Origin of the sequence: Paenibacillus sp. FSL R7-0273 (genome assembly GCF_000758625.1) — a bacterium.
Taxonomy (GTDB): Bacteria; Bacillota; Bacilli; order Paenibacillales; family Paenibacillaceae; genus Paenibacillus_AQ.
Genome location: NZ_CP009283.1, coordinates 1,221,200 through 1,278,870, shown reverse-complemented (window position 1 = coordinate 1,278,870; position 57,671 = coordinate 1,221,200). Strand labels below are relative to the sequence as shown.

Below are 57,671 nucleotides of genomic sequence, written 5' to 3'. Positions count from 1 at the left end.
CCGGCTTTACCCCGCCCAGCCCCCTAAATGCATCCTGGTTCCGGTTAAGGATTGGCCAAAAAGGTCTCATAGGCCTTCTGGGTTTCCTGGGCCAGCTGTTCCGGTGTACTGGACCCTGCCATTACACCTTGAATTCCTGTATTGATGACTTCAACAATCGAGGCGTCGAACCAAAGGTCGAAGATTTTGGTTGCGTCGGCTGCCGCACTGGCCTCATAAGCCGCAAGTGCAACCGGATGAAGCTTGGCCGTATCAAATGCTCCGGGATCAAAAGCCGGAAAGCCCCCGACCTCAGCCATCAGCTTGGCGCTGCCGGAACCGGTCATATAATCAAGCATAGTCATAATGGCATCAAGCTTCTCACCAGCCTGGACGCCCGCATTGACGCTGTAATAGACGCCGGCTCCTCCGGAAGAACTGAGCGGATTGCCCAGACCCCCGTCAACACCCGGGAATACGGCCACTCGCGTAGCATCAGTGATTTCTGCCGGTGCATTGTTCACCACGTTCATTGCTGACCAGATGCCGCTGACAAATGCCGCGGAGCGGCCTTCGAAGTAATAGTTGACCATAGTATCGGAATCAACAGAATTCAGATCCTTGTTCAGATAACCGGCTTTGGCCAGATCACTCATTATACCGATTGCCTGCACGAAGCCCTTGTCTGTGAATTTCGCTCCGCCTCCTGTCAGGATGGATTCGGTCCATTCCGGTCCGCTTATCCGGTCGGTTAAGGCGCTTATCCAGCTGGACATCGCGTAGCCTTTAGACTTGTCTCCGTATGAGAACAGATTAACACCCTTCTCGGCCAGCTTTCCGCCCGCATCCATCAGCTCCTGCCAGGTCGCAGGGAACTGGCTGTATCCGGCCTCTGCGAACATATCTGCGTTGTAATAGATCAGATGGGTTGGCCCGGCTGCGATTGGAATGCCATACACCTGACCTTCACGTGTTCCGGCATCCAGTGTTCCTGCGCGGTAACCGTCGCGCCACTCGGTACGCTTATCCAGTTCAGCGTTCAGGGGAAGTGCGATTTCGTTATCTACGAAATTGGTCATCCATGAGCCGGGGACGATGAATACATCGGGCATATCATCAGCCGCTGCCAGTGCCTGGGCCTTGATGGAGTAATCCTCGTTCTGCAGCTGCTCTTCAATGACCTCGACATTCGGATAATCTGCACGGAACCGCTTCAGCCCGTCAAGCACTGCAGTATCCTCCGGGCTTTTGCCGATATTGGAGTCCTGGTATCTATGCATAAGCGTTATGGTGATGGTGCTGCCGCTTTCAGCCGCCGCCCCCTCATTGGCTTCGCTTCCGCAAGCGCCCAGTACAGTCGTTGCCGCCGTCATCATACCCAGCATGAATGCCCGTTTTTTCAATTCTCCCCACTCCTTTGTATGCATTTTCTGATTCTTTGGCATCCGAAATTGGATACAATCTGGTTCAAAAAAAATCACTTATGAAAAATTTCCTTAAAATTCAGCACATTGGTCGTCGTCTCGGTAAAATTCAGCGAACGCTCGATCTGCCAGAGATGCTCTTCCATAATATGAGCCGCCTGCTCTCCGTCCTGCCGCAGAATGGCCGCTAATAATTCCTCATGGTCATGACAGAAGCTCTGATTCGTCCCGTAGAGGGAAATGATAACCGAGGTGAGTGAGATCAGCTCCTCTAAAAAATGATAGTAATAATAGTTATCCGCCAGCTCTGCCAGCTTTAGATGTATATCTACTGTGACATCCAGCGCCCCGACAATATCACCTTCATGACTAGCCTCATGCTCCTCCCGGATAAGAATCTCCAGCGGGGCTAGTTGCTCAGGCTTCACGATTGCGCACAGCTTCCGGACCATTGATGTTTCGATGACCCGCCGCATTTCAAAGACCTCTCTCGCCTCATCGACACTGGGACAGGAGACAAAGGCCCCCCGGTATGGAATGACTGTAACCAGCTTCTCCATCGCCAGTCTTCTTAGAACATTCCTTATGGGCGTACGGCTGACCTGAAACGCTTCAGCCAGCGCATCCTCAACCAGCTGTGTATTCGGCAGCAGCTTGTGTTGCGTGATTGCGAGTTTAATGTCCCTGTAGATCTCCATCTCCTTTCTTTTAGTCATATCCGGCATCACTCCGTCTCTCATTAGAGATACAAGCTAATCAAGAATGGATTCTTAATTGAATACAATGATAGTTTCAATGCATATTAACGTCAATATATGTAACATATTTTCGGAAAAATGCACAACAAAAACTCCTTTTAACTCACCAATCAAGAAAAATAGTGCATCCAAACGTATAATAAGTTACATGTTAAATCAGGAAATACTATTAAAAGCCATTAACATAACATGATCATCACATCAAATTAGCAAAAAATAAAACAACCTGAAAAATCAGATTGTTTTTATTTATCAAACAAAAAAAAGCAAAAGAGCCTTGATAAATCAAGGCTCTTTTGCTTTTAGCATATTATGCGGTAGAGAGGACTCGAACCTCCACGAGCATACGCCCACTACCCCCTCAAGATAGCGTGTCTGCCATTCCACCACTACCGCATATGGTGACCCGTAGGGGATTCGAACCCCTGTTACCTCCGTGAAAGGGAGGTGTCTTAACCCCTTGACCAACGGGCCTAGCTGAGAAGTTATGTTTACCACAACAAAAATGAGTATATCAAACTCCAATCACTTTGACAAGTGTTTTTTTATTTCACGGGGAGGCTGCGGAGATCGCGGCTCCACTCCTCCCCATTGCAGTCTGCAGTACCGTTAATGGAGAACCGCTTCATAGATGTCTTATCCGCCATACACTGCCAAGGCTTCTGCCCCGCCTACCGGCTCATAGCCAAGACTCTTGGCCACTGCTGAATTCGTTACCTGCCCGGCTGCAACGTTAAGTCCGCGGGCCAGCGCCGGATTCTCAAGGACTGCCTTGTAAATTCCTAAGCCCGCAATCTGCCGCGCATAGGGAACTGTTACATTAGTAAGCGCAAGCGTGGAGGTCCGGGCCACCGCACCCGGCATATTGGCTACTGCATAGTGCACGACGCCATGCTTCACATAAGTCGGATTCTGGTGGGTTGTCGTCCGGTCGATCGTCTCGATGGAGCCGCCCTGATCAATCGCTACATCAACTATTACAGAGCCCTCACCCATCTGCTGCACCATATACTCCTTCACCAGCTTGGGTGCACGGGCTCCGGGAATCAGCACCGCTCCAATCAGCAGATCAGCCTTGCGGACCGCCTGCTCCAGATGATAGGAGTCTGACATCACCGTAATCAGCCGCCCGCCAAAAATATCATCCAGATAACGGAGCCGGGCGGCATTGTTATCCAGCACTGTAACACGCGCACCTAATCCAAGGGCCATCTTGGCCGCATTGGTGCCTACGATACCCCCGCCCACGATAACTACCTCACCGGGCTGTACACCGGGCACGCCGCTCAGCAGAACACCCTTGCCGCCCTGCGGCTTTTCTAGGAGCCTTGCTCCAATCTGGACTGCCATCCGTCCGGCAACCTCACTCATGGGGATCAGCAGCGGCAGCGAGCCGTCCGCAAGCTGGATGGTTTCATAGCCTACAGCAGTAACACCTCCGTCCACCAGCGCTTTGGTAAGCTCTGCTTCAGGCGCAAGATGCAGATAGGTGAACAGAATCAGCCCCCTGCGGAAAAAAACATACTCTTCAGGCAGCGGCTCCTTCACTTTCAGCACCATTTCCGCCTCATTCCATATTTGGGCAGCTGCCGGATACACTACCGCACCCTTATCCAGGTACTCACTGTCGCTGAAGCCGCTGCCCGTACCGGCAGACTGCTCAACCAGCACCTTATGACCGGCTTTACAGAAAACCTCCACTCCTGCAGGAGTGAGGGCTACACGGTTTTCATTGTTTTTGATCTCCTTGGGTACTCCTATAATCATATCGGTCCCTCCTTCACTGACAAAAGAAAGGCCCGCAAAGGAGCCTTTCTCTCTGAAGTCATTATTCATTCATTCCCCATATTATATGCGGAAGAACCGTTTATGGATTAACTTTTGCTTCAAAAGTCTGAACACCGCCGACAAATTTCAGCACGACAGCTGCTTTAACCGGGTCATGAGTTTCGTTCAGCGTGATTTTACCTGTTGCCAGCTGCAGATCTTTAGTTGCTGCCAGAGCATCCTTGATCTTTGCCGGATCAGCTTCACCTGCACGGGTGATGGCATCAGCAACCAGCTTCAGCGCATCGTAGCCCAGAGCCGCCATACCGTCCGGTACTGCGCCGCCGTTAGCTTCTTTGTAAGCATCAACGAAGGTAGTTACTTCTGTAGCTGTATCTTCAGGTGAGTAGTGGTTGGACATAAACGTATTCTCAAGCGCTGCTGCGCCGGCAATTTCAGCCAGCTGCGGGGAATCCCAGCCGTCGCCGCCCAGGAACGGTACAGTAATACCCATTTCACGGGCCTGCTTTACGATTTTACCAACCTCTTCATAGTAGCCCGGCAGATAAATCACATCCGGATTCGCTGCTTTGATACGGGTCAGAACCGCCTTGAAGTCAGAGTCCTTCTGCTGATAGGATTCCTGGCTCAGAACTTCTCCGCCGTTGGCCTTAAAGGTTTCCTCGAAGAATTTCTGCAGACCCTTGGAGTAGTCACTCGAAGTATCCGTGTAGATTACCGCCGTTTTAGCACTGAGGTTGTTGCTTGCAAAATTAGCCATAACCTGGCCTTGGAACGGATCGATAAAGGCTGCGCGGAATACCCATTCGTTCACATCGCCGCTGCGCTCATCAACAGTAACCTTAGGGTTAGTCGCACCAACAGCTACAAGCGGAATCTTTTTCTCAGTCGCAACCGGAACGATACCCAGTGTGTTAGTAGAAGTGGATGCACCAATAATAGTAACTACTTTATCGTTGGTGATCAGCTTTTGCGCCGCCTGTGTGGCTTCCTCGGATTTAGAGGCATTGTCGGCAACAACCAGCTCCAGCTGCTTGCCCAGAATCCCGCCGGCAGCATTGATCTGGTCTACAGCCAGCTGAGCACCCTTGGATGCGGAGTCGCCGAAAGAAGCCTGGCCGCCTGTAAGCTCAAGGTTAGCCCCGATTTTGATCGTGCCCCCGCCAGCATTTCCGCCGCTTCCAGAGTTAGCGCTGTTCTCTGTGTTGTTACCGCAGCCCGCTGCCAATACCGCAGTCAGTACTGTCGACAAAAGAATGGCCCCAATTTTTTTCATAGTTTCTCCCAGCCTCCCAATAATATAGTTTCTATGTGTTGGATCTGTGATGCCCCAGAAATATTTATCTAGTGGCCGAGATAGGCCATCTTGATCTCTTCCGAATCCGCCATTTCCTTGGCGTCTCCCTCCAGCACTACTCTTCCGGTTTCCAGCACATAGGCGCGGTGGGCTATCTTAAGCGCTTGATGGGCATTCTGTTCGACCAGCAGCACGGTTGTTCCGGCCGCATTGACCTCCTGGATGATTCTGAAAATATCCTGCACCAGCAGCGGAGCAAGCCCCATCGAAGGCTCATCCAGCAGGAGCAGCTTGGGGTGGCCCATAATCGCGCGGCCCATGGCCAGCATCTGCTGTTCCCCGCCGGACAGCGTTCCGGCCTGCTGCTTCTTGCGCTCAAGCAGTCTCGGAAACATACTGTAGACCCTCTCGAAATCTGCGGCCAGGCTTTTTCCATCCTGCAGGTAAGCACCGAGCTCAAGATTCTCTTCTACTGACATATTGGCGAATACGCGCCGCCCCTCAGGACAATGAATCAGCCCTTGCTTCACAATCGCCTGGACACTCTGGCCGGTAATCGATTTTCCGAGAAATTCGATACTCCCGGTCTTGGTCTTCAGCAGCCCGGACAGTGTCTTGAGCAGCGTGGACTTACCGGCACCATTGGCACCTATAAGCGTAACAATTTCCCCTTCATTAACCTGGATGCTGAGGTCCTTCAATGCGTGAATGGCACCATAGTAAACGTTGATTCCCTGTACTGTAAGCATCGCCTTTACGCCTCCTGTCCCAAATACGCTTCAATTACCTTCGGATTGTTCCGGATTTCCACCGGTGTACCGTCGGCGATAAGGACTCCGCGGTCCAGGACATAGATCCGGTTGCAGACACCCATAACCAGTGACATATCATGCTCGATCAGGAGAATGGTAAGATCAAATTCTTCACGGATCCAGGCAATCAGATTCATCAGATCCCGCGTTTCATTCGGATTCATGCCGGCCGCCGGTTCATCCAGCAGCAGCAGCTTGGGTCCGGCAGCAAGCGCACGGGCAATTTCCAGCCGGCGCTGATTACCATAGCTGAGGTTGCCTGCAGTCTCCTGGGCCTGCTCAGCGAGATTGAAGATTTTAAGAATATCCATCGCCTTCTGCGTAATCTCTTCTTCACCCTTGAAGTGCTTCGGAAGCCGGAGCATGGAGCTGAACAGTGAATGTCTGGCATGCTGGTGGAAGGCGATTTTGACATTTTCCAGTACGGTCATAGCTGTAAACAGCCGGATGTTCTGGAACGTGCGCGCCGCACCCTTATGGTTAATTTTAAAAGGCTTCATGCCGCCCACCGACTCATTATTAAGCATGATTTTGCCGGTAGAGGGCGGATACACCCCGGTTAACAGATTGAATAGGGTTGTTTTGCCGGCGCCGTTCGGTCCGATCAGACCGATCAGCTCCCCCTTGTTAATATGAAGGGAAACTTCACTAAGCGCCTTAAGGCCTCCAAAGGAACGGCTGGCCCCTTTAACGTCAAGGAGTACTGCTGTCGATGCTGCCATTGGCTTTGGCCTCCTTTTTTCCGAGCTTGCCGAAATTGATTCTGGTTTTGCCGAGCAAGCCGCTCGGACGGAAAATCATCATCATAATCAGCACGATGGAATAGATAATCATCCGCCATTCCGGGAATTCACGCAGATAGGTGTACAGCAGAGTAACGAATACCGCTCCCACAATGGAGCCTGCTGTGCTGCCCAGACCGCCAAGAACGACCATTACCAGGATCTCGAAGGATTTCAGGAAGTTGAAGCTGCCGGGCGTAATAACATAGAACGTATGCGCGGAAAGCCCGCCTGCCATACCTGCAAATAGTGCTCCAATGGTAAAGGCGATAACCTTGTACAGGGTAGTATTGATCCCCATTGCTTCTGCGGCAATTTCATTCTCACGGATGGCCAGACAGGCACGGCCGTGGGTGGAGCGGATAAAGTTGTTGATAAGCACAACCGTGAATAAGGTAAAGAAGAAGATAATGGTCCAGGTGGATTTTGCCGGAATCCCGCTAAGGCCGGAGGCACCGCCTACATACTCCGTATTCAGCAGAATAATCCGGATAATCTCCCCGAAGCCCAGCGTGGCAATAGCCAGATAGTCGCCGTTAAGACGGAGTGTCGGCATCCCTATCAATACACCAAAGATGGCAGCAACGATCCCGCCGATAATTATCGCCAAAACAAACGGCACATTGTAATCGAGCGTCAAGATGGCCGAGGTATACGCGCCTACGGACATAAATCCGGCATGCCCGATCGAGAACTGCCCGGTAATTCCGTTAATCAGGTTAAGCGATACCGCCAGCATGACATTGACGCCTACCAGAAGCAGCATAGACCGGGTTACATCATTAAATATTCCCGTTGTTAGAAGAACTTGAACGATACCATAGAACGCCAGGGCAATGATTGTGCCCAGCCAGAATTTTGTATTCAGCTTCTTCATGCCGTTCCCCACCTACACTTTCTCCCGGACATTCTTGCCAAACAGCCCGGATGGTTTAAAGATCAGGATCAGAATCAGCACAGCAAAAGCAACACCGTCACGCCAGGATGAATAGCCAAGCGATGAGATCTCCGTCTCAACGGTTCCCAGCAGCAATCCGCCGACAAGCGCGCCAGGAATGCTCCCGATTCCTCCAAGTACTGCTGCTACAAAAGCCTTGAGTCCCGGCATTACGCCCATGAGCGGATCGACGGAATTATAGGTCATGCCGAAGATTACACCGGCCGCTGCAGCAAGCGCCGAGCCGATAGCGAAGGTTGCTGATATAGTGCGGTCTACGTTGATCCCCATCAGCCGTGCCGCCTCCATATCAAACGATACAGCCCGCATCGCCTTACCGGTCTTTGTGTAACGCACGATATATTGCAGAATAATCATCAGAACAATAGTAGTAATCAGGATCATCACCTGATTGGAATCGACCTGAATGGAGGTTCCGAATAGCTGGTACTGCTTCTTCTCCATAATATCAGGGAATCCTTTGGCCTGAGGCCCGAGGATCAGCACACCGACATATTCCAGCAGGAAGGATACACCGATTGCGGTGATCAGCGCGGCAATTCTCGTGGATTTGCGCAGCGGCTTGTAGGCCAGCCGTTCAATGGTAATACCAAGCAGCGAGCTCATCGTCATTGAAATAATCAGCGACAGCAGCAGCACCAGCACCGGTGGCAGCCCGGCATTCGCCAGAAACTTGGCACTGTACAGGCCGATGAACGATCCGACCATAAACACATCACCGTGGGCAAAGTTGATCAGCTTGATAATCCCGTAAACCATTGTGTAGCCAAGGGCGATCAGAGCGTAAATGCTGCCTACGGAAATTCCGTTAATTAGTTGCTGAATGAAGTACTCCATCGCCATCCCCTTTTCCCCATAGTAATCAAAAATCCCCTTTCTCTGTCTCCCAATCTGTTTTTCTTTCTAAGATGTCATTTATATTAACACATGGTTTAGGTGTCGTCACTAAAAAATGCAAGTAATTAATATAATTTTCGAATTTTGGTGTTATGTTACATTACAATGTTTGTAAATTATGAGTTATATATTCCGGTGTTTATTGATAAACAGGAGCAAAACGGAGAAAAACGGAGCATTTACGAGGATAATCATTTGAATTTTTGTCTTCTTTTCTAATACAATACTTTATTTTCACGCAAATAATATAACATTTGTCTCTTCACAGCAGCAGTTCTTCAACTGGTTAAAGGAATAACGGTTTGCATTATTAGTATTCTGTATCTTTATATAGTTTTATGTAGTTTTCGGTAAGAAAAGCTGACATTAGACACAAAAAATTAACAAGTCAATCCTGTATGCTTATTCGTTGGCCTGAATAGGGGAATTATTGAGCAGAAGGAGCCGTTAAACGGCTTATGAAATTGCTGAACAGAATGCTAAAGTTATTGATGGATACGCAGGGAAGTTATTAATCAATCTGCTAACGAAAAATGCATAACGAAATGACGTATGCGGACTGAAGTATGCCAAACCTCTGGCGGCTTAGCTCCCGCCCCTACATGAACCTTATCGAAAACACAAAAAAAGCCCCCGGAAACCGGGAGCTTCATTTCTGTTATTACGACGGAGAGAGAGGGATTCGAACCCTCGCACCGCTTACGCAGTCTAACCCCTTAGCAGAGGGTCCCCTTATAGCCACTTGGGTATCTCTCCAAGAATGGCTCCCCGAACAGGACTCGAACCTGTGACAACTCGATTAACAGTCGAGTGCTCTACCAACTGAGCTATCAGGGAACATTACATGAACAAGAAATAATTTATCATGATTTCGGGTTCCCGTCAAGCACAGGCAGAGATTTTTTTGTAACGGTTACATTTGGAAGCTGGATGTCCGTTATTTAAGCGGATTGCAATATTCCCCGTCTATAGGAATTCTCACACGCTCCAGCAGTCCTTCTTCAGCCAAACGGTCTCTAAGCATCTCCCGGGTTACAAGACAATGGTTGATCGCCTCCATATGCACCGCAATAACCGCAGCGTCCGGCGCATAGCGGCATACATCGACCACATCCTGCTCACCCATCGTAATCAGCCCGCCAGTTACAAACTGTGCACCCCCGGCATTAACAACTACCACTTCAGGAAGATGCTCATCCAACGCTTCTTTAACTTCCCCGCACCAGATCGTATCTCCGGCAAGATACAGTACAGGCTCACCCTCCGCCTTAAAAATAAAACCGGACACCTTGCCCATCAGCTCCCCGGTCTCCCCGGTTCCGTGCTGTCCGCCTGCACGCGTCAAAGTGACATTTTGAAAATGCAGAGGCTTGTCATCAGGCACAGCAGTAACATTAAGGAAGCCTTGCCCGCCGATCTTTTCCTGATCTCCCTCCTGGCATAGTACAGGCAGATTATGCGCCAAAAGCGAGACAGCAGCCGCATCCCAGTGATCCTGATGCAGGTGTGTAACAAGCACCACATCCGGCTTCAGCCATTGCTCAGCGGGCCCGGGCAGCGGAACCAGCGGGTTTCTGCGGTCATTGGCCGTATTGACGATTGGCGGATTGGCCCCCTTTTCGCTCAGCATAGGATCGATCAGGAAGGAAAGCCCGCCATACTCCAGCCATAGTGCGGCATTGCGGATCAGTTGAATTTTCATGCAGGAACACCTCTTTCTTCAGTCTGTCTATCTGCTACAATTCATTATAGAAGGTCTCTGCTCTGCAATACATTGCGGGGTGAAACAGATCAGCCGTTTCTATTTTCATCCGGAAAGGATTAACCCGATATGACTTCCAACCTGATTGACGATACCGATTACCGCATCCTGCAGTATCTTATTGAGGACTCCACGCTCAGCCACAAGGACATCGGAGCACTGGTGCATATGACCGGACAGGCCGTAGGCGCGCGCATCCGCAGAATGCGGGAGCTGGAGATTATCGAAGGGTATACGGTACGCTGGAATCCGGCCAAAATCGGAGAAAGCCTCCTTGCTTTTGTCACTGTATTTTTGAGCTCAAACGCGGCCCATCCCCCTTTCCAGCAGTTTGCAAAAGCTCATTCTAGTGTAATTGAGCTGCACCGCGTCAGCGGCGAAGGCTGCTACTGGATGCGCGTGCGGCTGAGGGGGCAGGAGGAGCTGAACGCTTTTTTGGATGAGCTGCTGGAGTTCGGCAATTACCGGGTGAACCTGGGGATGGGGCAGCTTAAGTAGAGGGAGTCTGTGTGGGCTTTCATTCCTTCGCTGGCTGAGCTCATTATGAACCGGGCTCTTTAGTTCGATTTAGGTTGATTTAGGTAACCTAATTTTGCAGTTTCAGCTGATTTTTAATGATTAGTTGTAAAATCGACAGTTAATCCTGGCCGAAACCACCCGTAGCCGCGAAAACAGTAAGTTTAGGTTACCTTTTTCCAACTAATCTCCTTCCTGCCATCGTTTCCGGAGAAATAGGTGACTTTTTTCCACTTAGCGTCAATGGAATGGTGTAGGCGGATTTTATTTACTTTTAGTTCGATTTTGGTCACCTAATTTTGCAATTTCAGCTGATTTTTAATGATTAGTTGTAAAATCGACAGTTAATCCTGGCTCAAACCACCCGTAGCCGCGAAAACAGTAAGTTTAGGTTACCTTTTTCCAACTAAACTCCTTCCCGCCATCGTTTCCGGAGAAATAGGTGACTTTTTTCCACTTAGCGTTTTGAGATGATGTGGGCGGATTTAATTAGTGGAGTTTAAACAGGAGTTGGAGCAGCATTAAAAAGGCCGCCGCCAAGGGAAGGGAATTCCTGAGACGGCGGCTTATTTAGTGCTGCATGAAGGCAAAAGGAACAGGATTAATCGTTCAGTAATCTGCCGGCCCGCAGCAGCCTGGCCAGTATGACCGCCGCTTCAGCTCGGCTGGCGGCGGCCTGCGGCGCGAAGCTGCCGGAAGGCCGTCCCTGCATGATCCCGCCGGCGGTCAGGGTGTTCACCGCTTCCTGTGCCCAGGAAGCGATGTCGGCAGCGTCGGTGAAGCTGCCGTCGGGGGCTGGTGCCCCTTCGCCGATCGCGGCAGCATAAGCGTCAAGGATTTGGCTTGCTGCAACCAGATCTGCGCTGGTTGCAGCAATATCAGTCACGGCTACAGGTGCACCAGTCACAGCAGCATTTGCGGCGGAAGTGGCGATAACACTTCCGGCGGCGGTGGTGATAACACTTCCGGCGGCGGTGGCGGCTGGCATTCCGCCAGCGCCTACGGCAGGTACGGCTTCAGGCAGAGCTGAAGCGGATTGCACCAGCTTCAGTGCTCTGGCGGCCATCACCGCCAGCTGCTCCCTGGTGACCGGAGCCTCCGGACGGAAGGTACCGTCCGCGTAGCCCTGCACCAGGCCCAGACGGGCAGCCGCCGACGCATCGGCTGCGAACCATGCGCCGGCCGGCACGTCGCTGAAAGCGGCGGCGTCAGCCGCAGCCTCCGGCAGCAGGCCGAGCGAGCGCACCAGCATGGCCGCGAATTCGGCCCGGCTGACGGTCTGCTGCGGCGCAAAGCTGCCGGCGCCGCGGCCGTTCAAGATGAGCTTGCCGGCCAGCAGCTCAATCTCGGTCTTGGCCCAGTGGCCGGAGAGATCACTGAAGCTGACCGGGTGCAGCGCAACGGCTATAACGCCTCCGGCTACGCTGCTCTTCACGGTAACCTTCGTTACGCCGCCGGCTGCCTCAAACAGGGCCGGCACATACCGGAAGGTACCGCTCTGTGCGTCGTACAGCAGCGCTGCCGCGCGGCCTGCACTGACCGCCTCGTCTACGGTCAGCGTCCGCTCTGCGTAAGCAGCGCCGAAGCCGCTGACCGGCACGGCGGCTGCGCCGCTGCCGCCGAGTACGCTCAGGGTGAAGCCTGCCGGCACACCCTTCACCGCAAGGTCCTGCTTGCCTGCGTCGGCAAGCAGCTTCTCAAGCGCTGCGCCGCTTAGCGGAGCCAGCGCAAATTCCAGCGTGCCGTCTGCAAGGCCGGCCGCCTCAAGCACGCTTTCCGCGCGGTGCAGCGGAAAACGGTAGGCCGCGCCGCCGCTCGTGACCACGAGCACGGCGCCGGGCACTGCCGCAGCCGCGCTCCGCAGGGCGGCTGCGCTGAAGCGCGCCGTGCCGCCGGCACCGGCAGCGACCGTGATCTCGCGCTGGCCTGCGGCAGCAGCAGCGCTCAGGCGGGCGTCACCGTCCGCCGCAGCAGCGCCAGTTCCTGCGCTGCCGCCGGAGCCTCCGGTGCCGCCGGGGCTGCCGGACTCCGTATCGTCCGGCTTCAGCACAGCCAGGTCATACACCCGTGAGCTGCCGTTCACGCTCACGCTCAGCAGGGTATTCCCTGCTGCAACAGCCTGCAGCCTGCCGTCCTTAATGCCGGCAACATCTGCTTCCGCAAAGCTCCATTCAGCCTGTGCGGTAAGATCCGCGCCAGCCTGATCCAGCACCTGCAACTCAGCAGCCGTGCCCTGCTTCAGGATAAAAGGCCCCTTCTGCCCGTCAGCCAGCTTCACTGTGAACGGCTTAACGGCAGTTGCGATGCCCTGGTTCTTCTCGCGGACAGTGAACCCGGCTGCAGGATTTGCCAGCAGGTTCATCCGCTCCCCGCGGATAATCAGGTTGTCGATGAGCAGGCTGCCGGTCAGCTCAGGCGTCACTTCCACACCGCTTGTGCCTGCCCCGTCAATCACGTTGTCCGTGAGCACAACACCGTCCAGCTTCATATTGCCGTGTGCAACCAGTCCGGAGAAAGTACTGTCCAGTATCGTATTGCCGCGGATCTGCACATCGGCATTCAGATCGCTTTCGCCTGCGTACAGCCAGATGGCTCCCAGATTGACTCCATAGCCGGAATCATAGCTGCCTGTGCGAAGCAGTGTATTGCGTTCTACCACCGTAGTCCCCCGGAACGGTTCAGCCGAGAAACGGGTCGATACCGCAATACCCGCACCGTTCGTTACGGTGTCTTTAACGATATTATCCTGAATTTTGTTGTCCCGTCCGCCAAAGACGACGATATTATCGGCCAGCCAAGGCAGCGCAACGGTATTGAAGCGGGCTGTATTATTGAAGCTTGGCGTCCGCTCACTGCCGTTAACGTCACTCAGCTTGTCATCGGTAAAAGACCACATCGCGATCCCGTCATCCCCCGGATAGCGGATATCGCTCTGCTCCATCATGCTGTTGCCTGTGCCCACGGCAAAGTTAATGCCGTCCGCCATCAGATTGCGGATACGCAGGCCGACCATGTGCAGGCCGTCTGTCCGCGCCTTCCCGCCTCCCGGCTGGGTCAGCCACAGCCCGGCTTTGGTATGCTCGATCCAGACATTCTGGATGAGCGAGCCCTGTCCGAACGCCCCGTGAAAAGCGTTCGTAACCGCCTCATCATCACGCACATTAATACCGCCCTCGATCAGCAGATCAAGTACTCTGATTTTGCCTCCGTGGCCGTAGAACTTGGCCCCGTTCAGCCTCGTGTACCATATCCCTGCTCCGCGGATGTCTGCATTATACAGGTCAAGCAGACCGTCGCCGACATCGAAGCTGCCTGCCGGGAACCAGACACCGCCTCCGGCTGCTTGTGCCGCAGCCAGCGCGGCCTTGAAGGCGGCAGTGTCATCACCTTCATCATCAGGCACAGCGCCGTAATCCGTCACTGGCAGATACCCTGCCGGCATCTCCAGTGCAGGGGCAACCTGCTCCAGCTCTGCCAGATCGATCACATAAGAGGCTGCCTGATCCTGCGCACTTTTCTCCAGACGGATCACAGCCCCCGCCGGAGCATCACCGATCAGGGCATGAATTTCGTCAAAAAAGCGGTGCCCGCTGCCCTGCCTTGGATCATTCGACCACGGATAGCTGCCGTATTCCCAGGCATATTTGGAGGTCAGGCTCAGCTGCTGCCGTTTGCCGTTCACCACCAGCGTCAGCGTCTCCTCAGCCCCTGCACCGTCCGGACTGTCCGGGATGGAATAACGGAGCACGATGGAATTCGCTGCCTCAGCAAGGGCGAACTCGACATAATCTCCGGTATCCTTAAGCACTACCGCCTGCCGCCCGGAGGCTTCCGAGGCTACACTGCGGTACTTGCGGGATGGACCTATAAGCTCACCGTTCGTAGCTGCATCCTCTGCCTCATAGCTTATATAAGGAACTGTAGCCCCGCGATAGGCTTTGGCCACACTGTCCTTGACGGTGAGACTGTCAACGGTTACCTTACTCCAGTCACCATCGCCGCTGCTGATCGTAACGGTATTCATACCCGCTCTCAGCGCCAGCTTCACAGGTATCTCGTGCCAGTTACCGCTGCCAGATGTCAACGCAGCTGTACCCTGCGGGAGCCCGTTCACCGTTACATCCAGTGCAGCTCCTGCAGAAGCTGCATTTTTATAGTGGAGTACCGCACTGTACTCTCCGGCCTGCTCCGCATTTACAGCAAAACGCAGCAGTCCGGTGCCATGGAAGGCATCCTTGCCTGGATACACAATATTCTTAGGCACCGGCACAAAGCCCCATTGCTTATTGCCGTCCACAGCGAACACTGCGCTACGGTCTGCGCTGCTGATCTGCATAAGGCCAAGCTTCTCCTCCACAACCCACTGCGAGGCCTCCCCTCCGCCGGAAGTCAGCTCAGGCGCTCCTTTTTCATCAAGTGAGAGATAGTGTCCGGTCTGCACATTTTTAATCCTTTTGCGGCCGTTAACATCCTGCACCAGCCACTCAGCCTTAGCAGTCAAGTCCTTGCTGTCTGCATAAACCGGCTGGCCATCCCTCTCAGCCAGTACTTTCCCAGCCGGTGATTGCGGCGCGATTATCACAATGTTGGTATCATTTTGCGCCGGTGTAGAGGTATCACTGTTCCTCGCCTCACCAGCCGGTCTGTTGAATTCGGCCGGTGCTGCTTCCAGCGCCCAGTGCGCGGATGCCTCGCTATCCAGCAGCAGGCCGCGCTCGGCATAGCCGGTTTTATGACTCAGATTAATCAGTTCATCGTCATATTCCCCGTATAAACTGCGGATCAGGTAATTGCGGTAATCTGCAGCGAGGCTTACTTTCCAGACTGAAGCACCGTGCGTATCCGGCTCAGCGCCGCCCTCCAGGAATGAATAATCCCCGGTCAGCGTCAGGTAATGGCCGGTAGCCCGGTTAACAATCAATTGACCGTCCGTTCCCCCTGAAATCGTCCAGTGCGAGTAGCCGTTATCCGCTGCAGGCTGGCCGTAGAGGACTACACCATGCTCATTTTCATAGAGGTAGTCGCCGGTCTGCGCGTTCTTGAATCTGAGCGGATATGCCGGAACCGCAGGTGGAGCTTCTGTTACCGCTTCGGCGGTGAACTGTGAGCTGTCCATAGCGGAGGCATCTGCCGCTTTACTGATGCGGATGACCGGTTCTCCGTCTGCACCGGCTGCACCGTACAGATAATGGCCGGCCCAGGCGCTTTTAATAGTAGAAACACCTGATAGCTGCATATCTACCACCCACCGGATGCTGGCCCAGACATCATAGACCGTCTGCTCAGTAGGAACAGCCAGGTCCGGTGACTCCTGCTCAATCGCCTCACCGAAATTTTGCAGCGAGAGATATCTGCCCGTCCCCCTGTTCTTAATCTTCACGGCCCCGTTGGTACCCGGGATTTCCTGCAGCTGCCATACAAAGCTGTCATCCTCCGGGTCAAGCGTACCGTATGTCGCCTGGCCGACCGTCATGTCAGTGACAGCAGCAGGGGTAACGGCCGCTCCCGAGTGCAAACCCGCCTGCTCCTCAGCAGGTTCCAGCTGTGTTGTCCACCCTACGGATTCATTTCCTATCCCAGCGGCCGGTGCACTCTTTTCACAAGAATCTGCAATCTGCACCTCTAGTCCGGAATGCTGACCATACACCTCCTCCGTAACCGAAACCCCGCCTTCCGCCAGCTTCCGTCCATTCTCCTGTGCAGCCGGTACAGGACCATCCTGCAAATACTGCTCCTCCCCGTTCACACTGTTAAGCCGGAAGCGGAACAGCTCCTGCTTCTTCTCCGTTACCGGAACGAATCTCCACTTCGGGCTGCCCCAATCCGGATTAATAACGCCATACTCGGCATATTTAGTCAGGTTTTGCAGGGAAATATATTTTTCAGGACGTTTGCCCGGCTCCTTATCGATGACATTGGATATAACGTAGGTGCTGTCACCTGTATTTTTTCCGGTCCAGATGTAAGCCTGATCCACATGGACTTTGTCCGCCAGCGGGCTCACCTGAATATGCCCGTCCGGCATCTGCGCTATATTGATGTAGTGGCCGGTTTTGCGGTTCTTGAACAGCTTGCGCCCGTTATATTTCTCCACCAGCCACTGGTCAGAGCCATCCTCCTGCATATTGCCGTATTTCAGCAGCCCTTCCTTGCTCTCGTACCAGTAAAAGGACTGCCAGCCGTTCTGAATCCTGTAATAATGCTCAGTGTTATCGGTCGGAGTGCCCGGGTCAAGCAGCTGCCACTGCGCCGCAAGTGTACCCGCATCCGTTCCGGCACCGGCTCCGCCGCCTGCCAGCATCGCCAGATAGACGCCTGGGCTCTGCACATTTTCAACCGTCTGATAATCGTCATAATCATCCGATTCATTGAATATCCACCGGTCGGACGGCTGGCTGCCGCTGAGCGCCAGTGCTTTTACCGTATCCCCGGTGTAAGACAGGTAATGACCGCTCGACGCGTTGCGCAGCCGTTTATGGCCGTCATAATCCTCGACATACCATAAATAGCTGTTCTCATTTGCCGCCTCCGGTGCAACCGCCCCATGCGCTAACGCTCCGCCGGAAGCTTCATAGAGGTAATCCGCCGCCGTCTGCGCATCGGTATACGCCGCTATCCGCACAGGCTGCAGCTCTGTAACCGGCACGATCATCCACTGCGCACTGTGATTGCCTGCCCAGCCCGGCCAGTTGTTAGAGCGCACATTGTTATCATCGCCGTACTGCGGATTCAGCCACAGCTCTTTGCCTCCGTCGGTCAGTCCGTGATTGCGCAGAGTGATGTAGCCTGCCCCGTCATCGCCCAGGGCTGCTTCCTGGAACCATTCGCTCAGCCCTTTGTCAGCCGGATCAATAGCCTCCGCTGCAACACCGGACCAGTGCTCCGTATTCTGCTTGATATAATGTCCGGTCGCACGGTTGCGGATCGTTATTGTCCCCGCAGCCTCCCCCGGCTCCAGAAACCACTGCGCGGCCTCATTGCCCAGCGCTGCTCTGCCATAGAGTACCTTGCCTTCTGCTTCATACATCACCTGACCGGGACGCATCCGGCTCTCCAGCCGCACCGCAGGCGCTGCGCCCAGATCGATAAAAGCCCACTGCGGGCTTTCAAAGGTCACATTAATGTCCGAGCTGACCTGGGCATAGCCGAGCTGATTTTCCTGATGGATGACCAGCCTGCCTTCGGGCACAGTTGCACTGCGGATGACCATATACCCGCTTCGGTTCGACAGATCAATCAGCCACTGCTCGGATGCGCTCCCTTCACCCGCACTAGCTGCTGCTTTTAAGGAATCCTCTTTGCCGGCGTTACCGGCGAGCGTGATGTAGTGGCCTGTTTTGACATTTTTGATCCTTGATACACCTTCCGATGTTTCCACCTTCCAGTGCGCAGACGTATCTGCCGGATTGGTCATCCCGTAACTTACAACTCCTTCGCTTGTCTCATACAGATAGTTGCTTTTCCACTTGTTCCTGATCAGGACTGTGCCTGTTGGAATCTGCCCTGCCCCTGTTCCACCGACCCCTGCCGCTTCCGCCGGACTCCCGCCCGCACCAAAAACAGACAGCTCCGGCAGCATAAGCAGCAGCACCAGCAGCCCAGCTACCAGTGACCTGAAGCGTTTCATAAATGCGCCCCCTCTAAGCAAAAATGGACTTCCCCTCCATCTTAGGTTGATAGCGCTTACAAAACGAGGTGTGATTGTACTCGCCGCAGGTGTATTTGTACGGACATCCGGCTGGCCGGGCGGGTATACCTGCTATTAGACAGAAAGAAGCAGCCGCCGCGGAAAAAGCAACGTTCAGCTCGTTCCGGACTGCCGCTATATTATAGAAGTAATTTATATCCGGGAAAAAACAATATGACCGGCCTTCATCACTAATCTGACGTTTTGGAGGTTCCCTATGTCAGACAGCGGATCTCCTTCAATAATAAACAAATCCGCCCTCTTGCCGGTTTCGATTGTTCCCAGCTCATGAGATACGTTACCTATCTTTGCACCGGTTGAGGTTGCCGCTACAATAATTTGCATCGGCGTAAGACCGGCCTCCCCTAGCAGACGGATCTCTTCCCACGGCATTCCCAGCCTGTACCACGGACTTTCCTCTTCTACAAAATCATCCCCAAAACCAATTTCTCCCCCTGCCAGGACAAACCTGCGGACATTATCCAGACCTTGCTGCAGCAGCGGTGCACCGAATTTATCCTGGAACATCTGCAGCACAGTAAGTGTGGGAACGATCCGGATGTTCTGCTCTACCATCTGCCGGATCAGACCGTCGTCCAGGCGGTCATAGACCATATGCGCAGCATCGTTAATCCCGGCATCCACTACTATCTGCAGATTACGGGAGCTGGTTACATGGGCAGACACATGAGCTCCGTTTTTTGCAGCTTCCTGACAAATGGCCTGCAGCAGTTCCTGATTAAGCTTGGGCAGTCCGAAGGTGCTGGGATCATAGCCGTCTTCCAGTGCTGTTTTGATAAAATGAACGCCTTGCGACAGCACCTCCCGGACCTTGATTCCGGCTTCCTCCACACTTGCAACCCCTATAGGCGCCTGTCCGCCGTAGCCTCCGGGAGCCGTGAACACTTTTCCTGAGGTGAGGACTCTGGGATAAACCAAGCTGTCCAGCTGATTGGTATGCAAGATCACGTCGTCAATCGTTGCGTCCGTTGTCATGCCTTCGTCACGGACCGTAGTAATTCCCTCCCTGAGACAGGCAGACAGATATTCCTTGTGGTATCCGTGCAGCGGCTGACCCTGAAGCCATTTAAAGCCGGTGTGCGCATGGGCATGAATAAATCCCGGCAGGATTGTAAGCCCGCTTAAATCAATCTCTTGTACATTCTCATTCTTTATCCGGCTGCTTATCTCTTGCTGTGTAATGGCTCTGAAGCGGCCGTTTACGATTTCAATCGTTACGTCAGGTATAGGCGGACCTCCGGTTCCATCGATCAACGTCCCGTTTCTCAGCACAATTGATTCATTTTTCATGAGAAAATAAACCCTCCAGCACAGAATGTTTGTTTGCATTCAGGAGAGAGTTTACCGCATAATAATTACCAGATGAAGGTAATCTTCATTTATAAACGTTTGCTACCTGGAGGCTCACATGAAGAACAAAAGTGATAAAGCTGAAAAAAACGATAAAATCGAAACCCCAAAACTCCCGGACCCTGCCCTCCTGCCGCCGCAGCATCTAGATTCACTGCAGACCAAGGAGGAATACAGCCGCTGCCAGATCAGCGATATCCAACTGGAGTATCAGGAGGCGGAGAAGGTCTCCTTTGACAAGGTATTATTCAAAAACGTCACTATCAGCGAGTCCACACTCCGTGCCATTGAGCTGACGGATGTGATCTTTGAGAACTGCGACCTCTCTAATGTAGATTTCAGTGAAGCGTTCGTCCACCGGACCGAGTTCAGACAATGCAAAATGATCGGTACCGACTTTACCCGCGCCCGCTTTCAGAATGTCTCTGTGACTGATTCGCTCTGCGATTTTGCCAGCTTCCGGTTCGGCAAGCTCAAGCTGACCGCCTTCGGGCAATGCTCGCTGAACAGCGCTGATTATTATCAGGCTGACTTTCAAAAGGTTACCTTTGAGGACTGCACAATGGATCAGGCCGTCATGGCCGGAGTCAAGCTGAAGGACACCGACTTGAGCAGCTGCGAATTCACCGGACTGCAGGTGGACCTTGAGGACTTGCCGGGCTGCATTATTTCAGCAGATCAGGCGGCTTCTTTTGCCGGGCTGCTCGGCCTTGTTATTAAGTAGCTGATTATTTCCCGGCTTCGAGCGTCATTAGCTTCAGCTTGCCGGAGCATTTGCCGCAGCGGTAGCGTGCCGGATCAGCCCGCCGTTTGCGCGGATACTCCATATCACAGGCCGTGCACACCAGCTTGTACCGGTAAGGCTGCGGCTTACGCGCTTTGGCCCCGGGGAGCGTCTGACAGTAGCGGCTTCCGCCGACTTTGGCCAGCAGGCTTTTAAAATCGGCATCCCGGTGCATATATCCCCGCTTCGCCAGATGCAGGTGATAGTGGCAGAGCTCATGCTTGATGATTTTTTCCGTCTCCTCCTGCCCATAAATAGCAAGCTGTTGCGGATTAATCTCTATATTATGGCTTTTGGTAAAATACCGTCCGCCCGTCGTCGTCAATCTGCTGTTAAAGCTGGCCTTGTGCCGGAACGGCACGCCGAAGCTGCTGAGCGATACCCGCTCAATCCACTGCTGCAGTTCCTCATTGCTCATACTGATGCCGGTACTGGTCATAGCGTCCGCCCCCTTTTAAAAGTTGCAAAAATAACATCACCTCTTGAATTGTAACTTGCCCATAGGCTACACTGTCAAGAAGGAAGACAAGTCCGGAGGGAGAATACGTTATGCCGAAAATGCGGTATGTAATTTTGCAGCAGCACCAGGAACTTCAATTTGTAGAAATGCCAGAGGAATATGCGTACCAACTGAGTGCGCTTAATCTGCGCCTGAATAAGGAAATCGACAAGCTGACCGCCGACAATGTGCCGGATCTGCCGCTGGCGGTTGCGGAATGCGATGCGCTTGAGCTTTTGCGTGAAGGGTATGCGCTGGAGTCTGGGCTGGGGTATATCAACCGGCTGGAGAGCGCTTTTGCTTCCATTCAGGAGAAGGAATATCCGCTTATCTCGCTGCTGACCGAAATCCGTGCGCTGCAGGCGCAGCTGGAGCAGTGGTACGAAGAGGAAGAAGAAGGCGTACATTAAGCTGTTTTTGTAAAAGCTGTTCAGGTAAATTGTTACCCGCCGCCGCACCTTTGGGCGCCTTTCCCCATATGCTATCTGTACATAGGATGCATGCTTAGAGGAGGGGTACACTTGCCGCAGTGGCTCTGCCAGCAGCTGATGAAGGCTTATTTCAAAAAAGACCGGCGCCAGATCAAAATGCTGAATGAATGCTGGTTCTTTTATCGAAACTCCGGTGATTCCCGGGAATTTGTCCAGCGGGATGTATAAGTGGAATGAAACGATGCGCAAAAGCAAAAGCCGTGTCTACCATCGGGTAGGCGCGGCTTTTTGGGCTTAAGTGTTACTCTAGCGAATGTCCGCTCACCCTCTAATTAAAACATCGGGAAGACGTACCGCACCAGGAAGAACAATATTCCGAAGATAATAATAATGTAGGCTGCGTATTTAATAAAGGTGGATGCGACAGCGCTGGAGTCCGAGTGCTTGCGTACCTCCGTGCGTTCAACCTCAACACTTCTGTCCTTGTAATTCGGATCCATCATCAATCTCTCCCTTCAAATTTGAACTGTTATGACATCCATTAACCCCGGATTTTTCAGATTGAAACAAATAGCCGCATCTTCCTGCGTCCGGATTGTACACAGACGGCAGGAGATGCGGCTATTGGATTAACGTGCAATGAATTCGTTATTTTAAACAAGCCAGCCTTAATTAAAACTGCGGTTCGACGGCCAGGAGCCCTGCAGTTTGCGGATCAGTACAATCTGTCCGGTATGGTAGCAGTCATGCAGAATCAGGCTCATCACCTCTTCGCCTGGAGCATGTCCGGAGCCGCCCCAGTCGTACGCGCCTTCTTCAAGAGCTTCGATGATCTCCCGAAGGGATGCATGGACGGATTTCAGCTTGGAAACAGCCTGTGTCCAGGCTTCTTCTCCACTCTCCGTAACAGTAAAGGTGGCATCGTTGCTTTCCAGGTCTGGAAGTTGTTCCAGCCCCTTAAGCTTGCGCAGCAGGCGCTCCTTGTAAAAGGTAAGATGATTCACCGTCTCCCAGATCGTGTTCCCCGCTTCGCCCGGCTTCCAGGCCGCCTGCTCCGCATTGACACCTTCCAAGGCATCACTCAGCGGCGGAGCCCAATCCTCAGTGTCCATGGCGTAGTCCCAGTTTTCGAGCAGTACTTCGCTTATTTTGTTTTGCATGATATACCTCCTGTGGGTTTAATAATAGTTAGCGTAAAACACATGATACACTCATTGTCTGGAATTCATGATTCAGCTCTATCTTAGCTGCTTCTTATATTGTAACTACTCAAATCCCTATATAACCGTTACAACGAAAATATAGCACAACTCTAAGAACGAATCAAGTAACTAGCAATAGTCACTTTTAACTGTTACAATCAAAGGAACAATAAGTACCGATATAGTTGTGGAAGGAGGGTAACAATGCTTTGGGATGATTATATTAACAGCTATTGGCGGGACTGGCGGACTGGCGACCGCAGTGGTGACCGCGACCGTCTGGACGATCCGCAGTGGCTGGCAGATTGGCTGGAACGGCACGGGCTGCCGGCAGCTGCACAGGCAAAGCCGGAGGAATTACAGCAGCTTAAGGAGCTGCGCAGTTTGCTGTGGGAAGAAGTCCAGCAGCTTGTACAGGGAATGGCACCGGATCAGGCACTGCTTGACCAGTTGAACAGCTATATGACGGCCGGTCCGGTTATCCGGCAAATCGTCCGTAAACCCGACCAGCCTCCAGAGCTTGCCCTCCTGCCGCAGCGCAGCGATTGGAGACAGGTCATGGCTGAGATTGCAGCATCTTTTGCCGAGGGCGTGCTGGAGAAAGAACTATCCCGCATCCGTATCTGTGATAACCCCGACTGTCTCTGGGTTTATTATGATGATACACGCAACCGCTCAAAGCGGTATTGTGACGATAAAATGTGCGGAAATCTCATGAAGGTGCGGCGGTTCCGGGCGCGGAGGAAGGCTGGGGAGTAGAGAAGTACTCTCACATCATACACATCATTTGTATTGCAAGGGTTATATCCTTAATCATAATCTTCAACTGAAATATAGAGACAGATCAAGACTACATCTATAAGTCCATTCGTATTCAAGTGAAACTAAATAGCCAGCCGCCGGTAAATTTTCGCGACTGGCTACTAAACTTGCAAGGTGTTTTGATCCCTGTCTCATAAATCATAAAAAGTTTCATTCGCGTTCTCCGGTATATTTGATATAGTCATTTGTACATCATAGAATATAGATGATGGTAATTTGGCTGATAGCATTGTCAGCTTGGCATGGCGAATTAGAGTTTTGACAGAGAAAATCGGCCGATTGATAGTTAGTAACGCGTACTTTGAACTAAATGTTTCAAAATGGTATAGTTAGTTCGTTGCTCGCAAGATGATTTATTGGAAGTTTTAAAATATAAATCCAGTCGGGACCTGAGTACGGAGCGGCAACAGACGTTAGCCCTTTCGTTAAATATCTTCTGAAGGAGGGTAATAGGCCATGAGCGATGAAAGCTGTATACTGCCTGGCTTTCAACAGAAGGACACTAACTTCGGCTACACTTTGTCTATCATTAGCGGTAAATATAAAATGACTATTCTCTACTATCTATCTGAAAACAAGATCGTGCGGTTCAATGAGCTGCAGCGGGGTATCGGGACAATACCCTTTAAAACGTTAAGCGTAATGTTGAAAGAACTGGAAGCAGACAACCTCGTCAGGCGCGAGGAATTCCCCCAAATCCCTCCTAAAGTTGAGTATTCATTGACCGAGAGAGGACAATCGCTTATTCCGGTGATGGATATGATGTGCACTTGGGGAGAGAAAAACTTCGTTCCAGTCGTACAAGGGACAATGAGAGAGCTTCCGATTTAACAAAAGAAGCATTACCATTAATGGAAATGCTTCTTTTTGTTCCAATTTACATATTTTCAATAAATTCAATATAGCCTTGTGAACTAACGTCCAATTTTTTAAAATAATCCGTACTTCCTACCGTCTCTAATTCCGTGCCATAGAAGGCATAGAAGGAACGATAATCAGCATTGCAGTACAAAAAAGTTAGCTCAAAGGGAGACAAAATCCGGTCAAGCCCATAGTGGAATTTACCATCTTCACTATAATCTTTTTCTCTTCCTCCGGCGGTTACAGCTAATGCAGTTTTCCGATTTCTTAATTTATCACTCTTAGAGCCGTATGCCCATCCGTAAGTAAATACTTCGTCCAGCCACTTTTTTAGCAGAGGTGGACTATTAAACCAGTATACAGGGAATTGCAAGACCAGCTTATCATGCGCTTCAATCAGTTGTTGTTCTTTTTCCACGTTGATTTTTTCATCGGGATAGGCTTTGTGCAGTTCGTGTACAGTATATTTGTCTGGATATTTACGGAGTTCTTCGATCCAGCGTTTATTAACAACGGATTTTTCGATATTTGGGTGGGTGACGACAACAAGTGTTTTCAAGGGCATATCCTCCATGTTGAATCAGTTTTAGGACTTGAGTATACCTCGCATCATGCCATGGCGGAAGTACGCACTTTTAGTTCATGTACTTACCTAAAGGTAAGCATAACAACCTGCCAGCACATATGATTGACGTATAGGAATTACTTTATTATTGGGAATACAATGAAATGGACAAGATAATCCATGGAGGCTTCCCGCTCGCATCTCTCCCTTGATCCACAAAAAAATGCGCCCCCTCCTATTTCTTTCCCACGGAGAGCACGCACCTATTTCATCCCATATTAAACCATCACTCCCTAGCCACCACCATCTCCCGCTCCAGCTCCGCCTCAATCTCTTCATTACTCACCTTTGCTTCTTTTACCTCCGTAATCCCCAGATGCTGCTTAATCTGCTTTAGGTCGCTCTGCACCTCCCGGAGCCGGGCGTGAATGCTGAACAGAAAACCAAAACCTACGGCAAGCATCGTAAGCAGCCCGTAGGGGCCAAGGAAGGAGGATATAATGATAGCGGTTACAATTGCAACGATGGTTCCAAGAATAATCATGTGCAATCTCCTCATCTCTAAAGGATGTACTTTGTTCAACGCAACTTAAGGAAATTCCGACCGACAAAAACGGGTATGTCCCTTCTTACTTTATAATCCTTTTTGCCCCCGCACAAACAGGATCATTTCATTTCGTACAAGTTTCTTCAGCAGTTGAATCTACATTTATAATATTTACCAATTTAATTATTATTCGTTTCATTTATATTACATTAAAAACCCCGGGGAATGCGTGAGCTCACGCATTCTCCGGGGTTCTTTTACTCCGGCTGATCTTACTGATTGCCGGTTTTGTTACGGAAATAGTTGTGCAGGAACTCTTTGGCCCGCTCGGATTTGGGATGATTGAACACCTGATCCGGCGTGCCTTCCTCCACTATTTTGCCTTTGTCCAAAAAGAGCACCTTACTCGCTACTTCATATACGAAGCTCATTTCATGCGAAACGAGAATCATCGTCTGGCCGGTGGCCGCCGTCTTTTTGATGGTCTGAAGCACCTCGCCAACGAGCTCAGGGTCAAGCGCTGAGGTAGGCTCGTCCAGGAGCAGCAGCTTCGGCTTCATCGCCAGTGCGCGGGCAATGCCCACACGCTGCTGCTGGCCGCCGGACAGATGCTTCGGATAATAATGGGACCGGTCCGAGAGCCCCACCTGCTCCAGTTGCTCCAGGGCAATCTGCGCGGCTTCGCGGTCATTCATTTTTTTGACAATCTTCAGGCCTTCCTTGACATTGTCCAGTGCTGTCCGGTGCTGGAACAGGTTAAAATGCTGAAAGACCATGGCCGTCTGCTTCCGGAGCTCCAGCCGCTGCTTATTCGTGATTGTGCTAAAATCGATTTTGAAGCCTTCGAGATCCAGCACACCCTTATCCGCCTGCTCCAGACAGTTCAAGGCACGCAGAAAGGTGGATTTACCTGCACCGGAGGAGCCGATCAGGGCGACTACGTCCCCTTTTTCAATCTCAACCGACAGATCATCCAGAATCAGATTGCCGTGAAAGGATTTAGATAAGTTACTTACCTTGATCATCAGATTCCTCTCCTTCCCCAGGAAAACCAGCCGCCGCGGTTCACGGCCTGTGCGGAATCCGGAATAGAGAATTTTCTCTCCATATATCTGAGAATCTGTTCAATGATAATAGTCAGGACCCAATAAATAATGGCGAGTGCGAGATATACCTCGAAGAAGCGGAAGTTGCTGCCTGAGATAATTTTACCCTTAGCGGTCATTTCGATTACACCGGCAACAAAGGCCAGGGAAGTTCCCTTGAGCAGTCCAATTAAGGCATTGCCGAGCGGCGGAATAGCTACAACAAGCGCTTGAGGCATGATGACTCTTTTCAGCACCTGAAGATAGGTCATCCCCAGCGATTCTGCAGCCTCAATCTGGCCTTTATTCACCGATTGCAGCGCAGCGCGGATGGTCTCCGAATTGTAGGCCGCTTCATTAAAGGCGAAGGTAACCAGGACAAACAGCATCGCCGGTACGGCATTGATATTGTAATCTGTCCCGTACTCCTGATTAATGAATTTTAGCAGCAGCGGTATCCCGTTATAGGTGAGGTACAGCTGTACGATGATAGGCGTTCCCCGTATAAATGAGATAAAAACAGTAACCAGCTGGCTAAGCACAGGGATTTTTTTCATCCGGATAATCGCAAACAGCAAAGCAAACACAAGGCCGACTATCATTGAAATGACAGTGATTTGCAGACTCACAGGAAGGACCTCTAACAGAAGAGGAATGGATGTGAACACCGCGTTTATATCAAAAATCTCTCCCATGCAGATTTACTTCCTTCCACGATGAATTAACATGATGCAGTTATTAACGTTTTTTGACGGTCAAACGCTCGCCTTCGTAGGTGATTTCTGTCTGATACCGTTCCTGGCTTACAGCATTCAGCCGTTTAACCAGAGAGGCCGCCGCTTCCTCGGAAGCTAATACAGGCAGACCACGCTTAGTCACTGTCGGATGAGTCAGTCTAAGATCAATCGGAATCAGGTGGTAATCAAACCGGTTCTCCTCGACACTGAGATCGAACATAACCAGGAAGTTTTCCGAGAATTTACGGTCGCTGTAAAAGCCCTGCCAGTTCCCCTCATTGTCCTTGGTTCTATTCTTGTGCAGGGTAGACGGAGCTTCATTCTCCGCATAACCGTAGGCGGTGAACATCTCTGGAGATACAATCGACTCTCCGGCCTCAAACTCCATAAACAGACTGCCCAGGTTGTAGAAAATAGGCTGACCCTTGTACAGCTCCACGCCTCTAGTAAAGTGTGAACCATGTCCGAATACACAGCTCGCTCCTGCATCCACTGCCCCCCGTGCGAAGGTTTCTATGAACTCTGCCGGATAATCGGAGTACCAGTTCTCATTCTCCCCTTCATGCGTGTGCAGACTGACAAACACGTAATCAGCACGTTCCCGCGCGTCCTGAATCGTACGGAAGATTTCCTGCTGATCCTGCTCATGCGCTGCCGTTTTGACACGGGAATGCTCTCCCTTTTCAAAGGTTAAGTAGCCTTCAAACAGGGAGCCGAACTCATAGTGATTCTCCGATTTACTCTTATAGGTCTCGATCCGCTTGCCTTCCTCCATACTTGGAGCAATGCCGATCCGTTCACTGATTTCTTTTAAAGCAGCAAAATCCTGATCGTTCACGACATACGTACGCGACCAGCGGAGCGGGTTAACGCCCGGACGGGCCGGAACGCCGTTACCCGGATTAGAGGCTGCAAAAACCTCACTTCTCGTCACATCAATGGTAATAATGGCGATGCGCCCGTCTGGTGTATCGATAAAGACCGGCTTACGGGCTTCATGCAGGCTCATGCCAACCCCCAAAGGGAATAGTCCGCGCGCTTCCGCTTCTTCAATGGTATCCACCATGCCTTCAACCCCATAATCACCCGTGTGATTATTCGCAAAGCTGACATAACGGATATTCAAATGCTTGAATTCATCCAGCGCCTTCGGACGCACGCTTGTCTGATAGCCGCGGCCTGCAGCCGGAGCTGTATTCCGTCTTGGCGTTACAAACTCTGCATTGGTAAAAGCCTCATCGGCCCCCTGCAAAAGAGCAAGCAGCTCCGGGTCCATCGTCTTATACAAATTGCTGCTGGAAAATAACGCATCTCCCGAGACTAGAAATTTCATACGATCCCCTTTCTGCTGTTACTCCATTAGCTCTTTTTTAGGCAGGTAGTCGCCGCCCAGCTGTTCTTCGCTGATTTTCAGCAATGTACCGTCGTTGTACATTTCTTTGATTCTATTGTTGACTGCATCGAGCAGTGTACTGTCTGCGGACTTAGAGAACAGGATGTAAGAGCCTGGATCACTATTCTCAGTGGAGAAGGAAACAACCTTCAGGTTGGTAAAACCGTGCTCTTTGATCGCCTTTTCAGCGGATACGCGGGAAATGATGCGCACATCGTACTTACCTGCTTCGATTCCTTCAAACTGCTTCACGAAGTTCTCGTCAGTGTACATAATTTCTGCTTTGGCATCCGGGTGTGCTTCATTATAATTCTCAAGCAGTGTTGCGCCGGAGTTCCCTACTTCTGTTACAGCCTTATAGCCTTTCAGATCTTCAACGGACTTAAGCGTCTCGTCATCCTTGCGTACTACGAACACATTGGCATTCTCAATAATCGGCAGAGAAAAATCGTATTTGCTGCGTCTTTCTTCATTAGAGCTGAAGTTATTCGCCCCAAGCTGGAAACGCCCGTTATCAAGGCCAGTCAGAATGCCTTCGAATTCAATAGCCTGAACATCCAATTTATATTCCGGAAGACCTTCAAAAACAGCCTTCATCACTTCGACATCGTAACCTGTCATTTGACCGTCCTTTTCATAGCTGAACGGATTGCTGACTCCGCTTGTAGCAGCGGTGATTGTCTTTACGTCTGCTCCCGCATTGTTCTGCGCTCCGGAGTTTGCCGCATTATTGTTTCCGCAGCCCGCGATTACAGCACCCAGCAGCAGGGTGAGAACACCCGGCAACAATTTCTTTTTCATCATAATAACTTCCCCCTCGTCTAATAACGGAACAATCATTCTGTCTGATGATGTCCAACTTATCATAGTCATTTAGTCTGGAAACATTATGTCACGGCATGTAAACTGTGTCAAGGTAAACGGGCAAAGCGTTGACGAATGTTGGCGAATAAAGTCGACAAGATCGGCTGGGTAATCCCGGTCAAAATGGCGCCCAAATGACCCTTACACAACTGTTTCTACTATATATATGGAAGTGATTATATGGAAGGCGGACGTCCCGCTTCTCAGCTTGCTATTTCCAGCTTTTTATTATAGGGTGCCTGAAAGAGGTGAACTTTACCCGCTTCTTTTATAGATTGCGGATAACTGCATTTTGTACAGCTATAGTTGCGATATTTGAGCCGATTTTCAGAATAGCTGCATTCCGTACAATTAAAATAACGATTTTCGGGGAAAATCTGACTTTTGGCTGGTTTTAGTTGTACGAAGTGCAGTTAACTTCAGAAACGCGCTGCTTTCGGGGATTTTAGTTGCACAGAATACACTTATCCGGTAGCCGGGGGGCCGTCAGACTACGTTCACAGCGCTGGTTAGCCAGTTTTAGGGCGAGTTTTACGCACCAGCTTTACGCACCGCTTTACGCACCGTTTTACGCTACAGTTTTACACACCAGCTTTAACCCACGGCCCTTACATACCTAATTGCACAATACCTTTGCATAACAGCTTTACACTTTACCTTTATGCGCTACCTTTATAAGCTACCTTTTACACACCTGCTTTGCATGGCAGCCTGCTTCATCAGCCGCTTTTGCACCCCAGGATTGCCAACCGACTTTTGGAGCACACAGCGAGTGTGCTCCAGCGCCGGCTAATCAAACAGCCTGCTCCACCATCGGCCCCCTTCAGCAATCTCATCCCTGCAGCGCCTTCCGCACACTCAGAATATACTTCGCCTGGTCCAGCGGGTTCACGCCGCGGCGCGTGCGCTCGGCAGTAACATCCGGCGGGCACGGCTCGTAGCCGGCAAAGGCGGAAGCGAAGGTGCTCCGCCCCTTCGTGTAGGAGCTGAGCGTCACCGGATAATCCAGTGACGTGGCCAGCGGCAGCCGGCCCTCAATGATCATCCGCTCGCCCTGCAACACCGGCGGCTCGAAGCTGCCGCGCATTTGCACGAGGTCGTTCATCACGCGGCCCGCGTTCTCCTCCGGCACGACGATGCGCACCGCCAGGATTGGCTCCAGCAGCCGGATGCCTGTCCGGCTCAGCCCGTCCATGAGGCCCATCGGCGTAGCCACCGCAAAATCCAGCGGATGGGTATGCCACACATGATGGTTCCCCTCCACCAGCGTTACCTTCAGGTCGGTAACCTCCCAGCCGTAGAGTCCCTGCTGCAGCGCCTCCGGTACGCGGCGCGCCGTCTCGTTCTGGTATTGCGGCAGCAGGTCGGAGCTGCGCACCACTGATTCATACACGAGGCCGCTGCCCGGCGGTCCCGGCTCAATCTTAAACCGCAGAATCGCCCAGCACGGCTTCGGCATCAGGTAGGCAATATAGCCTTCGCCCGCAGCACGCGGCGTTTCCTTATAGATCACCGACGGCTGGCCGAAGGTGACCTTCAGGCCGTAACGGCTCTGCAGCACGCTGTCCAGCACCTCCAGCTGGATCGGCCCCATCACCTTGATGTGCAGCTCGCGCTCCTCCGGCAGCCACTCCGCGCCAAGCTGCGGATCCTCGTCCGCCAGCTCCTGCAGTGCGCCGATTACCTTGTGGTCGTCCATGTCTGCATCCCAGAACACCCGCACCGTCAACAGCGGCACAGCCAGCTTCGCCTCCTGGGGAACCGCATCCGGACGGCCCAGCACATCGCCGATCCGCACGCCGGACAGGCCGTAGACTACCGCGATGTCACCGGCCTCAAGCGCGCCGGCATCTTCGGTACGGCCGCCTTCCACCTTACGGATCTGCGTCACTTTGGCCTCTGTGGCCTGGGAGTAGTTCGTTACCGTATCACGGTTGCGGATCGTGCCCTCATACAGGCGGACGAAGGCCATCCGTCCCATGCTTTTGTCCCGCTGGATATTGTAGACGATGCCTGATACCGGCTGGTCCGCCGCTCCGCCCGCCCGCGGAAAATAATCCGTCATCGCATCCAGCAGATCCGTAATCCCGGTCCCTTTAGCCGCAACTCCGTAGACGAGCGGGAACAGGCGCCCGGCGGTAGCAGCGGTCTGCATATATTTTTTCCAGTAAAGAAGCTCCGGCTCCCCGCCTGCCATATACAGCTCCAGCAGCGACTCATCCCGTTCCGCCAGCGTCTCCAGCAGCTCCGTCCTCGCTGCCGCATCCGACTCAACAGTCCACAAATCCGCCGCCCCGCTGTATTCCTGCTCCCTGCCAAGCGGCTGCTGCACCGGGATGATGTCACCGGACAGATAGGTCCGCGCCTGTGCCAGTACGGCTTCCGGGTCCGCGCCGGTCCGGTCCATTTTATTGACAAAAATCAGTGTAGGAATCCCCAGCTTACGCAGCGCATTCCAGATCATCTCACTCTGGGCCTGTACACCCTCAACCGCCGAGAGGATCAGCACCGCGCAGTCCATTACCCGCAGGCTCCGCTCCACCTCAGACAGGAAATCGACATGGCCCGGCGTATCGACCAGATTCACCTGAACGCCCCGCCAGCTAAAAGAAGCCAGTGCCGCCCGCACCGAAATCCCGCGCTGCCGCTCCACCTCCATCGAATCGGTCACCGCCGTGCCGCTGTCCACACTGCCCAGTGCGCGGATACGCCCGCTCTCATATAAAATATGCTCCGTAGTCGTCGTCTTCCCGGCATCGACATGGGCAAAAATCCCGACATTCATCCGCTCTGCACGTTGCTGCTGATTCATCTATTGTCTCCAGTTCTGTAGTTAAAAGTTATAATAGCGCTCTCATCCCTTAAGTGTACTGCGAAACTGCAGCCTGGATCAATGCGGGCCGTCTGTCCTGGTGCTATAGATACGAAGATTGGAGATAATACATATAAGAGAGGCTAACCATTCAAATTTCATTTAATTTGTGCAGACCTGCAACCTTTTGCCGCTTTCCCCCATCTATGAGTATGAGAGGTGAGGCACATGAAGAAATTATCATTCCAGACTGGCGCTAAAAAACTGACAATAGCGTGCGGTATTCTGGCAGCAACAGTATCCATGGGAACATCGGCGTTTGCCTTTTCCGATATGAAGGGCGATGCCAACGAAGCAAAGATTAACGCACTGCACAGTGAAGGCATTGTTAACGGAGTAACCAGTGATTTGTTCGCACCCAAAGCGAAAGTAACCTTTGCCCAGGGCGTGCAGTTTATCGTAAGCGGCCTGAAGCTGTCCCCTACCGAGTCCGGTAAGGCAAGCGACTATTTTGACAAGGTAAAAGACAATGCATGGTATGCATCCGCATTCGTGGCAGCCAAGCAGAACGGATTGGCTCTGGACAAGACTGTTGACCCGAACGGAACGATTACCCGTGCCCAGTTCGCTCATCTGCTGACCCAGGCGCTGCAGAGTAAGGGGAATTTCCCGGTTACCCTGATGTACGCTATGGTATCTGACGGCGACAAAATGTCTAACGAGCAGATGAACAGCCTGCAGATTCTGGTTAACACCCGTATTGTCAGCCTTGGGGCCAACGGTGTCTTCCGTCCGACTGAAGCGGTAACCCGCAGCGAAGCAGCGGTCTGGATCCATGATGCAGCCAAATTCGCCAAGGAAGTAATCACTCCGGACGAGGGCAGCGCTGAGGCTCCAGCCTATGAGTACGATGCAGAAGTGAAGCTGGAAAAGGCGGCCGACGGCATCAGCAAAGCCACCGTTACCGTTAACAACCTGCCGAACCCGGGCTATGGCCTGGCTATCGACCGGATTGAATTCGGCAAGAACAAAACCGCTGTAATCTACTTTAGCGTAACCAATCCTGACCCTAACAGCATGTATCCGCAGGTCATCTCCAGCGCATCCGCTGTGACCTATCTGCCGGAAGGCTACACTGCAACAGTGCAGGCTTCGGATGGCAGTGCCGCGGGTTCGAGCTCAGCGATTAAGCTGCAATAATAAGCAGTACTAAAAAAACAGGCCGTGCTTACCTTCAAGGTAGGTACGGCCTGTTTATATGTTGTAACTCCTCATATCTATGCTGGTGCGGTAAGTATGAAGCTTACTCATTAATGTTAACCCGGGAGAAGATGACTCCAAAAAGGATTCCGAAAATAAGGCCAAACAATACGCTATCAAGGGCTACCCAAAATATAACTCCGAAGCAAAGGCCTAACGAGACGCCAGTCGTAAGCGATTTATTATTCATGGTAAACACCTCACTTTTTTATTCACTACGATTTGACAGCATTAAACGTTTCGAAAAATCGGTTAAGGCGTCCACTCATCATGCACAATCCCTGCCAGAATCCGGTCCTCACCAATCTTTTCAAACACCAGCCGCAGACTGCGCCAGTCCATCCCCTGATACTGCGGATCAATGCTGCTGATGTGGTAATCTACATAGTCATATTTGCCGGCGGGGTATACCTCGTTGATGTTATTGATCATTGTCCCCTTATTCTCCGCCTGGTTAAGCGAAATCCTGGCGTCATTAACGAAATCTGCATCATACACAAACCGTTTGAAATATTCGGCAAAAGTCAGCTTTATCGGCTCTCCGCTTCCCTGGAAGCTTCCCCATGTGCGTTGTTCGGAGTCCTTCATCAAACCGCTGATCTCTTCATGGGTGAATACAAGGTCGTGCTCAGTGTCCACATAGCCATACGGTGAAAAGCGTACCCCCTGATCTCTCGATACCCAGGCGGACAGGGTGTCCATATTGCCGTTCTCCAAAGCTCTCATTACTGTAGAGGCAGCTTCGAGTGCAGTCGGCGGTGTCCCTTCCTCCGGTCCTTCGGATGGAGATACAGAAGCAGATGGCTCCGGTGACTGGCTTGGTGCCGGCGTCTCCGCAGCGGGCTGTTCTGTCTGTACCGGCGTTGCTGTGGCCTCCGGCTCCGCTGCAGGTGTATTGCTGCAGGCAGCAAGAAGTACGAACGCGGCCGTAGCCAGGGCAAGCTTACCCGTCTTTTTTACAGTATGCATATAATCCCTCCTGATTGGATTGCGATATAGATTAGACGGTCCGGCAGCAGCTTTTGTTGCTGGATCAGCTTTATTCAAAGTGATGAAACCGTTATAATTTTGTTCAAGTGCATAAAGTATACCAGTATGCCGCGCAAGGGCTTCTTGTCCGGCCTGGCAGAGGAGGATAAACCGGTTGTTGCAGCTCTCAGAGAAGCAGGCGCAGGAAATTGTAGACAAAATGATGATGGATATCCCCTATAACATCAACATCATGGACCATGAGGGAATTATTATCGGCAGCGGAACGCCGGAACGGGTCGGAACCGTTCATCAGGGAGCAGTCAAAGCGCTTGCCACGGGAACAATGGTCGAGGTCTGGCAGGATGGCCGTTTTGAGAAAAAAGGGACCAACGAGCCGATTGTCATCGCCGGCAGCCGTGTCGGTGTAATCGGCATATCCGGCAATCCGGATGAGGTCCGTCCGTTTTGCAACATCGTCCGGACCACCGTCTCCCTCCTGATCGAGCAAAGAAACTCACTTGAGGATCTCGCCAATGAGGCCAGCCGTAAAAAAGCCTTTCTGGAGCTGCTGCTGTCCCACCAGGGAGCCTACACCCAGAAGCTGCGTAAGGAGGCTGCAGCCTATCAGCTGGATCTGCTGCTGAGAACAACGGTTGTACTGCTCAGGGGCTTCGTCCCGGAAGAGCTACAATCCAAGCTTCTGCTCGGCTACCCCTCCTTTCTAATCGAGGAGGATAGCTGGCTGATCCTGGTGCAGAATCAGGAGGACTGCGCTCCGCTCATCCGCCAGCTGCTGGAAGGACAGCCCCGGGCCTTAGCCGCAGCGGGTAAACAGGCAGCCAATATCGCTGAGAGCTACCGCCAGGCCAAATCGGCTATGGGCATCCTGCTGGCCCTTAAGCCTGACCTGCAGATCATTCATTATGCCGAGCATGAATTTCTGGTAAAGCTGAGCCATGCCAATCTCACCGCAAGTGCCGGCACCGTGGCAAAGCTGGAGGATACCGCCGATCTGCTGGAGACGCTGCGCAGCTTCATTAACCATAACTGCAGTGTCTCCCAGACCTCCGAGGCGCTAAACATCCATCGCAACACTCTGCAATACCGGCTGAAGCGGATCGAGAGCCTGACCGGCAAAGACCCGCGCAACCTGCTCCAGCTGCTTGAGCTTACTTATGGCTTGCTCGCCTTGTATAAGTAATACTCCAGCTAATAATATTTAACCAACCCTCGGCGAAGCTGCTCCTCCAGTCTGTAAATGATTCCGTAGCACAAGCCAAAAAAAGGCCTCTCCAGCACAATTGCATGCTCAGGAGATGGCCTCTGTTTGGTTTGTTTCTATACTCTGATATGCTCTGCCCCGTTTTATTCGGCCAACTTCAGCACTCTGGCGATATTCTCACAGGTACGCTCGACATTGGCCGGACCGTCCTTCAGCAGCTTATCCAGCTCCGAAGCGCCGGGAACGATGCCGAAGATCGCGTCGATGCCCTCGGCGTACAGCGTATCAATGCCTTCGCCGATGTAGCCGGCCAGGGCGATGACTTTTTTACCGCCGGCTTTAGCGGTGGCGGCTACGCCATAAGGGGTTTTGCCGAATTTGGTCTGGAAGTCGATGCCGCCTTCGCCGGTGAATACCAGATCGGCACCTGCCATTTTCTCCTTCAGGCCGGTATATTCAATCACAATCTCGATGCCCCGCTGCAGCGTTGCCCGGGTGAAAATCATCAGCCCCGCGCCAAGCCCTCCGGCGGCTCCGGCCCCAGGCAGGTCGCGGACGTCCTTGCCAAGCTGCTGCTTGACCACCTCTGCATAATGGGCCAGATTGGCATCGAGCTGCTGAACCAGCTCAGGCGTTGCCCCCTTTTGCGGCCCGAATACAACAGAGGCGCCCCGTTCGCCGCATAGCGGGTTGGTCACATCGCAGGCCACGATCAGCTGCACCTGCTGCAGCCGTTCATCCAGGCCCGACACATCGATGCTGGCCAGACGGTCCAGACTGCCGCCGCCGCGCGGCAGCATCAAGCCATCCGCATCCAGAAATTTGGCGCCAAGCGCCTCAGCCATTCCGGTGCCCCCGTCATTCGTTGCACTGCCACCGATGCCGATGATAATGCTGCGGATGCCGCGGTCCAGACATTCCCGGATCAGCTCGCCGGTGCCATACGTTGTGGTAATCAGCGGATTGCGGTCTGCCTTATTCACCAGCTGGATGCCGCTGGCCGAAGCCATTTCGATGGCTGCCGTATGGCCGTCGCCCATGATGCCGAACTGCGCCGTCACCGGCTGGCCCAGCGGACCTGTAACTTCTTTTGTATACATCTGTCCGCCCGAGGCATCTACCAGGGACTGAACGGTGCCCTCCCCGCCGTCGGCCATTGGGACATGTATATATTCAGCTCCGGGATACACCTTCCGCAGCCCTTTTTCCATTGCGACACAGACCTCTTTTGCGCTCATGCTCTCCTTAAACGAATCCGGTGCCAGTACAAAGGTTTTCTCTCTCATTTCCTCACCCCATGTTTAGTTTATAACAAAAATCCGTAGATAACCGTAGCCACAACCGCCATCGTTCCGCCGACAATTGCCTCGTAAGGCACAACGCCCATACGCTGCTTGATGCTCATTTTCATACTGTCCGCCGTTACGTGGAAGTAGTTCCCCTGTGGAAGCGAGTCAATAACCGTTGCACCTGTGTGCACCATGACAGCTGCTGCCAGCGGTGCAGTACCCATATCCAGAATGGCCTGCCCGAAGGAGCCGGTTGCCAGAATAACACCTGTTGAGGTAGAAGCCGTAGCTGCCGCCATCAGAATACCGGAGATCGGTGCCAGGAAGGTACCGGAAATGCCGGCCGTCTGAATCAGCTGTACCACCTGGGTGGACAGATCGGATGCCGAGATCAGACCGGCAATACCGCCGGCGCCGATCAGGATCAGTACCGTTGCCGTCATTTTATTAAGTCCGGAGGAAGTGTATTGCAGAATTTTCTTGCTCTGGCCCATAGCCAGCATACCGACAATCCCGGCAATCGGCAGGATGTACAAGGCATCCACTTTAAAGTTAGCCAATGCGTCAATGCCGGACAGCGAGCCGATCGGATTAATCATCAGCAGGATAACCGCAACGAGCGGTGCAACAATCGCTTTGCCGAGCGGCGGATACTTGGAAGTGTCTACGCTTCCGTTCTGCGCTTCGTCCTCTGTAACCATATTTCCTTTTTTCTTCAGCAGGGAAGCGACGACTACCGTTACAATCAGACCGCATACCGCCGGAATCAGGCCGGCCAGCATCACATGGCTGAGATCGAGGTCAAAGCCGCGGGCTGCGGCAATTGTATTCGGATTGGGGGAAATAATGTTTCCCGCCTTGCCCCCGCCGGACAGCGCAAGCAGCAGCGCCGTTTTGGAAATGCCCATTTTGTTGCCTACCGACAGCGCGATTGGCGCTACAATCAGCACCGCTACCGGAATAAAGACACCTACTGCGGTAATGATCATCGTCGCCAGCGCCAGTGCCAGAATGGCTTTGCTGCCGCCGAACTTGCGCACGATGGCCTGGGCAATTGTCTCAGCCGCCCCCGACTCCATCATTACTCCAGCCAGCACACCGGCCGCAAGCACGCGCAGCACCGTCCCCATCACACTTTGTGTACCGCTTACAAGAACGCTTACAGTCTGCTCCAGGTTCGCGCCGCCAATCAACGCTCCGGCAATCGCCCCCAGAAACAAAGCATAAACGGGATTGAGCTTTCTCAGTATCAGAATAATGGCTAACGCCAGTCCCGCCAATGCCCCATACCAGCCAATTGTTAATCCTTCCATCGTTATTCCCCCTAGCACTCATGTTGAACACGCTTTCAGTATAATGGCTCACAGAGAGAAAAAATATTGATGAACGGACGAAATGCATTGTGCAGTTGACCAACTGTAATTTACCGGGCTTACCAGAAAACTGCCGGTTATCCCTCCGGCCGCAGCCAGAAGAAATTTAGACATGGATTTCAGTCCGGTATATCAGCTGCATAACGCTAACGGACCCAGGAAGCGTTATTTGCCTGTTTTACTTCAGTTATTCCCGCTAGCGGACTCAGTTGCTCTTATTCAAGCGATTGTGCCATCTTTTTCACGTTTTGGTCACGGATAACGTCACTGGAGTCCGCAAACCCAGGTGACAGCTTTGAAGCGTGAAAATAACGTCGCCTCGGTCCGTTAGAGGAATGTGCGTCGGCAGTGTTTTATAGGCGATAGTATGTAGTGGCAGCAGAAATCCAGTTGTAACAAAAAGATGTCCCCGCTGCCGTTACCGGCGCGGGGACATCTTCTCAGTTAGTTTTCAAAGCGCACATTATGAGCACGTATCACACTTCCTACTGTAGCCTTCCACTTAAGCCGCCCGCAGCCTCTACTTCACACTGCCCGCAGTTTCACGCGGCTGGCGCATAGTCAGGCTGACGCGGCCCTTCTTCAGGTCGACGCCGAGCACCCAGACGGTCACGTTGTCGCCAACGGACACGACGTCCATCGGGTGCTTGACGAAGCTGCCGCTGAGCTGGGAGATGTGGACCAGCCCGTCGTTTTTGATGCCGATATCGACGAAGGCGCCGAAGTCGATGACGTTGCGGACCGTTCCCTGCATTTCCATGCCGGGAACCAGGTCCTCGATCTTCAGCACATCCGTGCGGAAGATCGGCAGCGGCAGCTCCTCGCGCGGGTCGCGGCCCGGACGCTGCAGGCTCTCCAGGATGTCGCGCAGCGTGGGCACGCCGACATCCAGCTTCACGGCGAGCTCGGCGGCATCCTGCGCTTCGAGCTCAGCCGCGACCTCGCGGCTGCCGAGCTTCGCTACGTCCAGCCCGAGCTCGCGGAACAGGCGGCCCACCACCGGATACGATTCCGGGTGGATCGGCGTACGGTCCAGCGTATTGTCCCCTTCGGGAATACGCAGGAATCCGATGCACTGCTCGAAGGACTTCGCGCCAAGGCGCGGCACCTTCTGCAGCTGCTTGCGCGTGGTGAACTTGCCGTTCTCCTCGCGGAACTTCACGATATTCTTGGCGATGGTCGAGTTGACGCCCGCCACATAAGAGAGCAGCGACGGCGAGGCCGTGTTCACATCAACGCCGACATGGTTAACGGCCGATTCCACGACGGCCTTAAGGCTCTCCTCCAGATGCTTCTGCGAGACATCGTGCTGGTACTGCCCGACCCCGATCGCCTTCGGGTCGATCTTGACGAGCTCCGCGAGCGGGTCCTGCACGCGGCGGGCAATCGATGCGGCGCTGCGCTCGGCCACATCCAGATCAGGGAACTCCTCCGCCGCCAGCTTGGAGGCGGAATAGACGCTGGCTCCTGCCTCGTTCACGATCAGGTACGCCAGCTCCGGATCACCGACCTCGGCAATCACCTCGGCCGTGAACTGCTCCGTCTCCCGCGAGCCGGTGCCGTTGCCGATCACAATCAGCTTGATGCCGTATTTGGCAATCAGCTCCTTGAACTTCGCCGCCGCCTCCTTCTTTTTGTTGTTCGGCGGCGTCGGATAGGTCACCGCCACCTCCAGCAGCTTACCGGTGTCATCGACAACGGCAAGCTTGCAGCCGGTGCGGTACGCCGGGTCAACGCCGAGCACGCTCAAGCCCCGGACCGGCGGCTGCAGCAGCAGGCTGCGCAGGTTGCCCGAGAAAATCGAGATCGCCTGCGTCTCGCCCTTCTCCGTCATTTCCCCGCGCACCTCACGCTCCACGGAAGGAGCGATCAGCCGCTTGTAGGCATCCTCGGTCACAGTCTCCAGCAGCTCCTTGACCGGGGACGGCCCCTTGATCAGCTTGCGCGTAATAAAGGCATGAATCTTGTCGGGAACGATCTCGATCCCGACCTTCAGCACACTCTCCCGCTCTCCGCGGTTAATAGCGAGAATGCGGTGCGGCGGCATTTTATGTACCGGCTCACGGTAGCTGTAGTAGTTCTCGTAGACACTTTCCTGCTCCGCATCCTTCGCTTCCGAGACCAGAATACCCTGGCTTGCTGTATACTGGCGGACCCAGGCCCGGATCACCGGATCATCGGCAATGTTCTCGGCGATAATATCCATGGCGCCCTGCAGCGCGGATTCTGCACTGTCTACACCCTTGTCCGCATCTATATACTTGGCAGCCTCATCAAGCGGCTGGCCCTGGCGGCGCTGCTCCATAACCCAGTCCGCCAGCGGCTCCAGCCCTCTTTCCTTGGCTACGCTTGCTCTTGTCTTGCGCTTCTGCTTATAAGGACGGTACAAATCTTCAACTTCCTGCAGCTTGACCGCCTTCATAATCTGCGCCTGCAGCTCAGGAGTCAGCTTGCCCTGCTCCTCGATGCTGCGGATGACATCCTTCTTGCGGTCACCCAGATTACGCAGATAGCCCAGCCGTTCTTCAACATCGCGCAGCACATTTTCATCCAGCTCGCCCGTCATTTCCTTACGGTAGCGCGCGATAAACGGAATGGTGTTCCCTTCATCCAGAAGTCCTACAGTAGTCCGTACCTGCTTCAGGCTGATGCTAAGCTCCTTCGCGATTGCCGCGAGGATCAGTTCCTGTTCCTGCCGGAGTGCTGCATCATCCTGCAGATTGCCGGCATTCGTATTCTCTGCTGCCAATAGTATCCCTCTTTCCGCACACGTGCTGAGATCATCTTTTCCTATCTAAAATAGTATCACAGATTGACGCTGCGCCAAAGTTAACGGGATACTGCATCACCACATTGCACGCCAAAAGCTTACTTAGCCTGCACACTCCGCCGCGCCATCCGTTTAGCCGAGCTCAGGGACAGCAGGAAGCAGAGAACCAGCACAAACGCAGCTGCTGCATACGGGAAATTAATGTCCAGATCGAACAGGACACCGGCAACAATCGGTCCGGCAACATTACCAAGACTGGTGTACGCCGAGTTCATCCCCATGACGAAGCCCTGCTGGGTCTCTCCGGCCATTTTGGACAATTGGGTGCCGACAGCCGGACGCAGAATATCCATCGCCAGGAAGACGACGAACGTCACAGCCATAATCATGAAATAGCCATGAACGAACAGCGTGAGCAGGATGAAGACGCCCGAGGCGAGCAGACTGACGGAAATCACTCTATTTTCGCCAAACCGGTTCAAAATCCAGCTAAAAGCAGTCAGCTGCACCACTGCCCCGGCAATCGAGCCGAAGGTCAGCACAAAAGCGATATCTTTAGGGGTGAAGGCAAATTTATGATCCACAAACAGCCCGAACACCGTCTCATAATTGGCAAGCCCGAACGACATGACGAACACAATAACCAGTCCGACAAAATAAGGCTCGCGGTAGGAGCGCACCAGCTGGGAGACGAGACTTTCTTTGTTTTGCTGGGCTGCAGCCTGATCCTGGACAGCCGCTACAACACGCGATTCAGGCAATAAAATAAACGTGATGATAGCTACAAAAGCCGCCGCAATCGCCGCCGCAAAGAATGGAACACGGATCCCGAACTCGGCCAGATAGCCGCCGATCCCCGGTCCGATAATGAACCCGGTTGTGATCGCCGCATTAATCATCCCCATCCCTTTGGCCCGTTCATCCATCGAGGTGGTATCAGCCACATACGCCATAACCGCAGGCATAATCATCGCCGCTCCGACACCGCCCAGCATCCGGGCCACGAATAGCATCCAAGGCAGCTCAGCCACACCGAACACTACCTCGGACAGGGAAAAGACGACCAGCCCCAGCACGATAATTCTTTTGCGGCCCATCCGGTCAGACAATCTGCCGGCAAGCGGTGAGACGATCAGCTGGGTCAGCGAAAAGGCAGCCACCAGCATTCCGACAACACTGCCGCCGATATTCAGCTCATTCATATATGTCGGCAAAATCGGCACTACAAGCCCGATCCCCGTAAACGTTAAAAAGATACTGATCATCAGCATCAGCATGGCACCGCGGTTTCTTAACAGCAAAGACATTGTGTTTCCCTCCGTTATTACACTTTAAGTTGGATTGAATCGCCATGCAGGCAGCTTCTGTTTAATTTCTGCTTATCCTGCGCATCCCATTCGGTATATATAAAAAAATCATAACTGCTATAAGACCGACCATCCGGTCTAATTAATAGCATGAAAAAGCTCCTCTGCACACTGCCCGCAATTCTGCCGGGTTTCGCTTCAGGCTTTTCCGCCCTGCATTCAGGCCCGCATCCCCTGCAGCAACAGCCGTATGCCGTCCCGGTAATATTTCTGTACATCCGCCGGCCCCTCCGAGGGTGCCGTAATTTCTCTGACTCTGCCGATTCCCTCCAGCATACCGCAGACGATCACGACATAATGGTTCAAATCGTCCTTGGCCAGATACCCTGAGTCCATGCCCTCCTGGAGCAGAGTACGGCATGCCGTTGCCCCGCAATCATACAGCTGCGAGAGCCGCAGATAGATTGCCTCCGAGTGGGTCCGGGATCTTGCATATTCCTCAAGTCCGCAAATCAGCGGATTCTGAAAATCATTGGCATAATGCTCTCCAAGCGCATAAAAGCGTTCCTCAATTCCTGTAATCCGGCCCCGTATAACATCCCACTCTGCGAGCCACTGCCCCGTATCCTCTTCCACGATGGACAGAAACAGCTCATCCTTACTTGGAAAATGATGATATAAGCTGCCCTTGCTCACTTGAGCTGCAGTGCAGACCTCATTCATCGTCACAGCCGCATAGCCCTTCTGCACGAACAGCTGGGCGGCCTGCTGCACAATCCGTTTCTTCGTTTCTTCTCCGTCTGAGCGTCCTTTTATACCGGTAACCCCCTTTTAAACCGACCAACCGGTCTAATTGTAGCACATAGCTGATCTTTTTTTCAAAGTATATCTGCTGCTGACTACCCGGCATATCAAAAAGACGCACTGCCTAAGCAGCACGCCCTCCTCATTATCCGCGATTATTAGTTCCTGTCCCGATCTAAAAATCGATCAGGCCCAGACTGATTTGCAGCGAATCATCCACCTTTTTCATTGTATCATCGTCCAGATGGGTGATCTTATCGGTTAAGCGTTGTTTGTCAATCGTCCGAACCTGCTCCAGCAAAATGACGGAATCCCGGTCAAAGCCGTGAGCAGCCGCATCAATCTCTACATGCGTCGGCAGCTTGGCCTTCTGGATCTGGGCAGTAATAGCTGCCACAATAACCGTCGGGCTGAACCGGTTGCCAATATCGTTCTGTATGACCAGTACCGGCCTTACTCCGCCTTGTTCAGAGCCTACAACCGGCGAAAGGTCGGCAAAAAAAACGTCGCCGCGTTTAACGATCAATATCTACACCCCGCTTACTAAGCGGCCAAGAGTACTGTCTGCATCTTCCTCCGCGAGAAATGCCTCGCTTGCCATCGTCAAATTGATCTTGGCCATCTCCATGTATCCCCGCTGCATCGATTCCCGGATTGTACGCTTTCTGCGTTCCGTCAGATACAGCTTCATGGCCTGCCTGATCAATTCACTCCGGTTAGAGTTCTCCAATTGGGCGATCCCATCCACTTCCTGCAAAAGATGATCGGGCAAACTGATCATAATTCTTTTGGTGTTCTGCAAATTGGCCAACTTCTCTTCCACCCCCACAAGCCTTCTGCCCTTGTGTTCCAGTGTTACAATATACAAGGAATTTTATACAAGGAATATATGCAGATAGTATATCAAGTATGCTGCATCCCATTATAAACTAGAAATGGCGGTACGTATAGACTATATGTCACACTAGCCCATACGATTATCCTTTGTATTCTTTTCCTGTATACAATATTGTGTCACCGGATCAAGACTGCAGCAGAGGGTTCACCAGGTTGGGATCAGCACCCTCACGTACATATACGCGGGGTACACGGTGAGCCAGCATACAGATTACTTCGTAGTGAATCGTGCCTAAATGGAGTGCCAGTTCATCCGCCGTAATGCAGGCGTTGCCCTGGCGCCCGATGAGTACAACCTCTTCGCCAGCTTGGATTTGTTCCGCTTCTCCAGCGAAAGATTTGAGCGTTACCATACACTGGTCCATGCAGATTGTTCCGACGACCGGAGCGCGGCGTCCGCGTATTAGCACCTCCGCCTTGCCAGTCAGCATGCGGGAATATCCGTCTGCGTATCCGACGGGCAGCGTCGCAATTACCTCTTCGCTGTCCGTGAAATAGCGGGTGCCGTAGCTGATGCCAAACCCAGGGGGCAGTGTCTTGATATATACCGCCTGTGTCTTCAGCGTCATTACCGGGTGTAAAGCCACGCGCTCGTGGTCTACCTCTGTTGAGGGATAAAATCCGTACAAGCTTATGCCTACACGCACCATGTTACTGGATAGGAAAGGTGTATCAATGGCCGTAGCGCTATTGCCCGTATGTATGATCGGGATATGTATATCCTTGTCCCGAAGCGTTTCCGCCACGCTCATGAACCGTCGGTGCTGCATCAGTGTATAGCTTTTGTCTTCTTCGTCTGCCTTGGCAAAATGGGTAAACATGCCCTCCAGCTCCGCCTGCGCTGTCCGGTGCACCTCTTCGATGAAAGCGGAAGCATCGGCCGGCAGCAGTCCCAGCCTTCCCATCCCGCTGTCAATCTTGATGTGTACCTTCAGCCGGTGCTCCGGATCGGCAGGAAGCTGTCTTACCGCCTCCAGCACCTCCGGCGTGAATAGCGTTACGGTTATCTTGTTCTCCCAGGCAACGGCTATGCCTTCCGGTGAGGTATAGCCCAGCACCAGGATAGGAAGTAGTATTCCCGCCTGACGCAGCTCCAATGCCTCATCCAAAAAAGCTACACTTACATAGTCCGCGCCTAGCCGTTCAAGCTCCCGTGTCACTTCCACTGCCCCGTGGCCATACGCATTTCCTTTGACGCATCCCATGAATTTCGTTTCCGCCGGCAAAGCCGCCCGGAACGCTTCATAATTGGTACGCAGATCATCCAGATTTATCTCGGCAACTGTAGGTCGATAGCTTGCTTGCACTTCAGGGTCACCTTCTTAATTGTAGTAAAACACCGTCACGGATAACCGCAGCGTTTGTAGTCTTACTGCCAATGGTAATCTTAGCGAAGGATGCTGTCAATGTGGAGCAAGGCTATCTTTTTGCTAATCGTTCGGAGGTCCCGTCATCGTCATCTTTATAGTACAAAAAGCGGATACGGCTTGTAGAGGATTGGCTCCCACAATGCACTGTATCCGCCTACTGAATATTACTTACCCGATTGTGCCTGCATAGAAGCGGCAATCTGCATCATTTCGTCAAGCGGCAGATTTGCGCTCGTAATCCGGAATTCCACACCGTCATTCATCCACGTCAGCGTCTGCTGCTCATCGCCGGTAAGTGCTCCTGCAGTGAAGCCGAGATCGATCAGCGTTGCCGGAGCCAGCGATACCGCACGGTCCAGCGGACGGGCTTCCATGATCGTATACTGGTAATCCCCTTCATAACGGATGAGCACCGCATGATCCTTATTGCCCTCGATCTTGTGGTAGTCCTTGAAGGTTACGCCTGCCGGTATGTATTCCGGCTCAATGACCCCGAAATCACCCAGCTCTGCTGTTACCTGCTCCGCATTTTCTTCCCCGGCCGGCGCCGCTACCGGATCGCCGTTTTCGTCAACCTCGGCCACTGTACTTTGGGAAGGGGTGCCGGTTGCCATATTCTTTTGCATATCAAAGGAATCCTTGGTGAATTCCGGGTCGAACTTGAAGCTGTCGAATTTCACATCCACTACAACCTTGGCTTCGGAATCGGAGACCTGAACCTGCTTGGGCTCATAGGTGTTTTTGGCCAGCCAGATCTTCTGCCGCACGAGTGCGCTGCTCTGGTAGTTAGCTGCGACTTCGAAGATGTAATTGTCACCCTCTTCAGTCAGCTGGCGGTTGTTGTCGGCCGTAATGCCCCGCAGCAGTGTCTGATACAGATACACCTGACCCTGATTGTCCGGCCAGTCGCTCTGGAAGCGGAAGCTTTTGCCGAGGCTTGGGGTGAGTACAAATACTCCCTCATCGTTACGCAGCACAATCTGCGTTACATCCTTTTGCACATTGGAGAGGCTGATCCGGTAATACGAAGGGTTCTTGTACCATACCTCCACCTTATACTCCTGCGGCTGCTCACCGGTATAGAGAGTCATCGTGCCCGCCCCCTGATAGGCCCCCTGCTTGCTCTCCAGCTTGTCAGACACAGCATTCAAATCCTTCACCACGGAAGCGGCATCCTTCTTCCCGCAACCCGCGAGCACCAGGGCCACGCTCATAATGATCGCGAGTACCCATGTTATCCGGCGCATGACATCATCCCCTTAACCTGTTTTGAAAAGCATTGATTAGTACATGTCTATGAGGGACTTGGCCGCAATATGCAGACGGGCATGACAAGCCGGAAGGATAATCGTGGACGGCCGCCGGCCGCGCACAAAAGCCCGTGCAGGTACACGGGCTTTTGGGTCTGATTCTAGTTTAGCGGAATGAGCTGGTAAGCAAAACTATAGGTCGTGTAAACTTTACCTTCTATTATCATTTAATCGGGATAAGCTGATCATCATAGACGGTGTAAAAGCTGTTCTGGGTGAATAATATATCATCAAAATAGATCTTAGACTCTTCTCCAACCTTGAGCGGGTAGGGTAACGAATATAGCGTTTTGTAGCTTTTCCGGTCCAGCACGGTCAGTGCTGTTTGGGTCTCAATTCTGCCATCGACTGTAATAGAGATATATTTATCGTCCAGCCGTAACCTGTAGAAAATCCCAGTAACTCCTATAGGAGACAGCGGGGTATGATTCAGCTGCTCACCGCTGCCATTTAGTACATAGAAGCCTTTATTATTGGCGTATAAAAGCTTGCCGTCCACGATATAGAGTATGTTAGTTGTCGGATCAATACCCTTTGTCCATTTCGCTTTGCCGTCCGTACCTATAGCGACCAGCAGCGTGGTACTCTTTGATTTCTTTATTTTGAGAATATAGGTATCATTGTTCAGCTTGAGTGCTTGCTCTACTCTACTGCTCGCGCTTAGCGGATAGCTTAGTTTCTTCTTGAGATTCCAGTCCAGAACATCAAAAGAGGATTCTATATGCTGCGAGTTATATTTGAGCGTCAATATTTCATTCAAGGCAACCCCGCTAAGAAAATGGGAAGGCTGCATTTTTGGCCGTTCGAAGCTTTTACTCCAGGCTACGGTACCGTTCAGATTCACTGCGTAGACCGAGGAGTTGTCATGCACAAATAATTGATTGTTGATCAGACCGTCAATCTCAAGCGATCGGGGAAAGATTACTTCCCATTTCAATGTGCCCTTGGGACTAATGCAATAAAGAAAGGTTTCATCAGAGAATTGCTTCAGCCCCGCGCCAACCAGACTATATAAATTACCTGCCTTGTCAAAAAAAGCACGATCACCGAACTTGAAGCCACCATAAATCGGAAGCTCCCACTCCACCTTATTCGTCTTGGAGTTGATTGTAACGACATACTCCTGAAGCATTTGCCCCTTCGCATTACGCGGATTCTTGCTGAGTAGCGGCTCCTTAAAGTACAAAAGTCCGTTGGCCGTTCCCAAGTACTTATAGCCATAAGTAGCAACAGGGAAGTTAATCGGGGTTTGCCGCTCCAGCTGCCGCTCTGTCCCGTCAGCCGGATTTACTGCCTCCGCAGCAGCGGCAGGAATATAGCTGAGCGGAACAACGACTACCATCAGCACAATTAAAAGACTTAATATTTTTTTCATTTGTTATTCAAAACTTCTCCTTCCTGCAATAGAATTTTTTCCCATTATAACATAGAACAAAAAATCTCTATGTTACATATGCATGCAAAGAATTCAGATTTTTTACAAGGTTTCTTCTACGTTTCCACGATATTGGCCTGCAGCAAATATCTTTTATCTTTTTCTCCCCCTTAACTGAGACGACATTTTATGTCGTACCACCTGTTATATACTCCGGATGTAACGATTAATCTACCGAAATGAGGTATACAGACCTATGCCCAAAACAAAACGCGGACGTGTACTCTGGTCCCTTCCCACACGGGGCCGCGGGACATGCCCGATCTGTACAAGCACCCGCATCAAGCTGCTCTATCCGAAAGTCAAAAGCGACGGTACTGGAGTCAAGGTATGCAAACGGTGCAGCAAAGCGCCGCAGATTAAAGTGGACGCTATCTGAAGCTGCTGCGTAACGGCCGGCTGTTTCCTGACACAAGCCAGGGGCAGCCAGCCTTATCTCATGTCCGGATTGTCACATAACCGGAGGCTGCCTATACTGAAGCATATACGAAACTGCGACATTATCTTTTATCAACTATATATTTACTATAAAAAGGAGACTTTTCCTTGAGCCATACGCACCGCATCCAATGGTTTGACCAGCAGGTGAGAACCGGCCGCTATCCGAACAGCAGATCGCTCGCAGAGCAATTTGAAATCTCCAAGCGCCAGGCTCAGCGGGATATTGAATATATGGCTTCCTCCTTGTGTGCACCGCTGCAGTATATAGCCAGGGAACGCGGCTATTGCTATGAGGATGACAGCTTTATGCTGCCTTATCTGTATATGACTGATCAGGAGAAGCAAATCCTTAAATATCTGGCATACCGCTACAGCCAGTATAATTACGAGAACGGGCCGGAGATACGGCGGATCGGCCATCTGCTGGGCCGCCTGACCGGACAGCAGGAGCTGGAGCCAGAGGCACGGCTGCCACTTTTTGCAGTGAATCCCCGCAGCCTGCAGATGTTCGAGCTGCTGGATCATGCCATCCGGAGCCGGATCACCGTGAAGCTGATCTACGATGGTACAGACGGCGAGCTTGAGCTCTGTCCGCTCAGGCTTGAGAATCACTACGATGCCGACCATCTTATCGCCAGACCGGCGGACCAGCAGGCGGGACAGCCCAGATACTATCTGCTGTCCTCGATTCTTCAGCTGCAGCTGACCGGGCAGCATTTTGCAGACGGGCCTGACCCGGGCTCCCGGCCGGAGACCGGACGCAGGCTGAAGCCGTTCACTGCCCGGCTCCGGCTGACAGCTGACCCGCCGGACGGGCACTGGTACGGCTTCCCGGCGCGGCTTCACAGCGGAGATCTCTACGAGGTGGATTTTCTGGACACAGAGCTGTTTATCCGTCACCTGCTGATGACAGACTGGCTGGAGCTTACCGGCCCCAAATGGCTGCAGGATAAGGTTGCCGCCAGATGCCGGACCGTACTCCATTTACTGAACCCGGAGGAACAACAATCATGATGCTGGATCATATTCAGATGCACCGGGAGTCGAAATCCTTTACAGATGCAGCCTACGCTATTCTGACCGCAGCCGGCCGCTTTGACGGGCCCAAGTTTATGCTGTCCGGACTCAGCGGCATGGCTTTCAAGTTCGCTGCCCACCGCAGGCTGTTCTCCCACTCCGTCACCGCCTATGGACAATGGGGAACCGAGCATAGCCCTGGCATCGATAACCTGGGGCTTTATACCGTCTATGATGCCGGACGCACAAGGCACAGCTCCTTCGGGAGCTATCAGCAGGATGCCGTCAACTGGGTCAGGCAAAGCATTGATTCCGGCATCGGTGCCGTATATTGGATACCAGAGTTCGGCGTTATTCACGGCTATGACGATGAAGCTGAAATATTCTATCTGCAGGACGGCACCTCTGCCGGCACGCAAGTCCTGCTATACGACAATTTCGGGATCAACTTCACCTCCTTCTGGTATTGCCGGATTTTTGGAGATCAGGTGAGCATTCCGCTGACAGATGCTGTAATGGAATCGCTGCGGCTGGCACTGTATGACTGGGAAACTCCATACAAAACACTTCCCGGCCAGGAGATTGCCTCCGGCCGGCTGGCCTATCAATATGTAATGAACGCACTGGAGCAAGACGATTACGATGCCGGTGGAGCAGGCTATCTATTAGCGTCCTACCTTTATTCACGCACAGAAATCAGGGATTATCTGCAGGAGGTCCAGTGGCGGATTCAAGGCCTTGACGAGGTTTTCCGTCTCTACCGGGAGCTGACACTGATCACTGGTCCGGAGATAACCGCTGTACTGCCTGCTCTTTCTAAAGGACAGAAGCTGCCGGAAGGCCTGAAGGCTTCTTTATGCAATGTATTCAGGCAGGCTGAAGCTCTCGAAGAGAGGGCCATGGTGCTCGTCCGCCTGATCTCCGCACGCTATCCTGACCGCAAACGGTCGCTTGTTCCCCGGTGGGGCGCCCATACCGCCAGGTAGCTAACAACTCCCCTCCAGAAAGCAGGATGATCTATGAGCACGATTACGCTTCCCTCCGTTCAGTTCAGAGCGGAGTCCCTTTCTTTTACAGATGCTTTATACGGTGTTCTTGCCGCCAAGGGCTGGTTTAACCTGCCCAAGCCGATGCTCGCCGGAATGACCGGGGCGTGCTTCCGCTTCTCTGTCCACCGGCAGCTTCATGCCGATTCAGCTACCGCCTACAACTGGATGGCAGAGCATCTGGTGGCCTGCGACCTGATCGGTGTTACTGCTTCACAGTGGGGCGGATTCCATTTCACACCGACCTTCCCCCTCTATCAGCGTCAGGCTGTCCGGGACATCAAAAGCTCCATCGACCGCGGCACCGCCGCCGTCCTGTGGAAGGACGGATTTGTTATTGTGAACGGTTACCACGAAACAAAGCAGCTGTTCTACTACCTGGACGGCCGGTCGGCCGGGGCACAGGAGCTGTCTTTTGCCGAACTGGGCCTGAATCAATCGCCCTATTGTTATTATCAGGTCTATGAAAATCTCCTTGAAACCGATGTGCTGCAGATCATCAAGGAATCCTACATGCAGGCAGTATTCAGAGCAGAATCGCCCGATATTATGCTTCCCGAAGCAGACTATGCCTGTGGGCTTGCCGCTTACGACGCTATCCTTAACGCGCTGCATTCCGGCAATTATGCTGCTGCAGGTGCCTAAGAAACCATCTCTGTGTACGCCGCAGCCAAACGTGATGCCGCACAATATACACGGTTTGCTGCAGGCTACTGGCCTGCTTCACAAGAGGTCGCCGGGCACTATGACAAATTGGCTATTTTATATGGAAAAATGCTGGACTCTACGGAGATGAACAGCACATCCGGCGCTCTGTCTGAACCCGACAGCTCCTTCATAGACTTATTTCACGCTGCCCGGGCAGCGGAAACAGCAGCTATCCGGTCGATCCGGACGCTGCTGCATGAGCCGATTGCCAACCGCTTCCACGACGTCGGGCTGCGCTGATAGCTGCTATTCGATTGGAAAGTAGAGATCCAATGAGACTGAATTGCCGTGCTCAAGCTTTTCTTCAAGCCAAAAACGCTCTTGGATACAAGAAGTCTGGTACCCCTTGCTGTTTACCCAGGCCGCCAGCTTCTTCCAGCCCAGCGGAATCCGCTCAAATGGATCAGCGAACGGATCGGTAATCCGCAGCACAGCATATTTACAGCCTTCCACATGCTTATAACTTAGCTTGGAGTTCAGTGAACTGGGCTGCTGATCGACCGCTATCCAGTATTCATAGCCGCGCAGCCCCTTTTCCTGCTCTCCGTCCGTAACAGGCACATCGAACCCGAATTGTCTTGCTCCGGCCACCCCGTTTTGACGGGCCCACTCCGTGACCATTGCAATGACTTCCTCCTCTGGATTTCCGCTGATTTTTATTCCGCTCACAACATCCATAGACTCCAGGCTGCCAATAGATACCTCACTTAAATAATCCATTGTTACACCTCCGCGTAATGGATTAACCTGCTCACTCAATACCGGCTTTGGCGGCAAAATATAGCCTGCATTCCTGCAGCTGCTGGGCAATTGGCCAAACTCCTGCAGAAAGGCTCTGCTGAACGCCCGCTCTGAGCCGTAGCCGTAATCGAGTGCAATATCCAGTATTCTTTTTCCCTGCATAACCTCCAGCATCGCATACCCCAGCCGCCTTCTGCGGACATACTCCATCAGAGTGACATCGAGATGAATGCCAAACAGCCGGTGAAAATGAAACTTAGAGAATCCGGCATATTGAGCGCATTCTTCAATAGAAAGCGGCTCCTTAAGCCTCTCCTCAATATAATCAATTGTTTTCTGCAGACATTCTATATAGTTCAATAGGCTCCACTTCCTCTCTTATTGCAACGGTTAAACCAATTATAAATAAGATATCCTTCTCACCGCAGGACATTTCTTGCTGCTTCCGGGCAATAAAGTTATAATCTCTATATATTTTAATAACTAAAATAGTTATGGAGCGTGTCTGCCGATGAGCACGGATCAACAAAAATCACAGGCTATCCTTGGCCTTATGGATACAATGGCTGCCGTTCAGCAGAAATCACAGGTATTCATTGAACGCATCACTCAGAAAGAAACGCTGAGCCAGAATCAGCTCATGCTCCTGTTTCAGCTACAGCTGGCCGGCAGCCTGAAAATAACGGAAATCGCCGAAAGATTTGTTGTCACACCGGGTGCAGCCTCCTCCATGTGTGACAAGCTGGAAGAGGCTGGCCTGATTCAGCGGGTCCGCACGAATGAGGACCGCAGGGTGGTCAACATCGAAATTACCGGTGAAGGCACCCGGCGGATTCTGCAGCTGTTCGACAGGTTTGAGGCCGCCGAGCTGCACAAGTTTACAGATACTCTGCACCAGATCAACAGCCTGATGAATGAAATTACCAGCCAATAAGCTCCGTCCAGCACTGCCTCTGTTAATGAGGCGGTGTTTTTTTATATGCCGGAGCGGGATTTATTTCATTGACTATATATTATAATACATATATATTTTAATTATTAAAATAAATGTAGATGAAGGTGATCACTATATGCTTAGTCCATCGGCCAAACCGGTGACAGCAGATATGCCTCCTTTTAAGGTAAGAGGTGCCCATACCCGGCGTGAAGATTTGACTGCGTCCACAGTTGATGTGTTTGGCCAGTTCAAAGCGTCAGGTACAGTGACTGCAGGCCGGCTTAAGGTTTCGGGAGAATGCCGGATTGCCAGGCATTGTCTGGCGGAACAGGTCGACAGCTTCGGAAGCCTGAGGGTACACAGTCTGGAGGCAGCGCACGTCCGGTCCAGCGGATACCTGTCGGCGGCGGAAGACATTACCGCAATAACCTTTCTGGCAAAAGGAGCCGTACAGCTGGGCCGGCTGACCGTTGCCGAATCGGTAATCATCCGCCTGAGCGCCCGCAGCAGAATAAATCAGCTGATAACACAGGGCTCCCTGACCGTGAGCGGCTCCTTGCTTGCTTTTCCTCTGCTCAGGAGACCTTTTCACAGATTAGACTGCCGCCTGCTGGAAGGCGTATCGCTTAACCTTGAGCATACGTCAGCTGAAAAGGTCTGCGGCAGCAGGATCAGCATCGGACCGGGCTGCCACATTCAGGAGGTGCGTTATACAGAAAGCCTGCATATCGACAAAGCTTCCACGGTAACGAAGATCATAAAACTCAACGGTCCAGGAGGAACACCAGAATGAATAACGGAATGAATAACGCTACTCTTTTCCGCAAAAACGCTGTATCCCTTGCCGGCAAAATCTTTGTCAGCCTGTTTATACTTCCAATTCTGGGTGTGTGGACAGCCGGCAGCGCAGTCTGTTCAATCCTATCCGTAATAGCAGCTTTTCTAGGATTATTCGGCTGGAAGGGCGTCTCGCTCACCCTTTATCCCGGGCATGATCTGCCGCGTATCCTCAGTTTTCCGTTAGGGCTCTTACTGGCTCTGCTGCTGTATGCTTCCTTTGTATATACCAGACGTTTCCTCCGGCGCTGCCTGCACTATATTAAATCCTGATATCTGGCCTGCCCCAAGGCAGCAGAAAAAGCCCGCACCAGGGCGGGCTTCTCTCTTATATTTCCAGCCGATACCTGACAGACTCGGTTAACGGAGGGATTCGGCGATCTTCAGCACCTCAGCCCGGTCCAGACCATGAGATACAATATTGTACAACACGCCGTCGGCTTCCCAGTCCAGATTCCGGTCATCCATCATTACGGCATCAACACCATTAAGCTTTACCGGTTCCACTTTACCGTCGAAAGACATTTCGTAGGCTGTTTCCTTGTCGGAATAACGGAAATGCATTTTGAGATCCTGCCCCTTATGCTCACTGCTAAAGAACAGATCGAGATACTTGCCGTTAACGCCATCCTCCGACTTATAGAATTCCCCCCGGTCAAATGCAAATCCCTCCGGCAGATACTCCGGCAGCTTAACCTTGAACATCGCGTATTGGTCCAGTTCCGCCCGGCTCTTCACGGCCACTATACGCTCTGCCGCTTCCTTATCACGCTGCTCCTGTTCGCTTTTGGTAATCAGCTGGTCCCCTTCAAAATTAACGATCTGCTCTCCGGCAGCGTTATAGATCTCATCAACTTTTTTTGAATCAGCAGTGATTACGTTACCGTCCTTATCGAACAGCTTGCCCTCCAATTCCTTTGGAAAATCCGGCATCTCGGCCGTATCCATCTCATGGACAATAATGTTGCCGAGATTGATGCTCTGCAGCACTCTGCCGAGAAGCTCCTGGGCATATGACGGCTTGACGAGGCTGACGCTCAGCGCACCAGCCACCAGCAGGGATGCCATTACCATGGCCGGGCGTTTCCACTGTGTTTTTATTTTCATTTGTTGTGCCTCCTGTTTATGTTGGGTACGGCTCTGTACTTTGGCAAGCACTGCCGCCTTATGAGCCTTGCTGTAATCCTGTCCGGCCAATGCCCGGCCCAGCTCAAGCAGCTCAAGTGATTCCTGCGTTCCGCTCCAGTCTGCAGCATTGTTCAAATGCACACCGTCATCAACAGCTTTTGCAAACTCCTGCATATAGTCTTTTTTCACAGCTGCTCCACGCTCCCTATTTCAGCTTTCAGCTTTTTCATGCTCCGGTACAGGATCACGCCGACGTTGCTCTCGGACATGCCGGTGAGGCTGGCGATCTCTGTATTTTTCAGATCTGCACCGAATTTCAGCGCTACAATATTCCGCTCTTTGGCTGATAAAGCATCCAGTGCCATGCCCAGCCGGTTGTTGCGCTCCCCTTCCAGCAGCTGCTCGTCCGGTGTTTTTTTGCCCGATACCAGCTCCCGGACCGCCTCCAGCGGAAAAAACAGATTTCTCTTCCGGCTGCGGTAATGATCGCTCACGACATTTCTGGCGATGGCGAACAGCCACACCTCAAAGGGTGCTTTGTCCGGGGAGTAGCTGTGCAGCCTGGACCACGTTTTTTCAAAAACCTGGCTGGTCAGATCCTCCGCTGTATAACGGCAGCTGACGCGGTAAGCGGTATAGTTAAATATCCTAGAATAATAGTCTTCAAATATGGAAGTGAAGATTCTGTCCGTACTGATGTCTGCAGCAGGCTCTGCTTCCTTCACTCTACTGTGCCAAAACGATTGCAGCAATGCGCGCTCTTGCATCTCTCTCAGGCTCTCCTTTCTTATGCAAATTCACCGGGCCAAGTGATTTACCCCAGCTAATACGCGGACAACGGGATTTCATTACAAGCCCTGCAAAAAATTCTGTCCGGATGAACCCTTCATCTCCAGTATCCCTTACTGCCGGAGCTTTTGTATGCGGATTATGTTGCATTAATCCCGGGACAGCAAAAAGCCGCCCGCCGGTCCGGCAAAATCCGGCCTGCTGGGCAGCTCTCCATTTCTTATTCAATGCCTGTAAAATAACCGGCTTACGCCTGCTTCTTCTCGGTCAGGTAATATACAAAAGCGAGTGCAGGCACCGCTATCCCGATCAGCGAGGTTAATTCCCAGCCCCCGTAAGCATAGGCCCAGCCGCCCAGCGACGAGCCAATCGCTCCGCCAATGAAAAAGATGGCCATAAACAATCCGTTAAGCCGCCCCCTTGCTTCATTGCCAAGCGAGTAAATCGCCCGCTGGCCCAGCACCAGATTGCCCGACACGCCCATATCCAGCAGGATAGCAGCGGCAACAAGCAGGCCGAGCGTTACTGCGGAATCACTGCGGAACAGGTACGCAATCAGAAAGGCACCCCCGGCAAGCAGAAAAGCGAGTCCGGTCAGCGGACGGGTCCAGCCCTTGTCAGCCAGTCTCCCGGCAACCGGAGATGCCACGGCTCCCGCCACACCGGCAAGGGCAAACAGCGCAATCCCCTGCTGGGACAGGTGGTACGTGTCAGCCAGCCGCAAGGAAATCGTCGTCCAGAACAGGCTGAACGTTCCGAACAGGCTGGCCTGATAGATGGCCCGGCGGCGCAGCACAGGCGTATTCTTCAGCAGCGTTCCCAGAGAGCGGATCAGCCCGCCGTAGTTCATGGCCGGAACCGGCTGGCGCTGCGGCAGCACTCTGGACAGCAGAAGGGTAAGCAGAGCAATGATAACAGCTGAAATGGCATAGATCGCGTGCCAGCCCCAGAGCCCGGAGACGAAGCTGGCCAGCGGACGGGCGAACATGATGCCGAGCAGCAGCCCGCTCATTACATTGCCTACCACCCGTCCGCGGTGCTCTTCAGCAGCAAGGAAGGAAGCATACGGCACAAGAATCTGGGCAGCCACTGAGCCGAGCCCGATGAACAAGGAAGCGCTCAGGAACAGCACCACACTTCGAGCCAGGGTAGCCGCAACCAGCGCCGCAACAACAACGATAAGTGAAATTACGGTCAGCCGGCGGTTTTCGATAATATCACTGAGCGGAACTACGAACAAAAGACCGAGAACATAACCGAGCTGAGTCAGAGTTACTATAAGTCCCGCCGCCCCGGATGACAGATGCGTTGCTGCGGCAATCGGTCCGATCAGCGTCTGGGCATAATACAGATTGGCGACAATAAGCCCGCAGGAGGCTGCCAGC

The 57,671-nt window shown here is 52.5% G+C and carries 52 protein-coding genes and 4 tRNA genes (1 of these 56 cut by a window edge); 16 read left to right on the top strand and 40 right to left on the bottom strand.

Features of this window, described 5'->3' with window-relative positions:
- Positions 1-44 precede the first annotated feature (44 nt).
- The 13 genes from R70723_RS05500 to R70723_RS05440 form a co-directional block, all read right to left on the bottom strand.
- Positions 45-1,382, bottom strand: a complete 1,338-nt coding sequence (locus tag R70723_RS05500; RefSeq protein WP_039870392.1) for an extracellular solute-binding protein — start codon at positions 1,380-1,382, stop codon at positions 45-47.
- A 74-nt stretch (positions 1,383-1,456) separates the two neighbouring features.
- Complete coding sequence (locus tag R70723_RS05495; RefSeq protein WP_039878303.1) at positions 1,457-2,119, bottom strand: GntR family transcriptional regulator; 663 nt, start codon at positions 2,117-2,119, stop codon at positions 1,457-1,459.
- Between the two features lie 355 nt (positions 2,120-2,474).
- Positions 2,475-2,557, bottom strand: a tRNA-Leu gene (locus R70723_RS05490).
- Positions 2,558-2,560: 3 nt separating this feature from the next.
- Positions 2,561-2,635: transfer RNA gene (locus R70723_RS05485), tRNA-Glu, on the bottom strand.
- A gap of 162 nt (positions 2,636-2,797) precedes the next feature.
- Entirely contained in the window at positions 2,798-3,928 is a 1,131-nt protein-coding gene (gene ald / locus R70723_RS05480; RefSeq protein WP_039870390.1) for an alanine dehydrogenase, read from the bottom strand.
- Between the two features lie 100 nt (positions 3,929-4,028).
- Positions 4,029-5,225, bottom strand: coding sequence for an ABC transporter substrate-binding protein (locus tag R70723_RS05475; protein ID WP_039870388.1), 1,197 nt, complete (start codon positions 5,223-5,225; stop codon positions 4,029-4,031).
- Between the two features lie 68 nt (positions 5,226-5,293).
- Complete coding sequence (locus R70723_RS05470; RefSeq protein ID WP_039870386.1) at positions 5,294-5,995, bottom strand: ABC transporter ATP-binding protein; 702 nt, start codon at positions 5,993-5,995, stop codon at positions 5,294-5,296.
- A gap of 5 nt (positions 5,996-6,000) precedes the next feature.
- A complete protein-coding gene (locus R70723_RS05465) occupies positions 6,001-6,780 on the bottom strand; it encodes an ABC transporter ATP-binding protein (protein WP_039870384.1) in 780 nt (259 codons plus the stop codon).
- The gene (locus R70723_RS05460; RefSeq protein WP_039878300.1) at positions 6,752-7,717 is read right to left on the bottom strand and encodes a branched-chain amino acid ABC transporter permease; all 966 of its coding nucleotides are present in this window, start codon (positions 7,715-7,717) and stop codon (positions 6,752-6,754) included. The genes R70723_RS05465 and R70723_RS05460 overlap by 29 nt, the downstream gene beginning before the upstream one ends.
- Before the next feature lie 12 nt (positions 7,718-7,729).
- Positions 7,730-8,557 (bottom strand): branched-chain amino acid ABC transporter permease, encoded by an 828-nt coding sequence (locus R70723_RS05455; protein WP_442950335.1) that lies wholly within the window; start codon positions 8,555-8,557, stop codon positions 7,730-7,732.
- Between the two features lie 805 nt (positions 8,558-9,362).
- Positions 9,363-9,451: transfer RNA gene (locus tag R70723_RS05450), tRNA-Ser, on the bottom strand.
- A gap of 5 nt (positions 9,452-9,456) precedes the next feature.
- A tRNA-Asn gene (locus R70723_RS05445) sits at positions 9,457-9,532 on the bottom strand.
- 100 nt (positions 9,533-9,632) lie between these two features.
- Entirely contained in the window at positions 9,633-10,397 is a 765-nt protein-coding gene (locus R70723_RS05440; RefSeq protein WP_039870381.1) for an MBL fold metallo-hydrolase, read from the bottom strand.
- 129 nt (positions 10,398-10,526) lie between these two features.
- On the opposite strand from R70723_RS05440, the gene R70723_RS05435 reads away from it, so the two are divergent.
- Positions 10,527-10,955, top strand: a complete 429-nt coding sequence (locus R70723_RS05435) for an Lrp/AsnC family transcriptional regulator (RefSeq protein WP_039870379.1) — start codon at positions 10,527-10,529, stop codon at positions 10,953-10,955.
- A gap of 619 nt (positions 10,956-11,574) precedes the next feature.
- Here R70723_RS05435 and R70723_RS31895 read toward each other — a convergent pair.
- Entirely contained in the window at positions 11,575-18,600 is a 7,026-nt protein-coding gene (locus tag R70723_RS31895) for an S-layer homology domain-containing protein (protein ID WP_052421191.1), read from the bottom strand.
- Between the two features lie 213 nt (positions 18,601-18,813).
- Positions 18,814-19,971 (bottom strand): amidohydrolase family protein, encoded by a 1,158-nt coding sequence (locus tag R70723_RS05425; protein WP_039870377.1) that lies wholly within the window; start codon positions 19,969-19,971, stop codon positions 18,814-18,816.
- A 118-nt stretch (positions 19,972-20,089) separates the two neighbouring features.
- Between R70723_RS05425 and R70723_RS05420 the strand changes: the two genes are divergently transcribed.
- Complete coding sequence (locus R70723_RS05420) at positions 20,090-20,755, top strand: pentapeptide repeat-containing protein (protein WP_039870375.1); 666 nt, start codon at positions 20,090-20,092, stop codon at positions 20,753-20,755.
- 4 nt (positions 20,756-20,759) lie between these two features.
- On the opposite strand, the gene R70723_RS05415 is transcribed toward R70723_RS05420, so the two are convergent.
- Entirely contained in the window at positions 20,760-21,233 is a 474-nt protein-coding gene (locus R70723_RS05415) for a SprT family protein (RefSeq protein ID WP_081957551.1), read from the bottom strand.
- A gap of 131 nt (positions 21,234-21,364) precedes the next feature.
- Here R70723_RS05415 and R70723_RS05410 point away from each other — a divergent pair, with 131 nt between their 5' ends.
- The gene (locus R70723_RS05410; protein WP_039870372.1) at positions 21,365-21,724 is read left to right on the top strand and encodes a hypothetical protein; all 360 of its coding nucleotides are present in this window, start codon (positions 21,365-21,367) and stop codon (positions 21,722-21,724) included.
- 111 nt (positions 21,725-21,835) lie between these two features.
- Complete coding sequence (gene cmpA / locus R70723_RS33275) at positions 21,836-21,973, top strand: cortex morphogenetic protein CmpA (RefSeq protein ID WP_144027122.1); 138 nt, start codon at positions 21,836-21,838, stop codon at positions 21,971-21,973.
- A gap of 104 nt (positions 21,974-22,077) precedes the next feature.
- Here cmpA and R70723_RS33270 read toward each other — a convergent pair whose 3' ends face one another.
- Positions 22,078-22,248 (bottom strand): hypothetical protein, encoded by a 171-nt coding sequence (locus R70723_RS33270; protein WP_156123784.1) that lies wholly within the window; start codon positions 22,246-22,248, stop codon positions 22,078-22,080.
- A gap of 165 nt (positions 22,249-22,413) precedes the next feature.
- On the bottom strand, positions 22,414-22,905 hold the full coding sequence (locus R70723_RS05405; RefSeq protein ID WP_039870371.1) for a DinB family protein: 492 nt from the start codon (positions 22,903-22,905) through the stop codon (positions 22,414-22,416).
- Between the two features lie 246 nt (positions 22,906-23,151).
- On the opposite strand from R70723_RS05405, the gene R70723_RS05400 reads away from it, so the two are divergent.
- The gene (locus R70723_RS05400) at positions 23,152-23,706 is read left to right on the top strand and encodes a CGNR zinc finger domain-containing protein (protein ID WP_039870370.1); all 555 of its coding nucleotides are present in this window, start codon (positions 23,152-23,154) and stop codon (positions 23,704-23,706) included.
- A 519-nt stretch (positions 23,707-24,225) separates the two neighbouring features.
- Positions 24,226-24,600, top strand: coding sequence for a winged helix-turn-helix transcriptional regulator (locus R70723_RS05395; RefSeq protein ID WP_039870368.1), 375 nt, complete (start codon positions 24,226-24,228; stop codon positions 24,598-24,600).
- A 46-nt stretch (positions 24,601-24,646) separates the two neighbouring features.
- On the opposite strand, the gene R70723_RS05390 is transcribed toward R70723_RS05395, so the two are convergent.
- From R70723_RS05390 to R70723_RS05360, 7 genes are all read right to left on the bottom strand, one after another.
- On the bottom strand, positions 24,647-25,189 hold the full coding sequence (locus R70723_RS05390) for an NAD(P)H-dependent oxidoreductase (protein ID WP_039870366.1): 543 nt from the start codon (positions 25,187-25,189) through the stop codon (positions 24,647-24,649).
- Between the two features lie 292 nt (positions 25,190-25,481).
- Positions 25,482-25,739, bottom strand: coding sequence for a hypothetical protein (locus R70723_RS05385; protein WP_052421190.1), 258 nt, complete (start codon positions 25,737-25,739; stop codon positions 25,482-25,484).
- Between the two features lie 275 nt (positions 25,740-26,014).
- Positions 26,015-26,767 carry an amino acid ABC transporter ATP-binding protein gene (locus tag R70723_RS05380; RefSeq protein ID WP_039870365.1) on the bottom strand — a complete coding sequence of 251 codons (753 nt, stop codon included), beginning with the start codon at positions 26,765-26,767 and terminating at the stop codon, positions 26,015-26,017.
- Complete coding sequence (locus R70723_RS05375) at positions 26,767-27,522, bottom strand: amino acid ABC transporter permease (RefSeq protein WP_039870364.1); 756 nt, start codon at positions 27,520-27,522, stop codon at positions 26,767-26,769. Before R70723_RS05375 ends, R70723_RS05380 begins: the two co-directional genes overlap by 1 nt.
- 43 nt (positions 27,523-27,565) lie before the next feature.
- Positions 27,566-28,897 (bottom strand): CapA family protein, encoded by a 1,332-nt coding sequence (locus tag R70723_RS05370; RefSeq protein ID WP_039870363.1) that lies wholly within the window; start codon positions 28,895-28,897, stop codon positions 27,566-27,568.
- 18 nt (positions 28,898-28,915) lie between these two features.
- Complete coding sequence (locus R70723_RS05365; protein ID WP_231574831.1) at positions 28,916-29,761, bottom strand: transporter substrate-binding domain-containing protein; 846 nt, start codon at positions 29,759-29,761, stop codon at positions 28,916-28,918.
- Positions 29,762-30,653: 892 nt separating this feature from the next.
- Positions 30,654-32,633 (bottom strand): GTP-binding protein, encoded by a 1,980-nt coding sequence (locus R70723_RS05360; RefSeq protein WP_039870362.1) that lies wholly within the window; start codon positions 32,631-32,633, stop codon positions 30,654-30,656.
- Between the two features lie 228 nt (positions 32,634-32,861).
- On the opposite strand from R70723_RS05360, the gene R70723_RS05355 reads away from it, so the two are divergent.
- Positions 32,862-33,833 (top strand): S-layer homology domain-containing protein, encoded by a 972-nt coding sequence (locus R70723_RS05355; RefSeq protein WP_052421189.1) that lies wholly within the window; start codon positions 32,862-32,864, stop codon positions 33,831-33,833.
- A gap of 312 nt (positions 33,834-34,145) precedes the next feature.
- On the opposite strand, the gene R70723_RS05350 is transcribed toward R70723_RS05355, so the two are convergent.
- Positions 34,146-34,862, bottom strand: a complete 717-nt coding sequence (locus R70723_RS05350; RefSeq protein ID WP_039870360.1) for a hypothetical protein — start codon at positions 34,860-34,862, stop codon at positions 34,146-34,148.
- A gap of 175 nt (positions 34,863-35,037) precedes the next feature.
- Between R70723_RS05350 and R70723_RS05345 the strand changes: the two genes are divergently transcribed.
- Positions 35,038-36,066 (top strand): CdaR family transcriptional regulator, encoded by a 1,029-nt coding sequence (locus R70723_RS05345; protein ID WP_076418450.1) that lies wholly within the window; start codon positions 35,038-35,040, stop codon positions 36,064-36,066.
- Between the two features lie 164 nt (positions 36,067-36,230).
- Here the strand turns inward: R70723_RS05345 and R70723_RS05340 are convergent, their stop codons facing one another.
- The 10 genes from R70723_RS05340 to R70723_RS05295 all read right to left on the bottom strand — a co-directional run bounded on the left by R70723_RS05340 (position 36,231) and on the right by R70723_RS05295 (position 48,582).
- Positions 36,231-37,373: a glycerate kinase gene (locus R70723_RS05340; protein WP_039870359.1), complete on the bottom strand. Its 1,143-nt coding sequence runs from the start codon at positions 37,371-37,373 to the stop codon at positions 36,231-36,233.
- A gap of 20 nt (positions 37,374-37,393) precedes the next feature.
- Positions 37,394-38,689, bottom strand: coding sequence for a GntP family permease (locus tag R70723_RS05335; RefSeq protein ID WP_039870357.1), 1,296 nt, complete (start codon positions 38,687-38,689; stop codon positions 37,394-37,396).
- Positions 38,690-39,269: 580 nt separating this feature from the next.
- Entirely contained in the window at positions 39,270-41,468 is a 2,199-nt protein-coding gene (locus tag R70723_RS05330) for a Tex family protein (protein WP_179088071.1), read from the bottom strand.
- 149 nt (positions 41,469-41,617) lie between these two features.
- Positions 41,618-42,826 carry an MFS transporter gene (locus R70723_RS05325; protein ID WP_039870353.1) on the bottom strand — a complete coding sequence of 403 codons (1,209 nt, stop codon included), beginning with the start codon at positions 42,824-42,826 and terminating at the stop codon, positions 41,618-41,620.
- Positions 42,827-43,045: 219 nt separating this feature from the next.
- Positions 43,046-43,600 carry a TetR/AcrR family transcriptional regulator gene (locus R70723_RS31890; RefSeq protein WP_052421188.1) on the bottom strand — a complete coding sequence of 185 codons (555 nt, stop codon included), beginning with the start codon at positions 43,598-43,600 and terminating at the stop codon, positions 43,046-43,048.
- Positions 43,601-43,805: 205 nt separating this feature from the next.
- Entirely contained in the window at positions 43,806-44,156 is a 351-nt protein-coding gene (locus R70723_RS05315) for a type II toxin-antitoxin system PemK/MazF family toxin (RefSeq protein WP_039870351.1), read from the bottom strand.
- 3 nt (positions 44,157-44,159) lie between these two features.
- A complete protein-coding gene (locus R70723_RS05310) occupies positions 44,160-44,441 on the bottom strand; it encodes a CopG family ribbon-helix-helix protein (protein WP_039878289.1) in 282 nt (93 codons plus the stop codon).
- A gap of 211 nt (positions 44,442-44,652) precedes the next feature.
- Positions 44,653-45,834, bottom strand: a complete 1,182-nt coding sequence (gene alr / locus R70723_RS05305; RefSeq protein WP_039870350.1) for an alanine racemase — start codon at positions 45,832-45,834, stop codon at positions 44,653-44,655.
- Between the two features lie 227 nt (positions 45,835-46,061).
- Positions 46,062-47,144, bottom strand: a complete 1,083-nt coding sequence (locus tag R70723_RS05300; protein ID WP_039870348.1) for an outer membrane lipoprotein-sorting protein — start codon at positions 47,142-47,144, stop codon at positions 46,062-46,064.
- Between the two features lie 226 nt (positions 47,145-47,370).
- A complete protein-coding gene (locus R70723_RS05295; RefSeq protein WP_039870347.1) occupies positions 47,371-48,582 on the bottom strand; it encodes a hypothetical protein in 1,212 nt (403 codons plus the stop codon).
- 256 nt (positions 48,583-48,838) lie between these two features.
- Between R70723_RS05295 and R70723_RS32760 the strand changes: the two genes are divergently transcribed.
- The 5 genes from R70723_RS32760 (at position 48,839) to R70723_RS05275 (ending at position 52,094) form a co-directional block, all read left to right on the top strand.
- A complete protein-coding gene (locus R70723_RS32760) occupies positions 48,839-49,021 on the top strand; it encodes a hypothetical protein (RefSeq protein WP_076418452.1) in 183 nt (60 codons plus the stop codon).
- A gap of 167 nt (positions 49,022-49,188) precedes the next feature.
- Entirely contained in the window at positions 49,189-50,097 is a 909-nt protein-coding gene (locus R70723_RS05290; RefSeq protein ID WP_039870346.1) for a helix-turn-helix transcriptional regulator, read from the top strand.
- Positions 50,094-51,086 carry a cysteine peptidase family C39 domain-containing protein gene (locus tag R70723_RS05285; RefSeq protein ID WP_039870344.1) on the top strand — a complete coding sequence of 331 codons (993 nt, stop codon included), beginning with the start codon at positions 50,094-50,096 and terminating at the stop codon, positions 51,084-51,086. Before R70723_RS05290 ends, R70723_RS05285 begins: the two co-directional genes overlap by 4 nt.
- A 33-nt stretch (positions 51,087-51,119) precedes the next feature.
- The gene (locus tag R70723_RS05280; protein WP_039870343.1) at positions 51,120-51,791 is read left to right on the top strand and encodes a hypothetical protein; all 672 of its coding nucleotides are present in this window, start codon (positions 51,120-51,122) and stop codon (positions 51,789-51,791) included.
- A gap of 12 nt (positions 51,792-51,803) precedes the next feature.
- The gene (locus R70723_RS05275) at positions 51,804-52,094 is read left to right on the top strand and encodes a hypothetical protein (RefSeq protein WP_039870340.1); all 291 of its coding nucleotides are present in this window, start codon (positions 51,804-51,806) and stop codon (positions 52,092-52,094) included.
- A 6-nt stretch (positions 52,095-52,100) separates the two neighbouring features.
- Here R70723_RS05275 and R70723_RS31885 read toward each other — a convergent pair whose 3' ends face one another.
- Positions 52,101-52,955 (bottom strand): helix-turn-helix domain-containing protein, encoded by an 855-nt coding sequence (locus tag R70723_RS31885; protein WP_052421187.1) that lies wholly within the window; start codon positions 52,953-52,955, stop codon positions 52,101-52,103.
- 151 nt (positions 52,956-53,106) lie between these two features.
- Between R70723_RS31885 and R70723_RS05265 the strand changes: the two genes are divergently transcribed.
- The 3 genes from R70723_RS05265 to R70723_RS05255 all read left to right on the top strand — a co-directional run bounded on the left by R70723_RS05265 (position 53,107) and on the right by R70723_RS05255 (position 54,642).
- A complete protein-coding gene (locus tag R70723_RS05265; protein ID WP_047171033.1) occupies positions 53,107-53,529 on the top strand; it encodes a MarR family transcriptional regulator in 423 nt (140 codons plus the stop codon).
- Between the two features lie 136 nt (positions 53,530-53,665).
- Positions 53,666-54,325, top strand: coding sequence for a hypothetical protein (locus R70723_RS05260; RefSeq protein ID WP_039870337.1), 660 nt, complete (start codon positions 53,666-53,668; stop codon positions 54,323-54,325).
- Complete coding sequence (locus R70723_RS05255) at positions 54,322-54,642, top strand: hypothetical protein (RefSeq protein WP_039870334.1); 321 nt, start codon at positions 54,322-54,324, stop codon at positions 54,640-54,642. The genes R70723_RS05260 and R70723_RS05255 overlap by 4 nt, the downstream gene beginning before the upstream one ends.
- A gap of 87 nt (positions 54,643-54,729) precedes the next feature.
- Here the strand turns inward: R70723_RS05255 and R70723_RS05250 are convergent, their stop codons facing one another.
- The 3 genes from R70723_RS05250 to R70723_RS05240 all read right to left on the bottom strand — a co-directional run.
- Positions 54,730-55,686, bottom strand: a complete 957-nt coding sequence (locus R70723_RS05250) for a DUF4367 domain-containing protein (protein ID WP_039870330.1) — start codon at positions 55,684-55,686, stop codon at positions 54,730-54,732.
- Positions 55,683-56,264 (bottom strand): sigma-70 family RNA polymerase sigma factor, encoded by a 582-nt coding sequence (locus tag R70723_RS05245; protein WP_039870328.1) that lies wholly within the window; start codon positions 56,262-56,264, stop codon positions 55,683-55,685. Before R70723_RS05245 ends, R70723_RS05250 begins: the two co-directional genes overlap by 4 nt.
- 269 nt (positions 56,265-56,533) lie before the next feature.
- Positions 56,534-57,671, bottom strand: partial view of an MFS transporter gene (locus R70723_RS05240; RefSeq protein WP_039878284.1) — the 3' portion only. It continues 68 nt past the right edge of the window; the window shows 1,138 of its 1,206 coding nt (coding positions 69-1,206); the start codon falls outside the window, past its right edge; the stop codon is at positions 56,534-56,536.

Excerpts from the sequence above, each read along its gene's own strand:
- R70723_RS05440 (WP_039870381.1), bottom strand. The coding sequence starts at position 10,397 with ATGAAAATTCAACTGATCCGCAATGCCGCACTATGGCTGGAGTATGGC.
- R70723_RS05470 (WP_039870386.1), bottom strand. The coding sequence starts at position 5,995 with ATGCTTACAGTACAGGGAATCAACGTTTACTATGGTGCCATTCACGCA.
- R70723_RS05380 (WP_039870365.1), bottom strand. The coding sequence starts at position 26,767 with ATGATCAAGGTAAGTAACTTATCTAAATCCTTTCACGGCAATCTGATT.
- R70723_RS05465 (WP_039870384.1), bottom strand. The coding sequence starts at position 6,780 with ATGGCAGCATCGACAGCAGTACTCCTTGACGTTAAAGGGGCCAGCCGT.
- R70723_RS05335 (WP_039870357.1), bottom strand. The coding sequence starts at position 38,689 with ATGGAAGGATTAACAATTGGCTGGTATGGGGCATTGGCGGGACTGGCG.
- R70723_RS05365 (WP_231574831.1), bottom strand. The coding sequence starts at position 29,761 with ATGATGAAAAAGAAATTGTTGCCGGGTGTTCTCACCCTGCTGCTGGGT.
- R70723_RS31895 (WP_052421191.1), bottom strand. The coding sequence starts at position 18,600 with ATGAAACGCTTCAGGTCACTGGTAGCTGGGCTGCTGGTGCTGCTGCTT.
- R70723_RS05495 (WP_039878303.1), bottom strand. The coding sequence starts at position 2,119 with ATGACTAAAAGAAAGGAGATGGAGATCTACAGGGACATTAAACTCGCA.
- R70723_RS05460 (WP_039878300.1), bottom strand. The coding sequence starts at position 7,717 with ATGAAGAAGCTGAATACAAAATTCTGGCTGGGCACAATCATTGCCCTG.
- R70723_RS05350 (WP_039870360.1), bottom strand. The coding sequence starts at position 34,862 with ATGCATACTGTAAAAAAGACGGGTAAGCTTGCCCTGGCTACGGCCGCG.
- R70723_RS05255 (WP_039870334.1), top strand. The coding sequence starts at position 54,322 with ATGAATAACGGAATGAATAACGCTACTCTTTTCCGCAAAAACGCTGTA.
- R70723_RS05405 (WP_039870371.1), bottom strand. The coding sequence starts at position 22,905 with ATGCAAAACAAAATAAGCGAAGTACTGCTCGAAAACTGGGACTACGCC.
- R70723_RS05410 (WP_039870372.1), top strand. The coding sequence starts at position 21,365 with ATGCCGAAAATGCGGTATGTAATTTTGCAGCAGCACCAGGAACTTCAA.
- R70723_RS05395 (WP_039870368.1), top strand. The coding sequence starts at position 24,226 with ATGAGCGATGAAAGCTGTATACTGCCTGGCTTTCAACAGAAGGACACT.
- R70723_RS05370 (WP_039870363.1), bottom strand. The coding sequence starts at position 28,897 with ATGAAATTTCTAGTCTCGGGAGATGCGTTATTTTCCAGCAGCAATTTG.
- R70723_RS05360 (WP_039870362.1), bottom strand. The coding sequence starts at position 32,633 with ATGAATCAGCAGCAACGTGCAGAGCGGATGAATGTCGGGATTTTTGCC.
- R70723_RS05295 (WP_039870347.1), bottom strand. The coding sequence starts at position 48,582 with ATGAAAAAAATATTAAGTCTTTTAATTGTGCTGATGGTAGTCGTTGTT.
- R70723_RS05435 (WP_039870379.1), top strand. The coding sequence starts at position 10,527 with ATGACTTCCAACCTGATTGACGATACCGATTACCGCATCCTGCAGTAT.
- R70723_RS05420 (WP_039870375.1), top strand. The coding sequence starts at position 20,090 with ATGAAGAACAAAAGTGATAAAGCTGAAAAAAACGATAAAATCGAAACC.
- R70723_RS05400 (WP_039870370.1), top strand. The coding sequence starts at position 23,152 with ATGCTTTGGGATGATTATATTAACAGCTATTGGCGGGACTGGCGGACT.
- R70723_RS05300 (WP_039870348.1), bottom strand. The coding sequence starts at position 47,144 with ATGCGCCGGATAACATGGGTACTCGCGATCATTATGAGCGTGGCCCTG.
- R70723_RS05375 (WP_039870364.1), bottom strand. The coding sequence starts at position 27,522 with ATGGGAGAGATTTTTGATATAAACGCGGTGTTCACATCCATTCCTCTT.
- R70723_RS05475 (WP_039870388.1), bottom strand. The coding sequence starts at position 5,225 with ATGAAAAAAATTGGGGCCATTCTTTTGTCGACAGTACTGACTGCGGTA.
- R70723_RS05285 (WP_039870344.1), top strand. The coding sequence starts at position 50,094 with ATGATGCTGGATCATATTCAGATGCACCGGGAGTCGAAATCCTTTACA.
- R70723_RS05325 (WP_039870353.1), bottom strand. The coding sequence starts at position 42,826 with ATGTCTTTGCTGTTAAGAAACCGCGGTGCCATGCTGATGCTGATGATC.
- R70723_RS05265 (WP_047171033.1), top strand. The coding sequence starts at position 53,107 with ATGAGCACGGATCAACAAAAATCACAGGCTATCCTTGGCCTTATGGAT.
- R70723_RS05425 (WP_039870377.1), bottom strand. The coding sequence starts at position 19,971 with ATGAAAAATGAATCAATTGTGCTGAGAAACGGGACGTTGATCGATGGA.
- R70723_RS33270 (WP_156123784.1), bottom strand. The coding sequence starts at position 22,248 with ATGATGGATCCGAATTACAAGGACAGAAGTGTTGAGGTTGAACGCACG.
- R70723_RS05415 (WP_081957551.1), bottom strand. The coding sequence starts at position 21,233 with ATGAGCAATGAGGAACTGCAGCAGTGGATTGAGCGGGTATCGCTCAGC.
- ald (WP_039870390.1), bottom strand. The coding sequence starts at position 3,928 with ATGATTATAGGAGTACCCAAGGAGATCAAAAACAATGAAAACCGTGTA.
- R70723_RS05385 (WP_052421190.1), bottom strand. The coding sequence starts at position 25,739 with ATGATTATTCTTGGAACCATCGTTGCAATTGTAACCGCTATCATTATA.
- R70723_RS32760 (WP_076418452.1), top strand. The coding sequence starts at position 48,839 with ATGCCCAAAACAAAACGCGGACGTGTACTCTGGTCCCTTCCCACACGG.
- R70723_RS05245 (WP_039870328.1), bottom strand. The coding sequence starts at position 56,264 with ATGCAAGAGCGCGCATTGCTGCAATCGTTTTGGCACAGTAGAGTGAAG.
- R70723_RS05280 (WP_039870343.1), top strand. The coding sequence starts at position 51,120 with ATGAGCACGATTACGCTTCCCTCCGTTCAGTTCAGAGCGGAGTCCCTT.
- R70723_RS05340 (WP_039870359.1), bottom strand. The coding sequence starts at position 37,373 with ATGAGAGAGAAAACCTTTGTACTGGCACCGGATTCGTTTAAGGAGAGC.
- R70723_RS05355 (WP_052421189.1), top strand. The coding sequence starts at position 32,862 with ATGAAGAAATTATCATTCCAGACTGGCGCTAAAAAACTGACAATAGCG.
- R70723_RS05455 (WP_442950335.1), bottom strand. The coding sequence starts at position 8,557 with ATGGTTTACGGGATTATCAAGCTGATCAACTTTGCCCACGGTGATGTG.
- R70723_RS05260 (WP_039870337.1), top strand. The coding sequence starts at position 53,666 with ATGCTTAGTCCATCGGCCAAACCGGTGACAGCAGATATGCCTCCTTTT.